Consider the following 55,147-nt stretch of genomic DNA (forward strand, 5'->3'; position numbering starts at 1 on the left):
GGGGAGATATTAAGGCCTCCCCCCATCGGGTTCAAGAGGTCACCGAGATTTCTTCCCGAAGTCCTCCCAAAACCCTAATGACACCAACGGGTTACGACTTCCAAAAATCTCGAATGCCCGTTTCGACCCAGATCCTTCTGGGGGGATTTCGCGGAAGTCCCGGTCGACCCCGGGGGGGATTCCCGGAATTCCGGCTGGACGGCTGGCAAACAGGGTGATCTGTATCCGATAAGCCAATCTGAAGAAGCCAGGGAATGGCCGCGAGACCCAGGGAGCGGGGATCGATCATGGAAGTCGGCACGGCGGTCATGCGAGGGAGGCGGGCGGATCGACGCCGGGGGATATCCGGCGGCGGGCGGAACGGGCTCAACGGGCCCGGAACAAGGGAGTGCCCCGCGATGATGACGGACGTGGACGAGGCGACCCAGCTCGACTGGGTGCAGAGCGTGCTGTTCGACCGCGGCTATCTGGCGAAGATCCGCGGCGAGGCGATCAAGGTGTACCTGGTGGTCATCGAGGCGGTCGGGGGCGAGCCCGATCGGAGCGTGACGATCAGCCTGAGCCAGCTCGTCGCCCGGACGCGGCTCTCCACCCCCACCGTCATCGACGGCCTGGCCCAGCTGGAACGGCTGGGGCTGGTCGTCTCCACCACCGGCCCTCGCGGCAAGGTGAAGACCTATTACGTCGCCGACCCCCCGCCGGCCGACGCGGGCTGAGCTGAGCTGGGCAGGCCGATCCGATCGGTCCCGGCCGACGCGCGGAGTCGCGGCCCTTCGGCCGCCGGCGGGTGGGATTTCGTCAGGGCGACCTCGAGGCAAGGTGGCATCCGGCCATGGCATCGTATTTCTTCCGGGTCGAGCACGACCTGCTCCGGTCCGAGGCCTTCCGATCGCTGGGGGGCTCGGCGATCAAGGTCTATCTGGTGATCGGCCTCTATACGGACTTCGGCACCGACTGGGGGTATCCCAGCACGCGCACGATCGCCCGCCAGGCGGGGCTGAGCCGGCAGACGGTCATCGACGCCATCGCCGAGCTGGCCGAGGCGGGGCTGCTGGTGACCAACAAGTCCAAGGGGAGGTCCACGGCGTACCGGGTCCTCCGGCAGGCCGCGCCCGAGCGCCGGCCGACGGGCGATCGGGCCAAGCCCCCCGCGGCCAAGAAGACCAAGAAGGCCGCCCCGACCGGCCGAGATCTTTTAGAGGCCTCCCGGGAAACCGGACCAGATTCTTTAGTCGACCCTTCGAAATCCGGCCTATTTTCTTTAGTCGAGCCGGTCCATAAGTTGGACCGCGCCGGCCGTGAGGATGGGCCCAAACGAGAAACAGGAACGAAAGAAGACACAGCGTCCGCCCCGATCCCGGGCACGCCCTTCCGCCTGAGCGCCGACGGGCGGCTCCTTGTTGCTGTCGATTTGCAGGGTTTGTTGACGAATCAGGGCCTGCCCGAGAACCTGGCGAACCGCCTAGTTACGCAGAAGGATCCAGAGGCGGTCGCCAAGGTGCTCCTCAACGCCTTCTATCTGCAGAGCCAAGGTAAGCTGCAGAATGGCCCCGGCTACATCCGCGCGGGGATCGAGGACGGGTACGACCTGCTCCCCCAGGTGGCGAACCGGCTGGAGAGCCGTCGCCGCGAGCTGGCGGACCGGCTCCGGCGCATCGAGCAGGAGAAGAAGAAGGAGGTCGCCGTCGACTCCCTGGCATCCCAGGAGGCGGCCGTCTCCTACGTCCTGGAGAATCTCCATCCGGATGAGCTGAAACGACTTACGGTCGTCGCCCTGAAGAGCCTGCCGGAGCCCGTGGTGCGTCGCAACCCGACCCTGTCGAACCCTTTCGTCCGGGGGAAGGTCTACGAGCTGGCGTGCGGCGAGCCAGTGGAGTAAGTCCTTTCGGCTGAACAACTTGGGCACGTTTCGACGCGGCTTCCGGCCGCGTTTCGTTTTGCGCCCGCCGCGGGCGGAAAATCGGGGTTTCGCGGGCGGGTTTCGGGCGATCCCGGGAACGCAAATGGCAGTCGGGCTGGGATGCCAGAATGACTGGTGTCAAAATCGGCAGGCATGGGTTGCGGATTCGGGATTCAGAAATTCGGAGCTAAACGGCTCTCGGGACTTAGGTTTCGGCGATCCCGCATGCGGGATTTGCGTTCGCGGGATCAATCGCCTCCCGTGCGTCGGTCGGCTTGCGGAGGATCAGGAGGTCGCGGACCTGGCCCAGCAGGCGGCCTTCCACCCGGGCCCGCCGCACCTGCTGGGGTGTGTAGTCGCCGCTCATCGGGCAGCTGATCCGGCGCTCGGGGAGGAAGCCCGCCTCGAGGCCGGCCCGGTAGCCGAGGAAGACGTGGTCGATGTAGCCGTGGCCCCGCGGCAGGTCCTTCTCGGTTTGCGTCGCCAATAAAAGCGCGAAGTGTCCGCCGGGGCGAATCGTTAAATAAGCGGATCTGGCCAGCTCGGCGAGGAACCGCGACCAGTCGTCGAGTGGGGCCGAGGCGACGCTCTCGCGGGGGTACTTGCGGGCGAGCATGGAGTGGTACGGCGGATCGCAGAAGAGGAGGTCGCAGCCGAGGGCTTCCGGCGGGAGTCCGAGGCGGACGTCGCGGGGGGCGATCTCGGGGCGGACGGGTTCGAGGTCGTAGGCGAGGCAGCGGCGCCCCATGGCGAGGGCGACGTCGAGGGTGGTGCCGCCGCCGGCCATGGGGTCGACGACGAGGTCGCCAGGCTCGGTGTAGTAGTGGAGCGCGTGGGCGACGAGCGCCGGGGGGATGGAGCCGGGGTGGGGGACGCCGAAGGCCCGGTCGTGGCGGAACGACCAGACGTCGTACGGCGTGGGCCGGAAGTCTCGGGCGAACTTGTCGCGGCGGCGGAGGTCCTTGTAGGCCGCGTGGATGGTCTTCGTCCCGGCGTCGATCTGGGCGACGCCGGCCAGGGCCCGGGGGTCCCCCTCGCCGGCGGCCTTCCAGACCGCCCGGGCCTGGCGATACAGGTCCTTGCCCCCCAGGCCGATCCGCTCGGCGACGGCCGCGTCGGTGCGCCCGACCTTCGGGGTCGGTCCGTCGGCCCCTCGCCCCGTGTCGACTCGAGCGTCGGAATTCCGACTCTCGGCGGCGGGCTCGGCATCCAGCCACGACGGATGGTCGGGGAACGGGATCGTGCGGGGGCCCCCTTCGGAAGGGAGGTGGGACTGGGCGTTCCGCAGGTTGCCGCGACTCCGCGCCTGCGCGTCGGCTCCCCAGAGGCGTTGGAGGGCGTCAGCCTCGCGCATCATCTGGCTGAACGTCTTGCGGCGCTGGCGGTTGAACTCCAGCACGGCCGCCCTGCGGGCGTCGTCCGAGTCGTACCTGCCGATCGCGCAGGGGATGCGGTCGATTCCCAGTTCGATGGCGCAGGCGAGGCGACGATGCCCCGAGACGACCTCCCAGCGGCCCCGCGCCAGGCCCGACGCGACGACCAGCGGCTCCAGGATCCCGTGCTCGCGGACGCTGCCGATCAGGTCGTCGATCTGGCCCGCCGGGTCGCCGTAGAGTTCCAGGCTGAACAGGTTCTGGTCGAGCGACCGCACGTCCAGCATCGCATGAGGGGCGGAGGGCGAGGGGGGCTCGCTCGGGATGGGGCTCGGCCTGGCGGCTCGGCGCGCGGGAGAAGCCATGGGGGACGTCCTTGTCCGTGGGGCCGTTCGGTCGGTGATCGCCGGGAATCTAGCAGAGGGGCCGGTTCCTGTCGAGCGCGAGCGGGCCGTGCCGTCATCGCCCGGGGCCGGGCGGGAGATCGAGATCCGGGGCCGCCTCCCTCCCGTCGATCTCCCGGAGGAGGCGATGGGCCCGGTGCAAGACGTCGTGGATGCGGTTGATGGACGAAGCAGCCTTGGCCCGGCGGAGCAGCCGGTCGGCCTCGCGAATCGACTTTCGGGCGGCCTGAGCGATCATGTCGAGGTCGCCTCCAACCTGCCTGGCCGCTTCGGCGTAGGCGAGCAGGTGGTCGAGGAAGGAGCATCGCTCCCAAAGCACGCCTCGGGGCCTGGCCTGGATGAAGTGGGCCAGGTGGTCGAGATCGGCGTGGTGGAGGAAGAATAACGGGACCTGCCAGTTGCCTCGAAATGCGAGATGCCGCAGCTTCTCGTTTTTTAGTTCCGCGAGCCAGGCCGCCTGCAACTCGGGCGGGACGTCGGCCGCCAGGTACTCCGCCTCGCGGCCGTCGCGGGACATGTAGAAACGCGAGCCGTCGTACTGCATGAAGAGTTCTCTGGCGTCTTCGCTATCCATGATCGAACCCTGAAAATCGGAGGCTGTAGACGATCGCCCCTCGGTTTGGGCTTTCGAGTTATCCGGTCGGGATCGGGAAGGCTTGGCTTGGAGATCGAAGATTCGTGGGCCCCGAAGCCGCATGATGGTCGCAAAAGTCTCGGAGGGCCGCAAAAGTCGGGGCGAGGCCGCTCGGCGTCTTGACCGGGACGGGCGGAATGTCTAGGGTTCAAGAGACGATCCCGTCCGTATCGAAGTTCCAACTCGGGGACGACCCTTGAACTTGGCCCTCGCACGTCGCCGAAGCCTCCGGGTCGCCTTGATGGCGATCCTAGCGGCGTTGGCGACGTCGACCGGGGCGAGGGCGTGCTCCCCGGCGAAGATGGCCGTCGGGATCTGTGCGGCCGCATGCGGCTGCTGTGAGAAGCCCGCGGCCCATGTCGAGCCGTACTCGGACCACGCGGGGGCGGTCCTCGCCCCCGGCAGGGCCCAGGCCGCCGACGCGGGGGGCTCGTGCAGCCCGAACCGCGGCTGCGCCTGCCGCGCCGACCGATCCGAGGCCCCCGAGCCCGACGGTTCGAATCGGCGAACCACGGGCCCGAAGAAGACGGACCTCAGTCGCGTCTCGACCCAGGCCGCGGCGGATCTTCAGGATCCGTCTCCCCGGCCCTCCTGCCGCCCGACCACGCCCGTGGAGAGTCCGCCGCCCAGGTCCCCGCTCTACCTGCGGCACTCCCGACTCCTGATCTAAACCGGCCCCGCATCGAGGTCGCCGGCCCTTCTGCGCCCGTCGTCCGTCCGTCCCCGAGCGAGGCTCGGGCCGACGCGTCGATGCGCGGCGAGGTCCGACCGGTCCCGATGCCGGGGGCGAGGAGGACGGTCCGCGCCGCATCGCGCGGATCGTCCTCCCCCTCCCTGCCATGCAGGGAACGGGGGCGAGCCCGTCCGCGTCGTGCGGCGGCCGCCATCCAGGGGAAGGTCATCGAGTTGGGAGAAGACTCATGGATCGTCGTGGAATGCTGGGCCTGGTCGGCGCGCTCGCGCTGGCCGTCGTGACGAGCGTCGCCGGGGCCGCCGAGGCCAAGAAGTCGGCCGACGCGAAGAAGTCGTCGTGTGCGTGCTGCCCGGAGCCTTGCTCCGACTGCGCGTGCTCCGCCGCCGCCAAGGCCGGCGCGAAGGCCGAGTGCGGCGCCTGCTGCGTCGACGGCGCCTGCTGCGCCGCGACCGCCAAGGCGGCCCCGGCGAAGGCCGCGACCTGCTGCCAGAAGGAGGCCGGGGCGAAGAAGGTCGCCGAGGTGAAGAAGGCGGCCTGCGGATGCTGCGACGGGGCCTGCCCGGCCTGCGCCTGCGACGCCGGCGGGAAGTGCGGCGACTGCTGCGCCACGGCCTCCTGCTGCGCCGCGTCCGCCAAGGCGAAGGCCTCCGAGCCGGTCAAGGCCGCCAAGACCGACGCCGACTCCTGCTGCCAGAAGGAGGCGAAGGCGAAGAAGGTCGCCGAGGTGAAGAAGGCCGCTTGCGGGTGCTGCGACGGGGCTTGCCCCGCCTGCGCCTGCGACGCCGGCGGGAAGTGCGGCGCCTGCTGCGTCGACGACGCCTGCTGCGCCGCGACCGCCAAGGCGGCCCAGGCGAAGGCTCCGGCCGTTCGCTGATCCCGGCCGGGGAGGGCCGGCCCCCGGTGGCTCGGAGGCCGGCCCCGGTCGAGACCCGAAGGTCGGACGCAAACAGGGGCGGGTCGCGCAAGCGGCCCGCCCCGTCGTCATTCTACGGCAAAATGGGGCGGTCGCGGCGGTCCGGCACCCGGATCCGACGGAATTCGAAGGGCCTCGATTTCGGCGCGAACCTCGCAAGACTCTCGATCCGCCGACGAATGCCGGCTAGACCCCGACCCATCCGAAGAGGACGACCCATGGGCCTGCTGTTCGCGATCGTGCCCGTCTTCATCGCCGTCTGCTTCCTGGCCGTCTTCGCCGTGATCGCGGTCCAGGCGGCGTCCGGGATCGCCGAGTGGTCGCGCAACAACGCCCTACCGATGCAGGAATCCCCCGCCCGAGTCCTGGCGAAGCGGACCGAGATGCGCGGGGGCGGCCATCGCCACGGCCACGGGCTCGGCCGGGTCCGCACCAACTATTACGTCGCGTTCGAACTCCGCTCGGGCGAGCGCCGGGAATTCGGCGTCGCCGGCCCGGAGTACGGCGTCCTCGTCGAGGGGGACGAGGGGACGCTCGCCCACCAGGGGACCCGCTACCACGGCTTCCGCCGCTCCGGCGCCAAGGGAGGTGGTGGGGACTTCAGGCTGCCCTGACCGGGAAGCCCCGGTCAATCCCGGACACCGGAGGGGTCGTCCTGGATGGCCGCCAGGAGAGCCCGGAACTTGGCCGGGTCCCAGGGGAGGCCGTACTCCAGGCCGACGTCCATGAGCTGCCCGTAGAAGAACGGCTGCTTGTCCCAGACGGGGCCGCGGCCGATCGCGAACAGCGCCTGCCGTTGCTCGTCCGTCAGTTGGGCCGGATCGAGGCGGCGGAAGCCCGTCCTGGGATCCTTGCCGATTCGCGACGGGTCGGGGATCACGACGCTCAGCAGCGTCTGGAACACCTCGGCCCCGGCCATCGGCTCGTGCACCTGCTCCGCGGCCCGGCAAAGCGCCGCGAGGATGGGCCCGCTCGGGGGAGGCTCGATGAGCTGAACGGCGGCGCCCGCCTGGGCCAGGGGGCCGAGCCAGTGCCAGGAGACCCCCTCCGCCACCGTCCGCTCCGGGTCCTGGATCGCCCCGAGGAGCACGTCGAGGCACTCCGCCGGGGCCGATTTCCCCAGGAGGACGGCCAGGGAGACGGCCGCGTTCGTGCGGACCGGCGACGGCCGGTCGGGCGACGTCTCGGCGACGAGGAGCGGGACGTCCGACGCGTCGCCCAGGTAGCGGTCGAGGATGCCCAGGCCGAGGATCGCGTTCGCCCGCTCGGCCCCGTCGGGACGGCTCAGGACGGCCTCCCGGACGAAGCCCGCCGAGTCCGACGCCGCTTCCGGGAACCAGGCCAGGGCCTTCACCGCCTCCATGCGGACCTTCGGGTCGTCGTCCCGGGTCAGGCGCTGAAACGCGCCCACCCGCCCCAGCACGGCTTCGTACGCGTCCCGCTTCCAGAGGTCCTGGAGTTCCGGCTCCTCGTCTTCGTCCTGGTCCGGCTCCGCCGCCCGGATTCGCGCGAGCTCTTCCGGCCCGCCGAGCCCCTCGGCCTCCACGAACGCGGCGGCGGGATCGAAGCCTAGCGGGACGTGCCATTCGGGATATCCGATCGCCAGGCCGACCAGGAGCCGGATCAGCTCCACCCTGTCCCGGGCGGAGGGGGCTTCGAGCAGCTCGAACAGGAACGGGACGGCCGGGGCGCTGGCGCGGTATCGCGATCCCTGGTGGCAGATGTTCGCGCGGAGCAGCCCGAAGGCTCGCTCGCGGGCCTGGGCGTCGTCGGACCCCAGGGCGCGGATCCAGCCCGGCACCTCGTCGGCGCGGCCGTAGGCGTGCGTGAGCCTCCCCCAGTCGATCCGATCCAATCCTTCAAGCATGGCGACGCCTCTGGGTCAGGAGTTTCGCGGCAGGAGTCCGCCCCGAGAACTGAGTCTACCGGAGCGGCGGACTCGGCGGACGAACTCGCCCGCCGCCGGGCCTCGACTCCGACGGCGGCCTCGGGATAGACTGGCGGCATGAAGTGGATCCCGGCCTGGCTCGTCCTGATCGCGGCGACGACGGGGACGCCCCTCCGGCAGTCGGAAGCGTGCGGCGACTTCGCGCGGTTGAACGTCGAGCCGCCCCGATCCGCCGGGTTGGAGGCGCCCGACGGCGGCGTGGGGGACGACGCCGACCTGGGCGTGCCGGCCGACGCGCCGGCCGTTTCGGACGAAGCCGCCGCGCCCCACTTCCTCCCCCCCTCCCCGGTCGCATCGACGCTCGCCGGCCCCGCACGTCGGTGCGACCGCGACGGGCCGCCCCCGGACCCACCCCCGCGCCGCCGGTCCCGGCTGCAAGTCTTCCTGTTCTGAGCCCGCGCCCGGACACCGCCCCTCGCGTCCCGGACACGGTTTCGCCTTCGAACGGGAGATCCTCAATGCGACTTCCCCAAGTGCCTCGGCCCCGTCGCGCGTTCACGCTGATCGAATTGCTGGTGGTGATCGCGATCATCGCCGTGCTGATCGCCCTGCTCCTGCCCGCCGTGCAGTCGGCGCGCGAGGCGGCGAGGCGGCTGCAATGCTCGAACAACCTGAAGCAGATCGGGCTGGCGATGCACGCGTATCACGCGTCGAGCGACACCTTCCCGCCCGGCTACATCACCGGCGTGCTGGGCCCGGAGCCGAACAGCCCGGAGACCGGCCCCGGCTGGGGCTGGGGGTCGATGCTCCTGAGCGACCTGGAGCAGCGGTCGCTGACGAACGCCGCCAATTTCACCCTGCCGATCGCCGCGCCGGGGTCGCGGACGGTGCGGACGGCGAGCCTCTCGGTCTTCCTCTGCCCCAGCTCCACGGGCGCGGAGGGGCCGATCCTGCTGAAGGACGCCGCGGGCGCCACGCTCGTCGCCGACCTCTCGCCGGGCCAGTACGTCGGCTCGGCGGGCCAGCTGGAGGTCGAGGAGTTCCCGGCGCACAACAACGGGATCTTCTACCGCAACAGCCGCATCGGCGTGCGCGAGATCACCGACGGGACGAGCACGACCCTGATGGCCGGCGAACGCTCGCGCAACGTGGCCGACGCGACCTGGGTCGGCGTGATCCCGTACTCCCGCGTCTGCACGAACCCGCGGTGGCCCGTCCGCGACTGCGAGACCGCCAACGTCATGATCCTCGGCCACACCGGCCCCTCGCCCGACCAGCGCTGGGTCGACGTCCCCAACTACAAGGGGGCCGGCGCCGACGACTTCTGGAGCCTGCACCCCGGGGGCTGCAACTTCCTCTTCGCCGACGGCTCCGCCCGCTTCCTGAAGGAGACCATCGACCCCCGCGTCTTCAGCTTCCTCGCCACCCGCGCCGGCGGCGAGGTCGTCTCGTCCGACCAGTTCTGAAGGGGAGGCCCGCCGGCCGGGCCGCGGGATGAGGCGTCGGTCGGGAGACGTTCAAGGCGACTCGGCCGCTCCGTCCCCGCCGCCGCCCCGTTTCCATCGCTCAGCGTTTTCCGAAGGGCCACCACCACCGCCGGCCGATCGTCCGTTCGAACGCTTCCATCGGCAGTTCGAAGGGGTCGGGGTCGACGCCGAGGGCCTGATCCGGGCGGCGGCCGAAGAACCGGCCCATCACCTCGAAGGCGAGTTCCTCCCCGTACGACGAGGCGTCGAAATCCTCGATCTCCCCTCCGATCTCCGCCCGGAAACACCGCCGGCCGTCCCGGATCACGGACCGCTCGAAGTGGGGCCGCTCCTCGGGCAGCGGGTCGCCCTCTTCCAGCATGACCCCCTCGTCGGCGCAGCCGCCGTAGGCCCGGAGCAACCTCCCCCCTCGAAGTAGGTGTAGCTCCAGAGGTTGACGACGCTGTGAAGGCCGACCCGCAGGACGGCGGCCTTCGGGAAGACTTCCAGGACCCGGGCCGTGAGCCGGTCGGCCCCGGAGTCCAGGCAAGCTTCGCCGATCCGGGGGTCGCCGAGGATCGCAGCCCCGTCGTAGGCCCCGACGACGAGCCCGGTAGGGTAGATGCCGCTGTCGAAGCGGGTCATGCCCAGGCTGCCGGGCCGTCCGAGGCCGAGGTCGGCGATCAAGCTCCGAGCCCGGACGGGGTCGTGGAGCAGCCTCGTGCCGAGGTAGCCCGGCCCACGTTCGTTGACCAGGATGCACGACGCCTTCCAGCCCATGCGGCACCGCCTCGTCTGCCTCGCCTCGGCCTCCGTCCGACCGACCCGGGCCGACACCCGCGGCCCCGCTCGGGAAGGATAGCCTGGGATCGCGAGAGATCCAAGCCCGACGCCCGCCCGCCGCGCGATGAGGGCCCCGTCCGCTGCGGCGGCCCTTCGGCGATATCCCCTCGCGGGCCCGTCCGGGGCGGGTTAGCCTGAAACGGCGAAAATCGGACTGGTATCGGAGCCGAGCGAGGAAGACGCCATGACGCCCGAGCGGGTCGAGAACCTCATCATCGGCAGCGGCGAGGCGGGGAAATACCTCGCCTGGACGCTGGGGAAGCAAGGGCGCGACGTGGTCGTCGTGGAGCGCGGGAAGGTCGGCGGGGCGTGCCCGAACGTGGCGTGCCTGCCGACCAAGAATGTGATCCACGGGGCGAAGGTCGCGGCGATGGTCCGCGAGGCGGGCCGCTTCGGCGTGCGGACCGGGCCGGTGGAGGTCGACATGGACGCCGTGAAGGCGCGCAAGCAGGACATGGTCGACGCCCTGCAGGAGATGCACCTCGATCGGTTCGCCGCCAGCGGGGCGGAGCTGGTGATGGGCGAGGGGCGGTTCGTCGGCGAGCGGACGATCCGCGTGGGCCTGAACGGCGGGGGCGGGCGCGTCTTTGAAGCGCAGCGGGTCTTCCTCGACGTGGGCAGCCGCGCGAGCCTGCCGCCGACCCCCGGCCTGGCCGAGGCCCGGCCGATGACGCACGTCGAGGCGCTCGACCTGGCGCGGCTGCCGGAGCACCTCGTCATCCTCGGCGGGGGCTACGTCGGGCTGGAGTTCGCGCAGGCGATGCGACGGTTCAGCGCGCGGGTGACGGTCCTCAACCGCTCCGGCCGGCTCCTCGAACGCGAGGACCCGGACGTCTCCGAGGCCCTCCTGCAACTGATGGACGACGAGGGGGTGGAGGTCCGCCTGCACGCCTCGGCCGTCGCCGTCGAGGGGCGTTCGGGCGAATCGGTCCGGATCACGCTCGACAACGGCCAGGTGATCGAGGCGTCCGACCTGCTCGTCGCCGCCGGCCGGACCCCGAACACCGACTCGCTCGACGCGGCGAAGGGGGGCGTCGAGCTGGACGCTCGCGGCTTCGTCCATGTGGACGACCGCCTGGCGACGACCGCCCCCGGCGTCTGGGCGATGGGCGACTGCGCGGGGAGCCCGCAGTTCACGCACGCCTCGTACGACGACTACCGCGTGGTGCTCGCCGCCGTGCTCGGCGGCTCGCGCTCGACGGCCGGCCGGCTCGTCCCCTACTGCCTGTTCACCGACCCGGAGCTGGCCCACGTCGGCCTCTCCGAGGCCGCCGCGCGGGCCGCCGGCGTCCCCTATCGGCTAGCGAAGATGCCGGCCGCCGCGGTGTTGCGCACCCGCACGCTCTCGGCCCCTCGGGGCTTCCTCAAGGCCGTCATCGCCGCCGCGCCCGACGACCGCATCCTCGGCTTCACCGCCTTCGCCGCCGAGGCCGGCGAGCTGCTCGCCGCCGTCCAGTCCGCCATGATCGCCGGCCTCCCCTACACGGCCCTCCGCGACGCCGTGTTCGCCCACCCCACCATGTCCGAGGGCCTGACCGTCCTCTTCGCGGAACCGCCGAAGGCGCCGTGAGGCCCGCTTCGCACCCCCGACGGCCGGCCGCCGTCGCGCAAGCGGCATGCCGGGGCGTTGCTTTCGAGGGCGGGGTCGACGAGACTGTCCCGCATCGGGAAAGGGCGGCGTGGGGCCTGGCGACGAACGTCGGCCTCGCCGCAAACGTGATCCGGCGGTGCGCGTCGAGGGAGATCGGCGGATGGCGGAGATCGTGGGGGAAATCCTGTACGGCTTCGCGGACTTCGTGGTCGTGCATCTGCCCTGGCTGTCGTTCGGGTTCTATCTGATGCTGCTCTTCCCCACGGTGGCTTCGCGAGCCCGCGGTTGGGCGTCCTCCCTGGAGCGATGGTGCTGGGGGCTCGGGAGGAAGCGGATGCTCGCCCGCCTGAAAGCGGCCGCCGGCCCGCACGACCCCATGGACCTGATCGACGGCGCGACCCGCTGCGAGATGGCGGGCGAATGGGCGCGGGCGGTCGTCCTGTTCCGCATGGCCGGGGACCTCCTGAAGGGGACGCCGGACGCGACCTACGTCGCGAACTGCATCCGGCGCATCGAGGAGAAGCGGGAACGGGTCCGCGGCATCTGAGCGCCGGGCCTCGGCCCGCTCCGACCGGAGGCGACGATGGAGACGGAAGTCGAATGGCGGCGGGGCCCGGGGAACGGGTACGGCTACACCTGCGGCTGCGGTCGGGCGGTCGCCGTCTCCACAGCCCTCTGCGGGTCGCCCGCCCGCTGCGAATGCGGCGCGGAGACCAGGGTCCCCAGCCTCAGCCGCCTGCGGGAACTCACCGGCCGCGACCCCTACGAGGCCGGCCTGATGGACGAGATCCGCCGCCTGATCCGCGACGGCCGCCTCCCGTCAAGCGGGGTCTGCGCCCTGTCCGGGAGGCCCACCGAGGACACGGTTTTGTTGAGCGTGCTCATCCCGAGGTTCTTCCAGGACCAGTCCCACCGGGGGATGGGGAAGGCGCTCCTGATGACCTGGCTCCTGGGCTGGCTGGGCTTCATGCTTTATCAGGTCTCCAAGAAGCCGCAGATCGAGGAGGAAGGCGCGGAGAGCCTGGAGATCCCGCTGCGGCTCGCGGCGGACCAGGCACCCCGGGCCCGGGAACTGAGCCAAAGGCGGCTGCGCAAGCTCCTCCGCACGGAGCCCCTCTACGCCCGACTGCTGCAAGAGAACCCCCACTCTCGCATCACGGTCCTGGGGTGACCTCTCCGCGCGGCCGGATCGCCCGGGTGGCGACGTACGCCGGAATCACGCGGGCGAGGGGGGAGCCGGGGTCGACGTCCTCGTAGAAGCCGGCCAGCAGGAAGCCGGCGGCGAGCTGGCCGCCGATCTGGTCGTCGAGGGTGTGGCCGAAGCAGAGCGGCTCGTCGCGGTCGGCGAACCGCCGGCGCTCCTCGTCGGTCAGGCTCGTCAGGTCGGAATACGGGATCGAATAGGCGACGCGAAGCTCGCCGCGGTCCAGGGCGGCCTCGTCGAACAGGAAGGCGACGGGGTTGGTGAAGCCGGCCAGCAGGGTGCCGCCGGGGCGGAGGACGCGGAAGGCCTCGCGCCAGACCGTGCGGACGTCGGGGGCGAACGTGTTCGAACAGGGGTGGACGATCAGGTCGAACGACCCGTCCGCGAACGCCGAGAGGTCCGCCATGTCCCCCTCGACGCATTCGATCGCCAGCCCCTCGCGGTCGGCGACCTCGCGATCGCGGGCCAGCTGCTTCGGGCTGGCGTCATACACCGTCACCCGCGCCCCGGCCGCCGACAGGATCGGCCCCTGCTGCCCTCCCCCGCTCGCCAGGCAGAGCACGTCCGTCCCCGCGAGCGGCGGGAACCAGTCGGCCGGGACGGGCTTCGTCGGCGTCAGCACGATGCTCCAGTCGCCCGTCCGAGCCCCGGCGATCGCGTCGGGATCGACGGGGACCGTCCAGCGGTTCCCGCGCTCCACCTGGCTGTCCCAGGCGCGGCGGTTGTAGCCGAAAATCGATCCGGGATCGTTCATGCGTCGATTCCACTCCCCCCGTCTTGCGGCGCGGCGGCCCTCTCGACAGGATGAAGGCCCTTCAAGGAGAACGCCATGGCCAAGCGGCCCCGGATCGAAATCACGACCGACCCCGAACGGATCGCGGAACTGCGGCGGGACCGGGCGGAACGCTCGCCCGCCGACCCGCTGGAGCGGTTCTTCCGCGAACTGCCCGACACGTATTCGCTGGGCGAGACCCAGATCGCCATGCTGAAAGCCCGGCGCGGCGAGGCCGTCCCCAGGCTCCTGGAGGTCGCCGCCCGCGCGGGGGTGAAGCAGGTCGAGGGGGCGGCGGCGATCGTGGCGCTCTGCGCCCTGGAGGAGCCCGCCGTCCTGCCGATCGCGCGCAAGATCGTCCGGTCCCGGGCGAAGAACGCCACCTGGCGGCACATGCTCTTCACCCCCGAGGCCCGCTTCCTGGGGACCGACCCGGAGATCCGCCGCACCCTCCTGGCGGACCTCGACTCCGACGACCCGAAGGTGGCGAAGCAGGCCGTGCAGGAGTGCGGCATCCTGGGCCTGCCGGGGGCGTTGGAGGAATTCTCCGAACGGCTCGGCCGCCCCGGCGCGGCCGACGCGGCGCGCATGGCCTGGTGGATCGCCCAGGGCGCGCCGACGCGCGCCAACCTGGACCGGATCGGCGCCGCCTGGCTGGACGAACCGGCGGTCGTCGGCGACGAATCGGCCGGGTTCCTCGCGGCCGTCGTCCGGCTGGGCGGGGAAGGCGGGCCCGACGTCCGGGCGGCGTCCATCGACCTGCTCCTGCGATGGTTCGCCGAGGTCCGCGACGGCGTCCGGCCGGTCGACTTCATGACCGGGTCCATGGCGATCCTGGACGCGCTCGACGCCCTCCGTCGCGCGGCGCCGGGCGACCCCCGCTGCGCGGCGATGGCCGCCGACCTGATCCGGGGCCGGCATCGCCTGGTGGAGACCTTCCTGTCCCGGGCCCTCGACGCGACCGCCGCCGACCCCCCCCTGCACCGCTCGCTCGCCCTGGGGCTGATGGAAGGCCCGGACCCCAGCGCCGCCCGCGCCGCGGCGAAGTCGCTCGGCTCCACATTCGCGGGCGCGGTCGACGATGAGATCGTCGCCGCGATCCGCGCCGCCCGGGTCCAGCACGGCGCGGCCGAGGAGTTCGACGAGGCCCTGTCGCGGATCGGCGGCGCCACGGCCTCCGCGGCGGCCGAGGCCCAACTCGACGAGCAATCCGGCCCGGCCCGCATGAAGGTCCTCTGGCGCACGCGCGGGCTGGCGGCCGAGCCGGCGCTCGCCCGGGCCGCGGCGCTCGGCGTCCTCCCCGCCGGGAGCGACCCCGCCGCGATGGCCGAGGCCGCCCGCGCGGCCCTCCTGGAAAACTGGCCCGACCGCGAGCCCGAGCCGGCCGACGTGTTCCAGCGGGCCCTGGCGCAGGCCGGCGCCCTCGTCGGCTTCGACACCGAGGCCGACGAGATCCCCCCGCCCCACGACGCGCTGATCCTGAGCCTCGCGGGAGCCACCCGCGACGCGTTCGTCGTCGAGGCCGCCCGCCAGACCTGGGACATCCCGGCCGGCGTCTCCGAGGAGGACGTGATGGATTCGGGCGACGTCGTCGACGCCTACAAGGTCGAGTTCCTCCACGACGGCCGCCTCGTCGCGTTCCGCGCCCGCTACTTCGGCGACTACTACGACGCCGAGGCCGTGGCCGACGCCCTCAACGCCGCCCTGGCGGAGTCCGCCCGCCCCGAGCGCTTCCAAGCCGTCCTCACCGACGGCCAGGACCTGGAACTCCTGCTCGCCACCCCCGACGCCGCCGAGGCCCTCCGGAACGAGTTCTTCCTCCCCGTCGTGGTCGAGCGCCCGCGCCGGCGGAAGAAGCCGAAGGGGTCGTGACCCGCGCGGGGGCTGCTCGACGGAGGCGACCCGGCACGCCCGCCCTTCGCGTGACGAGGCGGGGCCCGCGACCGACCGGGCCCGGGGCTTGAGGCCCGACGGCGAGCGCGCCCAGAATGCGGGCGACGCCGAATGGCAAGTCGCCCCCGGAGTCCCGATGTTATGAGCCGACTCGGATGGATGATCGTCGCCTGCTGGCCCCTGGCCGCGGTGGGCCAGGCGCCCGCTCCGGATACGCTGGCGGCCATCAAGGCGGAGGAAGATGCGGCGAGGCGTTCGTTCGTCGAAAGAGCGAGAGAAGTGAAGGCCGCGGAGGACGCGAGGGCCGCGGACGAGGCCTATCACGCCAAGGTGCAGAGCCTGATGGACCGGGCTTTGACCCTGGCCCGCTCGCATCCGGGAGAACCGGAAAACCTCGCCGCGCCCGCGTGGGTGGCGAGCCAGGCGGCAATTGCGAGGGGCGATGCCATCGCAAAACGCGGCGACGCGGCGTACCGCCTCCTGGCCGATGCGCCGGTGCTGGACGATACGGCCATCCTCCCGGCGATGTTCGCCGCCCCGGGCGTCGGCCCCCGCTGCCCCGAGGCCGAGCCGTTTCTCCGCTCGGTCATTTCCCGGAGTCGGAACCCGGACCTCGTCACCCTCGCTCGATTCGGCCTGGGCACCTCCCTGGCCGAGATGGCCCGGCTGCATGACAGGCTCGCCGCGCCGATCAGCGGCCCCGCGTTGGCGAAGGAACTGACCGAGGCTTCTCGGGACCGCTGCCGGGCGGTCGACGCCCCGAAGCTCCGGGGCGAGGCCGAAGCCCTGCTGGAGGAGGTCGTCCGCGAGCAGGGGGACGGGCCCAACACCCTGGGGGGTCAGGCCGCGGGAGATCTTTACCGGATTCGGCACCTCAGGATCGGCCAGCCCGCGCCGGATCTCGTCGGCGAGGACCTCGACGGGGCGCCCATCCGGCTGCGCGACTTCCGGGGCCAGGTCGTGATCCTGGCGTTCTAGTCGCTTACGGATGATCCCCACATGAGGTCGATCCGCCGGGACAAGGATCTTGCCGCGGCCCTGAAGGGGCGTCCGTTCGCGGTGGTGGGGGTCAACGGCGACGCGGAAGAGGACCGGGCCAAGGTCAAGGAGGCGGTCGCGAAGGAAGGGATCGCCTGGCGATCCTTCTGGGCGGGCGGCCCCGACGGCGAGATCCCCCGGACGTGGGGCGTCCAGAACTTGCCCACGGCCTACCTCCTCGACGCCGCCGGGATCATCGGCGACGACCAGGCCGGCGAGGACCTCACCCCCGCCGCCCTCGAACCGCTCCTCCGCGCGGCCGAGGACGCCGCCCGATGAGCCCCTCGGGGACTATTGAAGCGGAATCCCGCGATCGCTCATCGAGGGGCCGACCAACTATTCCCCATTCCGCGAACGTGAGGCATCCTCTCCTCTGGGGCGTTGCGCGCCGAGCACGCCCCCCTCTTTGGCAATCCGCCGGTCGGTGATCGCAACGCGAGGCCGTGCCCGGGCCGATGCGCGTATCGGCATGAGGTGAAGCGCGCCGAACGAACCCAAATTCAGAGCCGGTCGCTCGGGGGGAAATCCCTTGCGGCGTCGAGACTTGGGTCCGATGGGTTCGTTTTCAGGCCGGCGCGGACGAAGCCAATTTCGCGGGACTGCGGTCAGGTTCGACGCAAGGTCGTCGGTCGATGTGGACGAACCCTGGGGACTTCCGAATGAGGAGATGGGCCGGATGAGGATTCGAGATCGGGCGAAGATTTCGGCGCGTCGTCTCGGGCGTTCCTCCGCGCGCGAGGGCGACGGCGTGCCCGCCCGATTCTCCGGGCGGCCTCCGTGTTCATCTCCCCCCCATCCGGCCCTGCGGGCCACCTTCCCCCACCGGGGGGGAAGGGAAGACGAGCGAGGACGTCCGAACCCGGGCCGAGGCCGCCGGGGGCTGGGGTCGGCGGCCGGGGCGCGTTAGAGTCGCGGCTTGAGGCGGCCGACGGCCGGGGCCCCGCATGGGAAGGGGCGCGGGGCCGGGAAGGGCCGAGACCCGAAGGAGTCCTCTCCGATGTTCATGCGACGATCCGTCCTGCCGGCCCTGATTTGCAGCCTGCTCGCGACGCCCGCCGGGGCTCAGCCGGGGGTCGTGGTGTCCGTGACGCCCGACGGGCCGGTCGCCTCGCTCCAGGCGGCGCGCGACCGGGTGCGGGAGCTTCGCAAGGAGGCCGGGGGCCGGCGCGAGCCGGTCGTGGTCCGGTTCGCGGCGGGGACGTATCGGCTGACGGAGCCCGTCGCGTTCGGGCCCGAGGACGGGGGCGTCGCCTATGAGGCCGAGCCGGGCGCGGAGGTCGTGATCGACGGCGGTCGGGAGGTCGGCGGGTTCCAGGCGACGGGCGACGGCCTGTGGGTCGCGAAGGTTCACGCCGCCGCCGGCGAGCGGCCCTTCGAACAGCTCTACGTCAACGGCCGACGCGCCGTGCGGGCGCGGACGCCGGACGAGGGCTACCACTACATGAGGAAGGCCGGGACGCCCGACCCGGGCCGCTCGTTCGTGGGGCGTCGCGAGGACCTGACGCTGGCGGGGCTGGAAGGGCTCTCGCCCGAAGAACTCCGCGAGGTCAACGTCGTCGCCTACCACTCGTGGGAGGTCTCGCGGCACCGGATCGCGTCGTTCGACGCCGCCTCCGGCAAGGTCGACCTGACCGGCCCGGCGCCCTGGGAGTTCCTCAAGTGGGGACCCAACCAGCGCTACCATTTGGAGAACCTCCGCGAGGCTCTCGACCAGCCCGGCGAGTGGTTCCTGGACCGCGACGGCACGCTGGCCTACAAGCCGCTCCCCGGTGAAGAGATCGGCAAGTCCCGAATCGTCGCCCCCGTCGCCGGGTCGTTCCTGACGATCCAGGGCGATCCCGACAAGGGGGCGTTCGTCGAGGACCTGGCGTTCCGGGGCCTGACCTTCCGCCACGCCGCGTACAACCTCCCGGCCGAGGGGCACGCCGACCCGCAGGCGGCGGCGAGCGTCCCGGCCGTGGTGCAGGTCGACGGGGCCCGTCGGGTGGCGCTGGAGGGATGCCGGATCGAACATGTCGGCGTCTACGGCGTCTGGTTCCGTCGCGGCTGCACCGACTGCAAGGTCGAGCGCTGCGCCCTGGTCGACTTGGGCGCGGGGGGCGTGCGGATCGGCGAGGCGGGGAGGCCGGCGAGGCCCGAGCACGCGACGGGGAAGGTCGCCGTGCACGACACCATCATCCGGGGCTTCGGCCGCTGGTTCCCGGGGGCGATCGGCGTCTGGATCGGCCAGTCCAGCGACAATGCGGTGACGCACAACGACATCGCCGACGGCTTCTACACGGCCGTCTCCGTGGGCTGGTCGTGGGGCTACGCCCCGACCGACTGCAAGCGGAACGCGATCGACGACAACCGCCTGCACCATATCGGCCGCAACGTCCTCAGCGACATGGGGGGCGTCTACACCCTGGGGCTCTCGGAGGGGACGAGCGTCAGCCGCAACGTGATCCACGACGTCGACTCGTACAACAAGTCGGGCGCCGGCGGCTGGGGCCTGTACAACGACGAGGGCTCCACCGGGATCGTCCTGGAGGACAACCTCGTCTGGAACACGACCACCGGCAGCTACCACCAGCACTACGGCCGCGAGAACGTCGTCCGCAACAACATCCTGGCGTTCAGCAAGTACGGCCAGGTCATGCGGAGCCGGGCCGAGGACCACCTCTCGTTCACCTTCGAGCGCAACGTCGTCTACTGGGAAGGGGGCCCGCTCCTGACCGGCGTCTGGACGGACAAGAACTTCCGGCTGGATTCGAACCTGTACTTCGAGGCCTCGGGCTCGCCGGTGACGTTCGCGGGGAAGTCGCTGGAGGAGTGGCGGAAGGCCACCGGGCAGGATGCGCATTCCAAGATCGCCGACCCCTTGTTCGTGGATGCGGAGGGATATGACTTCCGACTCAAGCCCGGGAGCCCCGCCGTCGCGATGGGGTTCAAGCCGTTCGACTTCTCGAAGGCCGGCGTGCGTGACGCGGCCTTGCGGGCCGAGGCCGACGCCCCCCTGCCCGCCTCGACGCCCGCCCCCGAGCCGCCGCCGCTCTCGGTGTCGGAGGACTTCGAAGCGGTCGCCCCGAGCGCGACGGGCTATTCGCCCGAGTCCGCGGCGCTCTCGCACGGCGGCCGTCCCGAGCTGGTGGCGGTCACCGAGGAGGCGGCCGCGAACGGGCGGCGGAGCCTGAAGGTCGCCGACGCGGCGGGGCTGAAGAACGGGTTCGACCCGCACTTCTACTATCAGCCGCATTACGAGAAAGGGCTGGCGACCTGCTCGTTCGCCGTCCGGGCCGAGCCGGGGGCGACCTTCTACCACGAGTGGCGCGACGGCGCGAGCCCGTACCGGACGGGGCCGAGCCTCTGGATCGCCGACGGCAAGCTGAAGGTCCGGGGCCGCGCCGTGATGGACGCCCCCGCCGGCGAATGGCTGCGGGTGGAGGTTCGGGCCCGGCTCGGCGACGGCGCGGCGGGGGCCGAGCCGACCTGGAGCCTGGCCGTCTCCCGCCCCGGCGCCGACCCCCTGAAGCTGGACGGGCTGGCCGTCGATCCGGGCTGGAAGTCGGTCGACTGGGTCGGCTTCGTCAGCCCGGCGGAGCACCCCACGGCCGTCTTCCTGGACGACCTGGAGCTGAACGTCCGGCCCTGAATGCGGGCCTCGCGGGTGGATTCGAAGAAAATGGCGAGATTGTCCGATCATCGACTTGCGATGCGCGAATCGGATCGGTATATTGCCCTGCGAGCCACGCCTTCTCCGTTCGGAAGCGGCCGTTCTCGGCCTTCGTGCAATTCGGACCCGCGGCGGAATCCGCCGCCCGGCAGCGAGTCAAGATCGGGGCTGTTCGTCATGAAGCCGCCCTCCATCCAGCCTGGGAACCGTCCGGGAGCGGGGATCCTCCTCGCCTTCCTGTGCGGGCTCCTGCTCGCGCCGAGGGCCGTCGAGGCCGGGTGCGGGGCGGCGATGGGGCTGGCCTCGCGATCGGCGTCGCTCGCGCGGCTGGAGATCCTCGGCCACGACGCCCACGGCCCGATGGCGACGCCCGAGGAGGGCGCGCCCGCGCCCGTCCCGGACGGCGTCCCCCGATGCTCGGGGCCTTCCTGCTCGAACGACGTCCCCTCCCCGCCCCCCTCGGGCGGACTCCAGCCCGCGCCCGGGCGCGGCGAGGCCCTCTCCGCGACGCAGCTCGTCGCGGCCGACCCGCCCGGCCCCCTCGCCTTCCCCGTCTCGGACGAGCGTCTCGACCCTTCGGCCGAAGCCTCGCGCGTGTTCCACCCCCCTCGACGTCCTTCCTGATCGAGCCTTCGCGCTCACCGTCCCATCCCGATTCCGATTCGTGCCGATTCGCACAAGAATCCCGGACGCATGGAGACCGATCATGAAGAACGTGATGAAGCTGGGTTCGTTCGACGCCGCCCTGATCCTCCCCGACGACGCCGTGACCCGCCTCGGCACCCTGGGCGTCGTGGCCGGCGGCCTGCTGGCGCTGGTTGTGTTGATGTTCTGAGGGGGCGTCGACGTCTTCCCTCCCCCCCGGCGGGGGAAGGTGGCCCGAAGGGCCGGATGAGGGGGAGGACGAGCACGGAATCCCGCCGGAGAAACCGGCGGGTCGGCCGTCGCGAATCGTCCTTCTCACCTCGTGGGAGAAGGTGAAAGGCCGGACGAGGGGGGCGTTTCGGAACGCCGTCGCTCACTCGTCTCGCCCGCCTGCATGGTCCCCCTCATCGACCGCTTCGCGGGCCTTCCCCCACCAGGGGGGAAGGGAAGACGAGCGAGGCACCGGCTGAACAGCAGCCGGGCGTGGACGCCGTCGCGTCCTCGCGCCGTCCGGCTTGATGGTCCCCCTCATCCGGCCTTGACGTCTCCTCTTCACCCACCGGGGGGAATGGGAGATATGGGGAATCCGATTCTTTCCTCTTCAGCCGAGGGGTGGCGGCGGCATGGCCTGGATTCGGACGATCAAGCCGGACGAGGCGGACGACGAGCTGAGGGCGGCGATGGCCGCGCAACACGCGCTTTATCCGGCGGAATATGACGGCCCGATCCCGGGGATCGACGCCGAGATGCCGGGGATCGTGGCGGCGCACACGCTGATCCCGCAGGCGCTGCACCACGCCTTCGCGACGTTCGGCTCGCTCATGGCCCCCGACCTGCCGCTCCGGCGTCGCGACCACGAGATGATCGCCCTGATGGTCTCGCTGACGAACCGCTGCCGGTACTGCTCGGCCTCGCACCGGGAGTTCCTCAACCGCGTCGAGCTGGACGAATCCCTGGCGCGGGCGCTCGCGGAAGACTACGCGAACGCCCCGCTCTCCGAGGCCGAGCGCGCCATGCTCGACTACGCGGTCCAGATCACCCGGGACGCGACGCGGCTCTCCCCCGCCTGGCACGACCGGCTCCGAGCCGTCGGGTTCGACGACCGGGGGATCCTCCAGATCACCCTGATCGCGTCGTGGTTCAACGCGATCAACCGCACGGCCGATGCGCTGGGGGTCGGCCGGGACTGAGGCCGATCAGGCCGATCGGGGTTGGAAGCGGAAGGCCGGATGGGGACAATGGCGGCCTCTCCCCGCGCTCAGGTCCCATCCCGTCCACCCGCCCCCGCTTGGAGCCCGATTGATGTCCGACGCCGCGAATCGCCCCCATGTCCGCACCCAGGCCGTCTGGGCGGGCGAAGGGGGCGTCTTCATGGGACGCGCCACGCAGGTCCCGGTCGTCCACAGCGTCTCGTTCGGCTACGACGACCTGGACGAGTGGAAGGCGGCGTCGCTGGGGGAGGTCCCGGGGCACATCTACGGCCGGAACACCAACCCGACGGTCGCCGTGTTCGAGGAGAAGGTCCGGGTGCTGGAGGGGGCCGAGGCCGCCACCAGCTTCTCCACCGGCATGGCCGCGATCAGCGACACCCTGTTCACCCTGCTGGAGCCGGGCCAGAGGGTCGTCTCGGTGGTCGACACCTACGGCGGCACCAACCGGATGTTCAGCGAGTTCCTCCCCCGCGTCGGCGTGGAGGCGACGCTTTGCCCGACCGCCGATCACGACGCCATCGAGGCGGCGATCGACGAGGCCCCGCGCGTGCTCTACCTGGAGAGCCCCACCAACCCGACGTGCAAGGTGCTGGACCTCGCCCGGCTGGCCGCCCGCGCCCGGTCGAAGGGGGCGATCGTGGTGGTCGACAACACGTTCGCCACGCCCATCAACCAGCACCCGCTGGAGCTGGGCGCCCATCTGGTCCTCCACAGCGCGACCAAGTTCCTGGGGGGCCACGCCGACGCCCTGGGGGGTGTGGTCGCCGGCGACAAGGACCTGGTCGAGTCGATCTTCCGCCGCCGCGAGATCACCGGCGCGACCCTCCACCCGGAAGCCGCCTACCTCCTGCTGCGCGGGATGAAGACCCTGGCCCTGCGCGTGGAGCGGCAGAACGCCAACGCGATGACCGTCGCCCGCTGGCTCGCGGCCCGTCCCGAGGTCGCCGACGTCTTCTACCCCGGCCTGGAAAGCCACCCCGGCCACGACGTGGCGAAGCGGCAGATGCCGGGGGGCTTCGGCGGCGTCTTGAGCTTCCAGCTCCACGGCGATTTCGACGTGGTGAAGCGGTTCCTGCCGCGCCTGCGGTGGGCGCATCGGGCGGCCAACCTGGGGGCCGTCGAGACCGTCGTCGCGCCGCCGGCCACCGGCTCGCACGTCGAGCTGACCGCCGCCGAACGCGCCGCGCTGGGCATCCCCGAGACCCTCGTCCGCTACTCCTGCGGCATCGAGGACGTGAACGACCTGATCGCCGACCTGGCGCAGGCGCTGGAAGCCTCGCGGCGCGGGGCCTGATGGGGAGTCAGGCGACCGGCGAGGCGTCGGTCGCCGTCCTCGGGACTTCGGCCATGGCCGACGCCCCGAAGACGGCGACGATCCCCGAGGCCGCCAGGGCGGCGATCATGGGGACGCTCGGGTAGTGGTAGCGGTCGCCCCCCACGGTCGCCATGTGGACGGCCGCGAAGTAGGCCCAGAAGACGATCGGCGGCAGCCCGATCCAGCGGCGGAAGCCTAGCCGGCGGAGGGCGTGCACCGCCCCGACGACCGCCGCCAGCATGGCCGCGCCGAAGTAGAGGGCGCTGGCCAGCTTCATAGGCCCCAGGACGCCGCGGCCGAAGACGCGGGTCAGCCCCGCCTGGTTCCAGACGACCCCGATGCTCTCCCGGGAGTGGGTCATGATGAACTTCTTGACGAGGCCGACGGCGAACCGCTCCGGGTGCTCCAGGACGTACTGCCGGCCCTCGCGTTTCAGGAGCGCGTCGCGCTCGACTTCGTTCAGCTTCTCGACCCGGGGCGGCAGCGGCATGTAGCCGCCATTGGAGTCTGGGTTGTTGCCCATCCAGAAGTTGGCCCCGCCGTTGGCCGAGATCAGGACGGGGCTGCCGAAGATCCGGGCGTTGCGGGCCGCCCAGGGGGCGATCAGGATCGCGACGACGAGCACGACGCCCGCCGCCTCGGCCGTGTTCGCGACCAGGCCGCCCCGGCGCATGTCGGGGTCGACGACGCGCCGCCACCAGAGCAGCGCGGGCATGGCGAGGGCGAGCGGCCGGACGTAGCTGGCCCCGGCCGTCAGCGCGCCCACGGCGGCGATCCGCAAGGCCGTCGGCCAGCGGTCGCGGCCCTCGGCGTAGAGCGCGCACAGGATCAGGAAGTTGAAAGGCAGCTCGCTGGCGAGGATCGTCGTGAATTGAATTTGGCCCGGCCAGGCCGCCAGGATCAGGCCCGTGATCACGCCGGCCCGCGGCCCGAACCACCCGTGGGCGAGCGTCATCGCGAGCCAGACCGTCCCGACGCCGAGCGCCACGTTCAGGGCCACGATCGGCCCGTAGCCCACCCCGAAGGCCTTGTAGAGCGTCGCGTAGATCGCGGACGTCCCCACCGGCCAGTAGACCGAGGGCACGCCAGGCTTGAACCCGTAGCCGTCCCCCGCAGCGATGTTTCGCGCGAGGATGTCGTAGGCGGCGCTGTCCGACTCGGGGACGACCGGCACGACGACGCCCCAGGCGACCCGGAGGGCCAGGGCCAGGGCCAGCACGGCGAGGGGGGCCCAGCCTGTCGTTGAGGTCGCGCCGTCCGGGGCTCGGGGGGGAGGTCTGAGTGGTGGGACGCCATGAGGGTTCGCCGTCTCCTGCGGTGCGGGGCGTGGCGGTCCGACCCGATGAAGAGGACCCCACGGGGGGGCGCCGGATGCCGGGCGCGAAAAAGAGCCTCGCTGGGGAGGCCAGCGGATCGAGGATACTATAAACTAAGCATTCTGGGCAATCATCCACCCGATGGCGGCGCGAACGCCCCCTCGGCCGGGCGAAGTCGCCTGCGAGCAGCCTTTTTCAGCCTTCACGTGACGCTTGTTTGAGGTGATGGGACCTATGGAGACGATCGCCGCCGAGCGAGACCGCCCCCTCTGCGTGGATCTCGACGGGACCTTGATCGCGACCGACCTCCTCTGGGAATCGTACTTCGCCCTGGCCCGCAGCCGCCCGACGGCCCTGCTCCTCTCCCCCGCCTGGTTGCTCAAGGGGCGGTCGCGGCTGAAGAGCGAGATCGCCGATCGGGTCGTCCTGGACATCGGCACGCTCCCCTATCGTGAGGCCGTGGTGGACTTCCTGAAGGCCGAGAAGGCCCGGGGGCGGCGAATCGTGCTGGCGACCGCCTCCGACCGCCGGTTCGCCCAGGCGGTCGCGGACCACCTCGGCCTCTTCGACGAGGTGATCGCCTCCGACGCCGGGGAGAACCTCAAGGGCCTCACCAAGCTGGCCGCGCTGGAGGCCCGGTTCGGCCGCGGCGGCTTCGCCTACCTCGGCGACTCGACGGCTGACCTGCCGATCTGGGAGGGCGCCGGCGAGACGCTCCTGGTCGACTCCCAACCCGGCGTGGTCCGGCGCGCCTCGGCCTTCCGCGAGCCGTCGAGGGTCTTCGAGGGGACGCGCGTGGGGCCCCGGGCGCTGATCAAGGCCCTGCGTCCCCATCAGTGGGCGAAGAACATCCTGTTGTTCGTTGCCCTGATGGCCTCGCACCGGTTCTTCGACCTCGCCTCCTGGCTGAGCTGCCTGACGGCGTTCGCGGCCTTCTCGGCCGCCGCGTCGGCCGTCTACATCCTGAACGACCTGCTCGACCTGGAGTCGGACCGCAAGCATTCGCGCAAGCGGAGGCGGCCGTTCGCCAGCGGGGCCGCGCCGATCCCCATCGGCGTGGTCATGATCGGCGCCTTGCTGGCGGCCTCGGCCGTGGCGGCCGCGTTCCTCCCCGCGCGGTTCGGGGCGCTTCTGGTGCTCTACCTGGTCCTGACCACGCTGTATTCCGTGTATCTGAAGCGGAGGCTGATGGTCGACGTGATCTGTCTGGCGGGGCTGTACACGCTCCGGATCCTGGCCGGCGGCGAGGCGGCCTCGGTGATCATCTCGCCCTGGCTGATGGCCTTCTCGATGTTCCTCTTCTTGAGCCTGGCGTTCGCCAAGCGATACGCCGAGCTGACCGGCGCGAGCGAGTCCGGCGGGAAGATCGCCGGGCGGGGGTACTGGCCGTCGGACGTCGACCTGATCCGCTCGTTCGGGCCGATCAGCGGCTACCTCTGCGTGCTCGTCTTCTGCCTCTATCTCAACAGCCCGGACGTCCGCTTGTACTATCGCCGACCGGACCTCCTCTGGTTGATGTGCCCGATCCTCCTCTACTGGATCTCGCGGGTCTGGTTCCTGGCCTGCCGGGAGCAACTCGCCGACGACCCCGTCGTCTTCGCGCTCCGGGATCGGAACAGCCATGCCTGCGGCCTCCTGTTCGCCGCCATCTGAAGGCGAAGCGACGGGCCAGGAAGCCGGCGAGATCCGCCCCTCGCGCGAGCCGGGGCGGCCCCGCCGTCGCGGGCGAGCGTCGACATCCCTCCTCGGAGAGGCCCGGAACGACGGGGTCCATAGGACTCGAGTTCATTCGAGGCCCCGGCGCCCGGTCCCGTCCGACGAATCCTCGCCGAGATCCCCGACCGGTCCGCAGGTTCCGGGACTCGACTCAGACGAACCGCCTGAGGGGGGACTGCAGGAGAGCCCAGACGGCGGCGAAGGAGAGGAAAATCACCACGACCGCGTGGGCGGAGGGGGTCAGGTCGGGGGTGGGGAGGCGGTTGGAGACGGCGTAGACCATCCGGTGGACGGACATGTGGACGAGGTAGACCCCCATCGCCATGCCGACCGCCGCGGCGACCCAGCGGGGGGGCTCGAACCGCCAGGTCGAGGCGAGGGCGACCAGCAGCATCGCCAGGCCGTAGCGGACGGCCAGCTCGTCGTCCAGGCCGGCCGCGATCAGGGCGTAGGCCGCGCTGTTGTGCAGGACGACGGCGATCACGCCCGAGCGTCGGAGTTCGGCGTGCCGGGTCGCGGTGCCGACCGCCAGGCCGAGGAAGACCGCCGGCAGGCAGCGGAGCCACTGCGGGGCTGGCGTCCCCTCGTCGCCGAAGTAGGGCTTGTCGATCGCCAGGACCGCCAGCGAGAGCACCGCCAAAAGCGCCGCGAGCAGGCAGGAATAGCTCGGCCGGACGCCGGCCGTCAGCCGCCGGGCGACGTTGACGAAGAGGACCATCGCGAAGGCGAAGGGCAAGTACCAGAGGTGCACCGAGGTCCCCGTGAGGAACATCCGGCCCCCCAGCTCGTCGACGATCGAGGTGCCGTGCCGCAGGTAGGTGGCCACCTCGACGACGCCGTAGACCCCGCACCAGAAGAGCCAGGGGAGCAGGAGCCGCGAGCCCGACTTGCGGACCTGCTGCGCCAGCGGCCGGGGCTCGCCGCGGCCGGCGGCCAGGGTGGCCGAGATGATCGCCAGGGTCGGCAGCCGCCAGGCCATGTACTCCGCGCCCGGCGCGCCGGTGTGGAACCAGACGATCGCCACCAGCGCGGCCAGGCGGAGGACGTCGAAGCCCGCCACCCGGTCGCGGCCCGTCGCCGCCGCCCCGTCGCGCGAGGCCGCGCGGCCGGCGGCCTCGCGAGCCGGTCGGTCTTGCCTCCCCCCCAGCGCGACGGGGGGCCTGAGCACGAACTCGTCGGGGCTCGTCATGAGCGGCGTCCCTCTGATGAAGATCCGTCTGTCAGGGGAGTCTGGGAGCCTCGCAAGGCCGCCCCGGGAGGGGGCCGTTCTCGCGGGCGAGGCTCCGCGTCGGTCGGCGTGTCGCCGGTTGCGTGCGGATTCCGAATGGAACGATGAACTGAGAAACTCTTAATTCCCCGCCGATCCATTCCGGCGCGAGTCTAGGCGCGCCCGGAGCGGGCGTCAATCCGGTATCGACCCCGGTCGAGAGCCCTCGCGCCCGGCGTTCGCGGGCCTCGCCGCACCGGGGAGTCGGCGTCGCCGCGGGTCGTCCCCGGCCGGTCGTTCTCGATATTCTCCGCGCCTCGTCCCATGGGTCCGAGGGGGGATCCACCCACGATCCCGGAGCTTCAGCCGTCGCGATCGACGCCCTTTCCGCCCGGAACGGTCTGGAACCTGGCGGGCGGTTGGGATCTAATTCAAGGTCCGCGGCGGCCGGCGCGCGGCCGTGCCGCGGCGCGTCGGTCGAATCCCGATCCAGGCCCCGCGTCCGGGCCTCGCGGCCTTGCCGCGAGCCGTCCGACGCCATCCCCGCAGCGGTCGATTTCATGAAACTCGAGACGATTTGCCTCCACGGCGGCGCCGAACCCGACCCGACCACGCTCTCGCGGGGGGTGCCGATCTACCGCACCAGCTCGTTCGTCTTCAAGAGCGCCGAGCACGCCCAGAACCTGTTCGCGCTGAAGGAGCTGGGCAACATCTACACCCGGCTGATGAACCCGACGACCGACGTGCTGGAGAAGCGCGTGGCGATGCTCGAGGGGGGGGCGGCCGCGTTGGCGGTGGCCTCGGGGACGTCGGGGATCTTCTACTCGATCATCAACCTGGCCCAGGCCGGCGACAACATCGTCTCGGCCCGGAACCTCTACGGCGGCACGTACACCCAGTTCCACGACATCCTGCCGACCCTGGGCATCCAGGTGAAGTTCGTGGACTCCAACGACCCGGACGCCTACGCCGCCGCCATCGACGGCAACACCCGCGCCCTGTTCTGCGAGAGCGTGTCGAACCCGGCGCTGGAGGTCACCGACATCGAGGCGGTCGCCAAGATCGCCCACGCCCACGGGCTCCCCCTGATCGTGGACTCCACGTTCTCCACCCCCTACCTGACCCGGCCGATCGAGCACGGGGCGGACGTGGTGGTGCACTCGCTGACCAAGTGGTTCGGCGGCCACGGCACGGGCATCGGCGGCGTGGTGGTCGACGCCGGCAAGTTCAACTGGGCCGCGGGCAAGCACCCGCTGTTCACGATCCCCGACACCAGCTACCACGGCCTGCGCTGGGGGATGGACCTGCCCGAGCCGCTGGCCCCGCTGGCCTACATCCTGCGGATGCGGACCGTCCCGCTGCGGAACCTGGGCGCGTGCATCGCGCCGGACAACTCCTGGATGTTCCTCCAGGGGATCGAGACGCTGGCCCTGCGGATGGAGCGGCACTGCGAGAACTCGCTGGCCGTCGCCCGGCACCTGGCCGCCCACCCGAAGGCCACCTGGGTCCGCTTCCCCGGCCTGGAGAGCGACCCGATGTACGACCTGAACAAGAAGTACCTCCAGGGCAAGGGGGGCTCGATGGTCGTCTTCGGCATCCGCGGCGGGGCCGAGGCGGGCCGGAAGTTCATCGAGTCGCTCCGGCTGTTCTCCCACCTGGCGAACGTCGGCGACGCCAAGAGCCTGGCCATCCACCCGGCCTCCACCACCCACTCGCAGCTCGACGAGGGCCAGCAGCGCGAAGGTGGCATCGGCCCCGACCTCGTCCGCCTGTCCATCGGCCTGGAACACATCGACGACATCCTCGCCGACGTCGACCAGGCGCTGGACGTGGCCTGCCCCTGACGGGGCGAGCCGGACGCCGGATGGGATGGATGGACGCGATGAGGGCCGGAGGGCCTTGAAGGCCGGCCCTCCCCCCTTCTCCCCTTGAGGGAGAAGGTGCCCCGCAGGGGCGGATGAGGGGTGGACGCAGCCGAGGCCCGTGGGTCTCGGCCGCGGCATCCTGCAGGCTCTCGGCCGGTCGACCCCTCATCCGGCCGTCCCGGCCACCTTCTCCCTCAAGTGGAGAAGGGAGGACGCGCACGCCGACGCTTCTTCGCGCCATACCCCTGGATGATCCCCCTCATCCGGCCCTTCGGGCTACCTTCCCCCGCCAGGGGGGAAGGGAAGAGACCGTCCCCTTCAGCCGACCGCATCTTGATATGAGCCAAGCCCTCAACGAAACCCGGACGCAGTTCTTCGAGTTCGACGACCCGGCGGATCCGCTCCGCCTGTGCGTGGGCGACCCCCTGCCCCGGTTCACGCTGGCGTACGAGACGTACGGGCGGATGAACGCAGACCGGTCGAACGTGATCCTGCTCTACCACGCCATGACCGGCTGCCAGCACGCCGCCGGCTGGAATCCCGACGTCCCCGGCCTCGACGGCCGCTGGACCGAGGAGATGCACGAGGGCTGGTGGGACCCCTTCATCGGCCCCGGCAAGGCCCTCGACACCGACAAGTTCTGCGTCGTCTGCTCCAACTACCTGGGGGGCTGCTACGGCTCCACCGGCCCGGCCTCCATCGACCCGGCCACCGGCCTGCCCTGGGGCTCGACGTTCCCCGTGCTGCGGATGCGCGACATCGTCGAGTCGCAGATGAAGCTGCTGGACCACCTGGGCGTGAGCAAGCTCCACGCCGTCGTCGGGCCCTCGCTCGGCGGCTTCCTCGCGCTCCTGACGGCGGCGATCCACCCCGAGCGGGTCCACTACGTCGTCCCGATCAGCACCGGCGTCGAGACCACGATCGACCAGCGGTTGCTGAACTTCGAGCAGGTCACCGCCATCGAGGCCGACCCCTACTTCCGCGGCGGCGACTACTACGCCGGCGCCCGGCCGGACGTCGGCCTGGCCCTGGCGCGGCGGATCGCCCACAAGGCGTTCATCTCGCCCGACGCCCTGCGCAAGCGGGCCCGCAGCGAGGTCGTCAGCCAGAAGCCCCCCCACGGCTGGTACGAGATGAACCACCCGGTCGAGTCCTACATGCTCCACCAGGGTCAGAAGTTCGTGAAGCGGTTCGACGCCAACACCTACCTGCGCATCCTCGACGCCTGGCAGTGGTTCAACCTCGTCAACGAGACCGGCGTCAAGGACCTGCGCGACGTCTTCGCGCGCTGCCGCGACCAGGAGTTCCTGGTCTTCAGCATCGACAACGACCACACGTTCGAGCGCAAGCACCAGGATAAGCTCGTCCGCCTGCTCAAGCAGGCCGAGGTCCCCGTCATCTGGATCACCGTCCACTCCGACAAGGGCCACGACGCCTTCCTGCTGGAACCCCGGCTGTTCGCCCCGCACATCCAGGAGGTGCTCAACCACCGCGACGAGGGGTGACCGCGACGGCCGCCCGGCGAGCCGACCGATACCCGCCGTCCCGACGCTTCGCGTACGATGAAGGCTGAGTTCGGGGAGGCGTGAGAAATGAGCCCCGGTGAGAAGATCGTCGACGTCTCCGTGACCGAGGACGAGTTGAGGGTCGAACTGCTCGACGGCCGCACGCTGACCGTCCCCCTGGCCTGGTATCCTCGCCTCCTGCACGCGAGGCCGGAGCAGCGGGCGAACTGGCGGATTGCCGGTGGGGGCTATGGCATCCATTGGCCCGACGTGGACGAGGATCTGAGTTCGGAGGGGCTCCTCCGGGGGGCGCCCGCCCCGAGACAGCCCGCCGGGACCTGAACTCGCGTTGCGGACCCACCCGACGAGGGGATCCGATCGACCCTGGAGGACGCCGTCATGACGCCGCCTGAGAGGGCCCCTGCCGACGCGGCCCAACCTCCCGAAGTCGAACAAGAGGCGCCGGCGTCTCGGCCGTCGGCCGAATCGGAGGACGAGGACGACTTCGATCGCGCCATCGCCGGGTCCTCTCATCGGCTCGTCGGTCTGGCGGCCAGGCCCTCGCCGAGCATCGGGCCGGGGCGACCCGGACGCTCGACCCCGATCGGATAGGAATCTGTTGAAACCGGCCTGACCTCGCTGCGTCTTCCGGGCCGTCGGCGATCGTCCGGGCGGGTTGTCCTGGAGGCGATGCCGATGAGCCGCTATCTCCACATCGGCGGCGTGGTCGCCGTCGGCTTCGACGCCGGCGGGGCCTACCTGCTGGTCATCTCCCATTCGGGCCGCGGCGTGTTCTCCACGGCCGATTGGCGGCGCGTGGCCCGGGACGTCGAGCTGGCGTACCCCGTCGGCGGGGTCGGCATCGGCATCGGCCCGATCGCGGGCCAGCCCGTCGCCGTCACCGAGATGGATTACGAGACCGGCGCGATGCGCGTGCTCGGCCCCGGCGGCCGGTTCGTGCTCGAATGCGAGAGCAGCGGCATCGCCGTCGTCGAACCGGACGCCTGATCGATCGGCGAAGCCGACCCCGGTCGTCGCCGGAAGAGGCTTGCCGAGACGGTGCGGGTCGACGATCCTCGAATGTCGGTCGCGATCGGCGTCGCCAGGATCGCGACCTGCGCCTGAGTCGAAGACGAGCCCCCGGACGTCCAATCCGGGGGCCCAACCGCCCGGAGCCCTCCCCGCCATGACGACCCGCCGCATCCTCTCCGCCCTCGCCGTCTCGCTCGTCGCGGGGGCCTCGGCCCTCGGATACTACGCCGTCGAGGAAGGGCACAAGCCCGGCTACAAGGACACGCCCCACCTGCCCGGCGGCAAGTGGCGGGTCCACGACGCCGAACGGCCCCACCCGCCCGTCGTCACGCCGGGCGCGAAGGTCGGCGACGCCCCGTCCGACGCCGTCGTCCTGTTCGACGGCAAGGACCTCTCGAAGTGGCGCGGCGACCACGGCGACCCGACCTGGGAGGTCGTCGACGGCGCGATCGTCGCCAAGGCGGGCTCGGGGTCGCTGATCTCCCGCGAGGAGTTCGGCGACGCCCAGATCCACGTCGAATGGTCCGCCCCCGACCCGCCGAAGGGGAACGACCAGGGCCGCGGCAACAGCGGGATCCTGATCTTCGGCCGGTATGAGATCCAGGTCCTCGACAACTACAAGAACCCCACCTACGCCGACGGCCACGCCGGCGCGGTCTACGGCCAGCACCCGCCGCTCGCCAACGCCCTGCGGCCCCCGGGCGAGTGGCAGTGCTACGACATCCTGTTCACGGCCCCGAAGTTCAAGGAGGACGGCTCGGTCGAGACGCCGGCCTACGTCACCGTCCTGGTCAACGGCGTGGTCGTCCAGAACCACGCCGAGATCTACGGCGCCATGGCCTTCCGCGAACTCGGCCGCTACAGCCCGCACGGGCCCAAGGGCCCCCTGGCCTTCCAGGACCACGGCGACCCGGTCCGCTTCCGCAACATCTGGGTCCGCCCCATCCCGGCCCAGGACCAGGGCTGACGCCGGCCCGCCCCGCCCGCCGCTCGGCGGCGGGCGGGGCGGCTACTTGCGGGCGAAGAACAGCCAGTCGACGCATTCCTCATCGGCGTGGCGGTTCCAGTAGGCGACGCGCTCCACCCGGACCTCGCGGAACGTGGCGCGCAGGGCGTCGGCGAAGGGGGAGCTTTCCGCGTAGGACCAGACCGCCAGGACGCCGCCGGGGGCCAGGTGCTCGCGGGCCGACTCCAGGCCCGGGAGGTCGTAGAACGAGGCGTTGGGGCCGGCCAGGGTGTCGTCTGGGGAATGGTCCACGTCGATCAGGATCAGGTCGTAAAGTCGCGTCGGCGCGGACTGGATCCGGGCGTAGACGTCCCCCGGCCCCACGACCAGCCTCGGGTCGGCGGTTAGTTCCCCGGAGAGCGGGAACCAGCCCCGGCGGAGCCAGTCGACGACCTGGGGCAGGTACTCGACCACCTCGACCCGCGCGACCCGCGACGACCCCAGGGCGGCGTGGGCCGTGTACCCCAGCCCGAGCCCGCCGACCAGCACGTCGAGGGCCTCCCCGTCGTGCATCTCCAGGGCGACGGTCGCCAGGGCCCGCTCCGACGCGGTGTGGAGGCTGCTCATCAGGAACTGATGGTCGAGCGTCACCTCGGTGACGATCACGACCGGCTCCGAAAGGGTCGCGCGGCGCCTCAGGCAGAGGACGCCGAGGTCGGTGGGCTCGTAGGCGAGGACCTCGAAGCCGGTCGGGTTCATGAGCGGCGACGTCCCGGGTCGTCAGTCGGGGAGGAAGGTCAGCTCGACCATGGAGAGGTCGTCGGCGAAGTCGTCCCGGCCCATGAGGGCGCGGGCGTGGGCGACGAGGTCGTCCATCTTGGGGGCGGCGGGGTCGTCGAAGGGGCCTCGGCCCATGTACTCGATGAACTCGCCGAACGGCCAGAGGGTGCCGTCGGCCCGCTCGATCTCGTAGGCGCCGTCGCTGAAGAGGTAGACCTTGGCGAACGGCCCGAGGATCGCGTCGGCCGACGCGTACTCCATGTCGGTGATCGCGCCGATCATCGGGCCCCGGGACTCCAGCATCTGGAGCTTCACATCGTCGCGCGAGGGGCCGTCGATGAGGACGGCGGGCGGGTGGCCGCCGCCGGAGTAGTGCACCCGGCGCGTCCCCTTGTGGAAGACGCCGTACCAGATGGTGAAGTACAGGCCGTTCTGCTGGTCCATCTGGAAGGCGTTGTTGAGCGCGTAGAGGACCTGGCTGGGGTCGCGGAAGTCGGTGTTGGGCAGGGCCTGCGACCGCAGCGCGTTCATGGCCGAGACCGAGAGCAAGGCCGCGCCGACGCCGTGGCCGCTGACGTCCAGCAGATAGAAGGCGAAGTGGTCGTCGTCCAGCCAGTGGTAGCCGAACGAGTCCCCCCCCAGCTCGGCCGAGGGGACGAACCGCCAGTCGGTGAGGATCTTCCCCTTCGTCAGCTTCTCGGGCAGGAGCGACTCGACGTAGCGCTCGGCCTGGCGGACCTCGTCGGCCAGCCGCTTCTGGCTCTCCTGCAGGGCCGAATACGCCTCGTTCCGCTGCAAAAGCGCGATGTAGCCCCGGGAGTGGTAGCGGATCCGGGCGATCAGCTCCAGGCGGTCGGGGAGCTTGACGACGTAGTCGTTGGCGCCCTTGGCGAAGGCCTCGGCCTTGACGGCGGGCTCCTCCTTGGTCGACAGGACGATCATCGGCACGTCGCGGGTCTCGTCCTGGGCGCGGAAGTTCTGGACGAGGGTCAGGCCGTCGATGTCGGGCATGACCAGGTCCTGGAGGATCACCGTCGGCTTGATCCGCAGGGCCTCGTCGAGCGCCTTGGTGGCGTCGCGGCAGGAGTGGAACTCGATGTCGGCCTCGCCGGCGAGCATCCGCCGCACGGCCTCGCCGATCATCGCCTGGTCGTCGATCAGGAGGACGGTGATCTTGTGCTCGGAGAAGCGGGCGTCGGTGCTCATGGGCTCATCCCGGGCTCAGGTCGTCGGCGACCTGGCGGGTCGCGTGGGTGGAGGTACCGGGCCCTATTGTTTCATCGCCGGGGGGCCTGCGCCTGCGCCCCGGTGCGGCCGGCCGCGGCGAGCCCGCGGACGATCGACTCGGCGACGCGGCCGAGCGGCGCGACGACCTCGGCGGCGCCCCGCTCGACGGCCGCGCGGGGCATCCCCCAGACGACCGAGGTGGCCTCGTCCTGGGCGATCGTGCACCACCCCCGGCGGCGGAGCGCCAGCAGCCCCTCCGCGCCGTCGCGGCCCATCCCGGTGAGCAGCGCCGCCGCGCCGGCGCCGGGCCAGTTGCGGGCGACGCTCTGGAAGAAGACGTCCACCGAGGGCCGGTAGCAGGCCGCGCGGGGCTCGGGCGTGTAGCCCAGCCGGCCGTCCTCCCCCAGGATCAGGTGGTCGCCGGTGGCCGCCAGCAGGAACTTGCCGGGCGAGGGGCGGTCCCCCTCGCGGATCAGCTCCACGCGGCGGCCGGAGTGCTCGCTCAGCCAGCCGGCCAGGCCGCTCACGAAGAACGAGTCCACGTGCTGGACGATCACCGTGGCGACGTCCCAGCCCCGGGGGAGGTCCTTGAGCACCTCGGCCACCGCGAACGGCCCGCCGGTCGACGCCCCCACCGCCAGCAGGGGCTCGCCCCGGGCCGCCGCCGGCGTCTCGGGCGGGGGCGTCCAGGGCGTCCGGCACGGCTGATACTTGCCGATCAGCTTGCCCACGGTCTCGATCTTCCGGAGCAGGTCGGCCCCGCCCGAGCACGCCCCGCAGGCCGCCAGCACCGGCGTGTCCACCGCGTCGAGCGCGCCGAAGCCCATCGCCTGGTACACCTTGTCGATCTGGCCGCTGACCGTGGCCGTGACCACCAGGATCGCGCAGGGGCTCTCCTTCATGATCCGACGGGTGGACTCCACCCCGTCCATCACCGGCATGAAGAGGTCCATCAGGACCAGGTCGGGCGGGTCGGCGCGCACCCGCTCCACCCCCTCCGCGCCGTCGCGCGCCGTCCAGGCCACTTCCAGCCCGGACGCCGACGCCACGACGCGCCGGAGCGCCTCGCGGGCCATCACCGAATCGTTGACGATCCCGACCCGCATGGAGGAACACCCCGGAAGACGTGCGTCTCGACTTCGAAGACGCTGTATTCTAGGCCGTCGGCCCGTCGGCTGATACAGGGAAATCGGGGGGCCGGCGTCCGGCCCCCCCGCCCCGGCTCAGACCTGGGCCGTGCCGCCGTCCACGAACAGCTCGCTGCCGTTGACGAAGCTGGAGTCGCCCGACGCCAGGAAGAGCGCGGCGGTGGCGATCTCCTCGGGCCGGCCCATCGTCCCCCGGGGGATCAGCTTCACGAACTCGTCGAGCATCTCCTTCGGCACCCCCTCCAGGATGGGCGTGTCGATCGTCCCCGGGCTGAGGACGTTCACCCGGATCCCCCGATCCTTCAGGTCCAGCAGCCATGACCGCACGAACGCCCGGAGGGCCGCCTTGCTCGCGCTGTAGACGCCGAAGGCCGGCAGGCCCATCGACCCGGCGATGGAGCCGTTCAGGATGATCGACCCGCCGTCGTTGAACAGCGGCAGGGCCTTCTGCACCGTGAACAGCGTCCCCCGCACGTTCAGGTTGAAGGTGCGGTCGAACTGCTCCTCCGTCACCGCGCCGATCGGCGCGAACTCGCCGGTCCCCGCGCTGGCGAACAGGACGTCGATCTTCCCCTTCTCCTTCGCCACCGTCTCATAAAGCCGGTCGAGGTCGGCGAGGCTCGACGCATCGCCCGCCACCCCGATGACGTTGCGGCCGATGGCCTTCACGGCCTCATCCACCTTCTCCTTGCGGCGGCCGGTGATGAAGACGTACGCCCCCTCCTCCACGAACAGCTTCGCCGTCGCCAGGGCCATACCCGACGTCGCCCCCGTGATCACCGCCACCTTGCCTTCGAGCTTCGGCATCGTCCCGCCCTCCCCTTCGCGATTTCGACCGATCCCTCAGGAAACCCCCGACGATCCTCTCGCGAGAATGCCGGCCCGAGCCCTTCAAACGACGCCGGTCAGCGAGCCCCGCCGGAGACGCGGAGCGTCTCGCCGGTGACCCAGGCCGAGTCGTCGGACGCAAGGAACACGACCACCTTGGCGATGTCGTCCGGCCGGCCGGCCCGGCCGAGCGGCGTCTGCGCCACGAAGCCCTGCACCGTCCCCTCGTCCAGCGAGGTCATCGCTTTCGTCCCCTCGGTCGCCGTGTAGCCGGGGCTCACGCCGTTCACCCGGACCTTCCGCGAGGCCAGCTCCACCGCCAGGCCGCGGGTGATGGTGTCCAACGCCCCCTTGGTCGACGAGTAGATCACGCCCCCCGCGGGCGGGCTCGTGGCGGCCACGGAGCTGACGTTGACGACGCTCCCCCCCTCGGGGCCGAAGTGCTTGAGGGCCTCGCCGACCACCAGGAGCGGCCCCAGGACGTTCAGGTCGTAATGGCGGCGATAGCTCTCCTCGGTCCCCTGCTCGAACGGGCCGAAGCTGAACACCCCGGCGTTGTTCACCACCACGGACGGGGCCCCGAGGGCCTCGCGCGTCGCCTCGAACATCCGCGCCACGTCGGCCGCCTTCGACGCGTCGCCCCGGATCGCGAAGGCCCGGCCGCCGTCGGCCTCGATCTCCCCGACGACCCGCCTCGCGCCCGCCTCGTCGGACGCGTAGTTCACCGCGACCGCCGCCCCCTCGGCCGCCAGTGCCTTCGCGATCCCCGCGCCGATCCCCTTCGACGCCCCCGTCACCACCGCCACCTTGCCCGTCAGCTTGCCCATGAGACCCCCCGTTCCCTGCGGACCGAACCGAACTTCGTTCGACGCTTGGATGATTATCGAATTGAAGTCCGGGGAGTCAAGCGGGGGCGGCGTCGGAGGGGCTCAGATTTCGGCGAGCCGGTCGAGGTAGGCGCGGAGGACGTCGCGGCGGAGGGAGAGGTGGGCGCATTTCCCCTCGCGGGCGATCTCGATGAGCCCGGCCGTCTCCAGCTCCTTCAGGTGGTGCGAGATCGTGGCGGCGCTGACCTTGTGCGCCTCGCTCATCACCGCGCAGGGGGTGGGCTCCGGGGAGGTCCCCAGCTGCTTGAGGATCTGATACCGCCGCGGCTCCGCCAGCGCGCGGGCGATCCGGTTGAATTGCTTGTCGGTCAAACGAGGATCTCCGAGGACGGTTCGATTATTATCGAAATGACCGCCGGTCGTGTCAACCGGCCACGGCGTCCGGCATGTCGCGATCCGAACCATCACGGCTCCCCAGGCCGCGCCTCCCCGCGAGACGCCCGCCACGGCCTGGCGGGGATCGGCGATGGCGTTCGTCCACGGTTCACCTCCCCGATCGATTTTCGTTGCGAGGGCGAGGCCGAGGCCGGATCATGAATGGACCGGCCATGCTCCGGGGCGCGACGACCGCGTGCTAGCCCGGCTCGAAGATCGGCGCGGCTTCTCGGCGGTCCCTTGCAGGCCGAGCGGCGCCCGGGAGGATGACGGATTCGGGGTCTCCGTTCTCGACGTCGCCAGGGATCGGCGGAAAGAGCACCTCCATCGGATCTCAAGCCCGCGGAACTCGGGCGATCCTGCTGATGCGGGAAGGGCGACTCGGATGGGCCCGCCTCCTCGGGCGGAGCGGCGCGAGGCACCGGTCTCCGAGAGGAGGGCCGCATTCAGGTCGCGATCCGCCGACCTTCCCCGGCCGCGGCCCCTGCATGATGGCTGGACTCCGCGGGTGAGAGCAGAGCCGTCACGCGGTCGAGCGTGAGAAGTCCAGCCAGAGGGGGTAGGCGGAGCAAGTCGCCGCGCTCCGCGCCCGGGTTGTTTCCCGTCCGGTCACCTTTCCCAGGGGAGAAGCCGATGCCCATCTACATGAAGATCGAAGGCGTGAAGGGATCCGCGGTCGGGAAGTACAAGGACTGGATCGAGCTGAGTTCGGCCCAGCTCAGTTCCGGCAGGTCCGTCAACTCGGCGGCCGGCCGGGGCGTGAACCGGGAGGCCAGCGCGCCCTCGCTCTCCGAGATCGTCGTGACCAAGTCCAACGACATCGCCAGTACGCAACTGTTCCAGCTGAGCTTGAGGGGGGAAGGCAAGAAGGTCGTCATCCATTTCGTCGGGAAGGACAGCAAGGGCGAGGTCCCCTACATGGCGCTGGAGCTGGAAAACGCGCTGATCTCCAGCTACAGCGTCTCGGGCCATGGCGGCACCGCGGGAGATCGGCCGATGGAGTCGCTATCCCTGAATTTCACGAAGATCACTTACTCGACGACGCCGGTGGCCGCGTCGGCGGACGCGAAGGTCGTCAAGGATCGGGCGATGTGGAACCTCGCGATCGGGGCCGGTTCGTGACCGTGACTCGCGCGACGTCGCGTCACCTCGCCCGGAGCACTCGGGCGGTCGACGCACGGCCACGAGGAGGATCCCCGTCCGGTCCCATCTTCGCCCCTATCCTTATCCTCGCGCCTCGCCGATCAGGTCGACGACGGTGGAGAGGAAGGTCTGGTCGTGGAAGCTGCTCTTGGTGAGGTAGAAGTTGGCGCCGGCGTCGAGGCCGCGGATGCGGTCTTCCTCGCGGTCCTTGTACGAGACGACGACGACGGGGATGGTCCGCAGGCGGACGTCCTTCTTGATGAGCGAGACCAGCTCGATGCCGTCCATCCGGGGCATGTCGACGTCGCTGACGACCAGGTCGTAGCGGCCGGTGCGGACGGAGTTCCAGCCGTCGACGCCGTCGACCGCCACGTCGACCTGGTAGCCCTGGTTCTCCAATAGCTGGCGCTCCAACTCGCGGACGGTGATCGAGTCGTCGACCACCAGCACCCGCTTGACCCGGCGCTCGACGCCGGCCGCGGCGGCGGCGAAGGCCTCGGAGGCCAGCCGGCCGATCCGACGGCCGCTCAGAAGGTTGTCGATCGAGCGGATCAGGTCCTCGACGTCGATGATCAAGACGGGCCAGCCGTCTTCCAGGACCGACGAGCTGTTGAGGTTCGGCACCCGGCCGAGGCGCGCGTCGAGCGGGGCGACGCGGAGGTCGCGCTCGCCCAGGAATTTATCGACGACCACGCCGAAGCGGTGGCTGCGGTCGCTGGCGACGACCACCGGCATCCGGCCGCCGGCCCGCGCCGCGCCCTCCAGTTCGAAGATCCGCGAGGCCTCCACCAGCCCCACCGGCTGGTCGTCGATCCGCATGTGGGGCTTGCCTTCCAGCTCCAGGATCTCGTCGTCGGCGACGGTCGTGATGCGGTCGATTCGGTTCAGCGGGAAGGCGAAGGGCTCGCCGGCGATCTCCACCAGGAGCGCCCGGATGATCGACATGGTGAGCGGGAGCTGGAGCGTGAACCGCGTCCCCCGGCCGAGCTTGCTGGAGACCCGGAACGTCCCGCGCACCGCCTGCACCATCGTCTGGACGACGTCCAGGCCGACGCCCCGGCCGGAGATCTCGGTGACGTGGTCCTTGGTGGAGAAGCCGGGGAGGAACAGGAAGTCGAGCAGCTCGGGCTCCGACATCCTCGCGGCCATCGCCGCCGTGGTCAGGTTCTTCTCCACCACCTTGGACCTCAGCCGCTCCACGTCGATGCCCCGGCCGTCGTCCTCCAAGACGATCTGGAGCATGCCGGCCATGTGTCGGGCTTCGAGCCGGATGGTGCCGGAAGGGTCCTTGCCGGCGGCGACGCGCTCCTCGGGGGTCTCGATGCCGTGGTCGAGCGCATTGCGGATCAGGTGGTTGAGCGGGGCGTCGAGGCCGTCGAGGATGTCGCGGTCGACCCCCGTGGTCTCGCCGACGACCTCGAACCGGGCCTGCTTGTTCATCTGCCGGGAGACGTCGCGGACCAGCCGGGGGAAGCCCCGGACGCCGTCGGCCAGGGGCCGCATGCGGCTGGCGAGGACCTCGTGGTGCAGCCGTCCCGAGATGTCCTCGCCGCTGCGGGCGAATTCCTCGATGGCGTCCAGCGACGTCGTCAGCCCTTCCTGGCAGCGCGCCGCCTGGTCGCGCGCCTGGGTCAGCATGGCCAGCTCGACGGCGCGGTCGCCGTCGGAACCGGCCCCGGCCGCGATCCGGCCTTCGAGGTTCTGGAGCATGTCCAGCAGGCTCGTCTGGCGGCGCTTGAGCGCCAGCAGGTCGTCCAGGAACGGCCGGAACCGCCGCGTCTGCACCAGGGATTCGCCCGCCAGCCCCATCAGCCGCGACAAGCTCTCGGCCGTCACCCGCACGACCCGATCCGCCGCCTCGCCCGAAGGGGACGACGCGGGCGGGGCCTTCGGCGGCTCCGTCGCCGGCGCGGCCTTCTTCTCCTCGGCCTTGACCTGAGGGGCCTCCGCCGGCGCGGCCGCGGCCGCCGGGGGCGGAGCGGGCGGCGACGGTGCGGCGTCCGGCGTCCGGCCGGCCTCGATCCCGGTCAGGGCCTCGGCGATCGCCTCCACCTCGGCCGCCTTCTCGGCCTGCCAGGCCTCCAGGTCGGGCTCCTTGACGTCGGCGACGGCGGTGAGGAAGTCGACGCCGCGCAGGAGGGCGTCGATCGAGCCGGGGGCGAGGGCGATCTTCCCCTTCTGGGCGGCGACGAGCACGTCCTCCATGGCGTGCGCGACGCGGACGGCGGCGTCGAGGCCGACGACCCGCGCGGCGCCCTTGATGGAGTGGGCGGCGCGCATCAGGGGCTCGATCGCGGCGCTGGAGGCGTCGGACTCCAGGCCGACGAGGCCCTGGGAGAGGACGGCGAGGCGTTCCTCCGCCTCCATGCGGAACAGGTCCATGAGCGAGAAGCCGCTCAGGTCGGCCTCGGGCTTCGACGGCAAGGGGGCGGGCGGCGGCGGCGCGGCGGGCTCCGACGGTGGGACGGCGGCGGCCGGGACCTGGCCGGACTCCACCTCGGCGAGCGTCGCGGCCAGGTCGTCGACCTCGGCCGCCTTCTCGGCCTGCCAGGCCTCGAGGTCGGCCTCCTTGACGTCGGCGACGGCGGTGAGGAAGTCGACGCCGCGCAGGAGGGCGTCGATCGAGCCGGGGGCGAGGGCGATCTTCCCCTTCTGGGCGGCGACGAGGACGTCCTCCATGGCGTGGGCGACGCGGACGGCCGCGTCGAGGCCGACGACCCGCGCGGCGCCCTTGATCGAGTGGGCGGCGCGCATCAGGGGCTCGATCGCGGCGCTGGAGGCGTCGGACTCCAGGCCGACGAGCCCTTGCGAGAGGACGGCCAGGCGTTCCTCGGCCTCCATGCGGAACAGGTCCATGAGCGAGAAGCCGCTGAGGTCGTCGCTCATTGGCCGATGCTCCGCAGGGCGGCGAACACGCGGTGCTCGTCCAGGAATCCGACGCTGCGGCCTTCCCACGGGATGACCGCCTGGCTGAAGCTGACGGCCGTGTTGGCGAGCGTGGAGGGGACCCCTTGCAGGGCGCTGCGGGCGAAGTGCTCGACGCCGTGGACCTCGTCGGCGGCGAACGCCCAGACCTCGGAGCGGTCGCGGTCGCGGAGGACGATGAGCCGCTCGCGCGAGGCGGAGGCGGCCTCGCCGTCGCCCGTCGGGGACGACCTCGGGTCGGCCGCGCCGAGCAGGCCGTACATCGAGAAGCAGAGCTGGAGCTGGCCCCGGAGGTTGACCAGGCCCCTCAGGACGGCGTTGGTGCGGTGGGGGACCCGGTGCACGGGCCGGGTCAGGGCCGCCTCGACGACGGCCTGGGTGCGGAAGGCCAGCCACTCCTGCCCCAGCCGGAAGATCAGGACGCCGACGTCGTTGCGCCGGCCCTCGGCGTCGCGGCCGACGAGCGCCGCGTCGGCCTGCTCCTCGGCGCAGTGGCCCTCGTCGCTGAGCCACCGGGTCCATTCGTCGAGGTAGCCGGGGGGGGCGGGACGGTCGAAGAAGACGCGCGCGGCCCTGGCGAAGACGGGGCAGTTCCGGCAGTGGACGTGCGTCTTCAGCTCCGGGCAGCTCCGGTCGCCGGCGATCCCGATCCGGTTCCAGCAGTCGTCGAGCCGGGCCGCGGGGGCGACTTGGGGCGTCCCCGCGCCGACGTCGAGGGTGCGGGGCTCATTCATGCGCCGGGCCTCCCGTCTTGGTGTTGATATCGGCGGCGACGCGGCCGCTCTTCAGGGCGCGATCGGCGCGGCGGCGGAAGCCGGCCGCCGCCGCGAGGTCGCCGCGACGCTCGGCGATCAGGGCCAGGGCCAGCAGCGCCCCGTCGTGCGCGGGGTCGAGATAGATGGCCTTGTTGTAGCAGCCCTCCGCCTCCGACCGCCGGCCGGCCGCCTGGTGGATGCCCGCCATCAGGACGAAGGCGGCCGCCGAGGGCCCCTCGCGGCGGACGGCCTCCTCGCAGCAGGCCAGCGCCTGGCCGTGGCGGCCCTGGTTGGCGTGCTCCATCGCCCGTTCGAGCCACGGCCGCGCGTCGTCGGCCGGCGGGCTCGGCGCGGGCGGGGGCGCCGGCGGGGCCGCGATCGCGGGCCGAGGCGGCGTCGGCGGCGGGGGGGCCAGGCGGGGGCGGTCGGCGAGTTTCGGCGGCGAGGGGAGGGCGGCCTCGGGGCGTCTCGGGGCCTCGTCGGGCTTGCGGCGGCGGAGGGCGAAGGTCCCGAGGCCGGCGGCCGCGACGAACGCGCGGCCGGCGGGCGAGGCCCCCAGGGTGTCGGCGTGGCCGAGCACGAGGAGGCCGTCGGCGGCCAGGAGCCGGTCCAGGGTGGCCTCAGCCAGCGCCCGCGAGGGCCGCGCCAGGTAGATCAGCAGGTTGCGGCAGAAGACCGCGTCGTAGGGGGGCTCTCCGGCCAGGAGCGCGGGGTCGAGGATGTTCCCCAGGCGGAAGCGGACGCGGCCCCGGATCGCCTCGGCGACCTCGAATCCGCCCGGCCGCTCGCGGAACCACCGCGCCAGCCGTTCCGGCCCCAGCCCTCGGAGCGAGTTTTGCGAGTAGACCCCGGCGCGGGCCGTCTCCAGCCGCCGCTCGCTGACGTCGACGGCGTCGATGACGAAGCGGCCCGGCGGCAGCCCGGCCTCCTCCAGCGTCACGGCGATCGAGTACGGCTCCTCGCCCCCCGCGCAGGGGAGGCTCAGCACCCGCAAGGGGCCTCGCGAGGGCCGGGCCGTCCAGCCGTCGCGCGCGAAGGTCCGGAGGAGGTCGAACGGCAGGGCGTCGCGGAAGAACCAGCTCTCGGGGACGACCACCTCGTCGATCAGGGCCTGCAGCTCGGCCTCCGACCGCGCCACCAGCTCGGCGTAATCCTGCTCCTGCACCAGCCCCGTCGCCCGCATCCGCTCCCGGGCCGCGCGGGGGATCAGCCCGGGGCCGATCGACGCCCGATCCAGCCCCAGCCGCTCGTTCAAGATCGCGTCGATGGCGCGGAGACCGTCGGACATGGAGTCGGCCCTAAGAGTGACCCGGCCGCGGGATCGCGGCTCCGCCATTGTACCCCGAGGCGGGCGGACCGTCTCGCCCGTGCGGGCGGGCGGCCCGCTAGCCCGCCGCCGCGGGGGCCAGGATCTTCTCGACGAGGATGAGCTGGGCCATGCCGGCGTCGGTCTCGGCCAAGCCGCCGAGGTAGGGGGCGTCCGGCAGCACGAACGGGCTGGCGGTCAGGCCGTCAGGGTCGACGGGGGCGAGGTCGTCGACGTTCTCGGCGATCAGGCCCAGCAGGGCGCGGGGCGCGGGCCCTTGCGGACCGGGGGCCTCGCGACGCCGCGGGGGGGCGCGGTCGACCAGGATGATGCGGGTGCTGAGCCGTTCGGGCGCCGGCCCCGCCCCCAGGAGGGTCCCCAGGTCGACGACCGAGACGACCTCGCCCCGGAACTCCAGCACGCCCGCCAGGTGCGCCGGCGCGTGAGGGAGGGGGCGGAGGCGCACCCGGGGGACGACCTCGACCACCCGCGACGCGTCGACCGCGTAGCGCTGACCGGCGGCCTGGAACGTCAGCAGGAGCATGGCGGGCCTCGGGTCGGCTGGGTCAGGACGGGCGTGGGGCGGGGAGCTCGCAGACGTCGACGTTGCCGACGGTGAACCGGGAGACCTCCTCCTTCAGGCCGCCGACCGCCTCGCGGAGGTGGTCGGTGGCGCTGTTGAACTCGCGGAGCGAGGAGGTGGTCTGGCCGGCGACCTCGCTGAGGCGGAGCATGGCCTCGCGGATCTGGTCGGCGCCCTGGGACTGCACCCGCATCCCCTCGGTCACCTGTTCGAACCGCTCGTCCAGGCCCTGGACGCCGGCGATGATCGAGCCCAGCTGGCCGCCGATCTGCTGGACCTCGGCGACCACGGCGCGGACCTGCTCGCTGAACTTGTCCATCTCCATCACGCCGGCCGAGACGCTGTACTGCATCTCCTTGACCATGCGCTCGATGTCGAGCGTGGCGACGGCGGTCTGGTCGGCCAGGCGGCGGATCTCGCGGGCGACGACGAGGAAGCCCAGGCCGTACTCGCCGGCCTTCTCGGCCTCGATGGCCGCGTTGATCGACAGCAGGTTGGTCTGGTCGGCCACCTTGGTGATCGTGGTGACGACCATGTTGATGTTGGCGGCGCGCTCGCTGATGACCGAGAGCTTCGAGCCGATCGAGCCGGTGGACTCGGCGAGCTGCCGCATGGTGCGGTCCATGCCGGTGAGGCCGTCGCGGCCGGTCGCCGCCTGCTGGGCCGCGTCGCGGACCACGGCGTTGACCTCGGTCATGGTCTTGAGCAGCTCCTGGCTCGTGGCCGAGATCTCGTTGACGGCGGCGGCGGCCTCGTTGGTGGACGCGCCGTACTCGTACACCGCCTGCTCCTGCTGCCGCGAGGTGGCGGCGATCTCGGTGGCGGTGGACAGCAGCGAGATGCTCGACTTCTGGATCCGGCCGATCAGCGAGCGGAGGTCGTGGTTCATCTTGCGGATCGCGGTCAGCAGCAGCCCGATCTCGCCCGGGGCCCGCTCCTGGCAGGTCGCGGTCAGGTCGCCGGCGGCCACCCGGTCGGCCAGCAGGGCGGCCTGGCGGATCGGCCGGGTGATCGTCCGGGCCATGCCCCAGGCCGCCAGCACGACCAGGGCCGTCGTCGCCGCCAGCAGGCTCCCGACCGCCCAGCGCTGCTGATCGATCATCGCGAACGCCTCGGCCCGGTCCTGCTTGACGTTGAGCCCCCAGCGGAACGCCGGGATGTACGACCAGGCGGCCACCGCCTGCTCGCCCCGGTAGTCGTTCACGGGGCCGTAGCCGTGGACCCCCCGGACGGCCAGCTGCACGGCCTGCGACAGGTCGCTCCCCATCGGGATCCGGCGTTTGAAGGCGGCGTCGGGGTCGTGGCGGAGCGGGGCGACGAACATGATCTCGTCCCCCTTGAGCATCCCCACGAGCGCCTCGCCGGTCTCGCCCAGGCCGCTGTAGTCCTGGAAGCTCCGGTAGATCTCCTTGTTGCCGACCTGCAGCGCCACCAGGCCGATCAGCACGCCGTCCTTGAGCACCGGCTGGGCCATGAACAGGGCCGGGTTCGGCAGGCCGGGGTAGGACTGGAAGTCCGAAACCTCCCCTTGCAGGAGCGTCCGGGCGCGGCGGAAGACCTCGGCCAGCTCGCTGTCTTTCAGCGGGCCCGAGAGGAGCCCAGGGCCCACGTCAAGGCCCCCCTCCAGGCCGTGCAGCAGCCGGCCGCCGACGTCGAACAGGAGGACGTTTTCGTAGCCGTAGGTCTCGCAGAACAACCGCATCGCCGGCCGCACGCGGGCCCCGACGGCGGCGGCGGCCGGGGCGTCGCCCGCGTCGAGGGCCCGCGTCAGGTCGATCACGGCGGCCTGGGTGGTGGAAATCTGCCCCAGGACCGCGAGGTTCCCCTGCCGCTCGCGGATGAAGCTGTTCAGCTCCAGCGCCTTCGAAGCCGAGATCGCCTGGAGCCGGTCGCGCAGGCCCGCCTCCAGCGACCGCGTCGCCAGCCGGTTGGTGATGGCCGTCAGCACGATGCAGGGGATCAGCGAGATCCCCAGGAACCCCACCATCAGCCGGGTCGTGATGCCGAGCCCCGAGAGCATGGACCGGATCTTGTTCATGAGCGGCGTTCCAGCGTCGAGATCGAGCCGTGGTTTCGTGGGATCGCTTCCGGTCCGGTCCGGTTCGGCCGCGGGGCGCTCATCGCACCGGCGCGCGGGGGGTCGCGGCGGCCCGCGTCGAGGGGGCGGGGCCGGGCGTCTCCCGGCGGACGGCGCCCCGAGGGCCCCAGACCACGGGCCGCCCGGCGGGCTCGGCCGAAGAAGCGGGCGCGGCGGGCGCCGGCTCGTCGAGGCCGGGCTTGCCGGTGGTCGTCCACCGCAGGAGGGCGTCCCGCCAGGCCTCCCGGCTCCGGAAGACCGGATACGAGATCGGCCGGATCGGCCGGGACAGCTTCCAGACGACGTCGAACCGGCCGTCGCGGCGGATCCGCCCCATCTGGAAGGGCCGCCAGGCGTGGAGCATGTCGTGGTCGATCGAGACGACCCCCTGGGGAGTTTCCAGGCTCTGCCGCGAGAGGCACCCCCGGACGTCCTCCGTGCTGAGCGACTCCGCCTCCTCCACCGCCTGGGACCACAGCTTCACCGCGTAGTACGCCGAGGCCGCCGGGTCGCTCGCCGTCCGGTCGCCGCCGTACCTCGCCCGGAGCCGTTCCGCCAGCCCGTCCTTGACCCCGGCCTCGGACGCCTGGAAGTAGCCCTGGCCCGCGTAGTGGCCGACCGTCTCGTCGGCGGGGATCTGGCGGAGGTCGGCCTCGGAGACCCGCAGGCTGACGATCGGCAGCTCGTCGGCCGTCAGCCCGGCCGCCGCCATCTGCTTGAAAAACGCCAAATTGGCATCGCCCACCACCGAGCTGATCACCACGTCCGCCCCGGAGGCTTTCGCCGCCGCGACCAGCTCCTCCATGCCCCCGCCGTCGATCCCCGCGAAAGCCTCGCCCGCGACCGAGCCGCCGATCGCCTTGAGCTGGTCGCCGACGACTGCGTGGATCGCGTACGAGGAGACGTCGGCCATCCCGGCCAGGAAGAACTTCCTCGCCTTGAGCGTCTCGAAGCACCACGAGACCGCCGGCACCGCCTGCTGGTTCGGCAGCGGGCCGGTGCCGATCATGTCGACCGAGACTTCCATCCCCTCGTACACGCCCGGGAAGAAATAGAGCCGCTTGCCGGCCGTCGCCGCGGCCTCCATCGGCCTGCGGCACGCCGAGGTCAGGCCGCCGAACAGGACGCTCGCCTTCTCGGACTCGACCAGTCGGCGCGCCTCCTGGCCGAAGACCGAGGAGTCCGACCGGCCGTCGGCGATCACCCAGGTCAGCTGCCGGCCGAGCAGGCCGCCGGCCTCGTTGATCTCCTCGAGCGCCAGGACCTCGGCGTCGAGCATCTGCTGCTCGACCCCCGCGAGCGGGCCCGTCTTCGAATGCACGAGCCCGACGACGATCGGCGCCTCGACCCGCCGGATCAGCCCGGGGCCCCAGTAGACGGCCCCCGCCGCAAGCAGACCCGCGGCCAGCAACCCGAGCCACCAACGCCCCATCGGCTTGACCCCCGCACCCGGCCGCGATCGCGCACGAATCCTGACCGACAGGCCCGCGTCAACTGCGTCAACTGCGATTATAGACCATTGGCGACCTCCCGGCCCGCGGGTACCCCTTAATCTCGACCCGTTTTCGCGGTGCGACGCATCTGCCCGGAACCCCCCAGGGGGCCAGGTCGGTCCACGAACCTCTTCCGCTCGATCCGATCTGACTTAGTGGTGTCGTATCCTGACGTCGTGGGTGAAGGGCGGGAATTGCGGAGAGATGGGGAGAAGCGTGATGATCCGGACGTTGCAGGCGATCGGTGCGGAGTGCGGCGTGATCCTGGACGAGGCCCTCCTGAGGCTCCTCGGGTTGGAGGTCGGCTCCCGCGTCGAGGTCGGCCTCGCGCCCGGCGGGAAGGGGTTGCTCCTGATCCCCTTGGAGGCCGGCGAAGCGGGGGCCGAGCATCGCGCCCGGGTCCGCGAGGCGTCCCGGCGAGCCATCGAACGGCACGCGTCGGCCTTCCGGAGGCTGGCGGAATAAGCCCGATCTTCCTCGATCGGACGGACCTGATCGCGCTGCACGCCGATCAGGTCGACGAATTCGGCGGGTGGGGCGTCCGCGACGAGGGCCTCTTGGATTCGGGCGGCGTGCAGCCGTTCGCGACGTTCCCGGAGCGCCTCGGGCGGCGTGTGAAGGCCCGGCGGATCCGCGTCAGCCCGCCCAGCTCGCGGGGATGATCTCGTCGCGGGTCTGGAGGTGGACGGTCAGGTCGTGGGCCTGGAGGTCGTCGCGGAGGGCGAGGAAGCCGGCCTGGGCCGCGACGACGTCGGGGAAGCTGGCCCAGCCGACGAACCGGCCGTCCTCGATGCGCGAGCGGGTCGCCTGGGCCTCGCTCCGCGGCAGCTTCTCGAACGCCTCGATGACGTGCCGCAGGGTGTCGCCCAGGTGGGCGTACTCGGCGCTCCGGGAGACCAGCGAGCGCAGCGGCCACGAGACGACCATGCAGACGCTGAGCGTCGGCCCCTCGGCGGAGGCGGCGTCCGACGTCGTGGCCGAGGCGTCGCGGCCGGGGTCCTCGGCCATGTCGAAGCGGATCCAGATCAGCTCGACCTCGACCATCTGGAAGACGCCCGGCGGCTCGGCCCGGGGCTCCGACGGCGGCTCCGGCTCCCATGCGGCGGACGCCCCGGGTGCCTCCTCCTCCTCCGTCTCCGTCGCGGTGCCGGCCGCCGACCCGCTCCCGAACGGGAACCGGCCCTGCGAGAAGAAGCCCGACATGGGCGAGGGCCGCGACCAGGGCGGGGGCGTCGCCGAGGCCGCCGCCGCGTCGAAGCCGCCGAACCCGGCCCCGGCCGGCTGCTCCAGGCCCTCGGCCGTGGACTTGAGCACCTCGTAGGCGCGCACGACCATGCGGAACGCCCACTCGTCGCCGCCGAGGTCGGGGTGGTGCTTCTTGGACTTCTCGCGGAAGGCCTCGCGGACCTCGTCCGGCGTCGCCTCGGCGGGCACGCCCAAAATCGCGCGAGGATCGAACGGGAAATGGTGGATCATGGGACCCTTCATCACGGACCAGGAGAGCCGACGCCGGCCCGATTCCTTTCATCCGTTCATCCTGCAATCCCCACGCCGATCCTTCGCCGGCGCACTCCGAATCTTCACGGGGAGGATGGGCCGCACCCATGATCGGCGCGGGCCGGCGCGCTATCCTCCAAGGTGGCGCCGTCGCTCGGCGGCGTCGCATCGGGTTACCAGTGGAGGTGTTCCGCCATGGGGAGCGATCGGGAGATGCGGCGCGGTTGGTCGGGTTCGGGGAACGTCGCGTTCGGGGTCGGGATCATCGCCTGGGCCCTGGGGGGGCCGGGGAGGGCCGAGGCGGGCGTGAAGGCGGCCGACGTCGCCTCGTGGCCGATCGTCGTCGCGGCCGACGCCGCGCCCGCGGAGCGGCGCGCGGCCGAGGAGCTGCGCGACGCCTTCGCCGAGGCGGCCGGCGCGCGTCCCGAGATCGCGGCCGAGGCACCGGCCGGCAAGCCGGCGGTGATCGTCGGCGGCGCGGCGGGCCTGGAGACGGCCGGGCTCGGCGACGAGGGGTTCGTCATCCGGGTCGGCGCCGACCGCGTCGCGATCGCCGGCGGTTCCCCGCGCGGGACGCTCTACGGCGTCTACTCGTTCCTGGAGGACGAGTTCGGCGTCCGCTACCTGACCGCCGACTGCACGAGCATCCCCCGGGTCGATCCCGGCAAGCTGCTAGCGGACGGCGAGCGGACGTTCCGGCCCCGGTTCGCCTGGCGGTACTCGTACTACAAGGCCAACCAGGATCATCCCGAACTGGCCGCCCGGCTGCGCAACAACGCCGTCGTCGGCGCGCCCGAGCTGGGGGGGCGGTCGGCCTGGTCGCTCATCTCGCACTCGGTTCACAACTGGATCCCGGTGGCGAAGCTGGGCGCGTCGAACCCCGAGTTCTTCAGTTTGGTCGACGGCAAGCGCCGGGCGTTCATGAAGGACGACCAGTTCGAACAGGGCGGGACGCAGCCCTGCTTCACCAACCCGGAGGTCCGCCGGCGGATCATCGAGGGCGTGCTGGCCGAGGCCGAGCGCCGCAACCTGAGCGACGGCGTGGTCTCGATCAGCCAGAACGACAACGAGCAGTACTGCCGTTGCCCCGACTGCGCGGCGATCGACGACCGTGAAGGCTCGCATATGGGCTCGCTTCTGACCCTGCTGAACGAGGCGGGCGACGCCCTGGCGAGGGTCCGCCCGGGGGTCTGCGTGGGGACGCTCGCATATCAATACTCGCGCAAGCCGCCGAAGACGCTCAAGCCCCGGCCGAACGTCGCGATCCAGCTTTGCAGCATCGAGGCCTGCCAGGTCCACCCGCTGAACGACCCCTCCTGCGAGCGGAACCGGGCGTTCTGCTCCGACCTGGACGGCTGGTGCGCGATCAGCGATCGGGTCTACGTCTGGAATTACAACGTGGACTTCACCAGCTACAACCTCCCCTGCCCCAATATCGAGATCATCGGCGCGAACGTCCGCTACCTGGCGGCCAACGGCGTCCGGGGCGTGTTCATGCAGGCCGCGGGCGACGCCCGAAACACCGAGCTGGCCGACCTGCGCAACCATCTCATCTCGCGGTTGCTCTGGGACCCGACCCTCGACGACCGCCGCGTGATCGACGAGTTCGCCGATCGCTACTACGGCGCGGCGGCCGACGACGTGAAGGCGTACATCCGGCTGATCTCGGAGACCCCTCGGAAGAAGGGCGTGCATCGCCATTGCTTCGGCGTCGTCGCCGATTACGGCTACGACGAGTCGCTCGGCCGCGAGGCCCTGGCGATCCTGGAGCGCGGGATGGCCCGCGCCGAGAACCCGGCGGTCCGCGACCGCGTCGAGAAGCTGACGATCGGCCCGCGCACGATCCTGCTGGCGCCGTTCGTGGCCTGGGTCCGCGGCCATCAGAGGGAGATCGCCGCCGGCCGACTCAAGGAGGCCCCGCCCGAGGCGTACCGGGGCATGGAGGCCGACCTCCGCGAGCTGTTCCGGCTCTACGAACGCCACGGCGTCGATCGCTATTCCGAGAACCTCGCCGCAGCGCCGCTGAAGGCGGTGCTGCCCGCCTCGCTGTTCGCGTCGGCCGACGGGGCGGAGTGAGTCGGGACGCGGACGGTACGGGGGTTGCAACCCTGGTCAGGACGTGAGCCGGCGGCGCGAGTCGCCTCGCCGGCGTTCCTCACCACCCAAGCCCGAGGAGCCCAGGCATGCCGGACGATGTTTATCGCGAGCACAAGCTGTCCGACGCCGTCCCCCGGCCGGAGGACGACGAAGCCGATCCCGCCGGAGGCCCCCCCGAGGCCACCCACGCGACCGAGGCCGAGCAACAGCGCGCGGCCGAGGCGAGCCAGCAGGCTCAGAACGCGCAAGGCGACCTCAAGGATCGCCTGGTGGACATCGGCAAGTCCCAGCACATGGGCGGCCGCGCCCGGGGCCGCGTCAGCGACCGCGGATGAGACCCGCCGCCGTCAAGATCCAGGCCGGGGCGCGCCATCGGCGCGCCCCGGCCTCGTTTCGAACGCGCGCCCCGTCTCAGCCGATCTGATCCGACGAGTAGATGGCGGCGTGGCGGCCGTAGATGTCGGCGTCGGAGAAGTAGTGGCCGGAGGACTTGCGGATGGCGGCCTCGCCGTTGAAGACCTTGGAGCTCAGGTAGCTGATCGCCGTCGAACGGATGTCCGAGTACAGCTGGCGCGACTCCGCGGGCGAGTAGAACTGCAACGAGCCGTTGACGTAGTCGATCAGGCCGTCCTGGCGGGCGTACGGCAGTCGGCCGAGCTGCGCGCCCAGCTGCCGGCCGAGGTTGTCGTAATTCCGCTGGACCCCCTGGGTGCGGCCGAACTGCTGCGTGGCCCGGTGGATGTTCACCAGGACGTCATGGTACGTCCGCGTGGTCAGGATCGCCGACTTGGGGACGAACCTCTGCTCGCCGCCGGGGAGGTTGACGACGATGCCGGCCGCGGCGCGCGAGCCGTTCAGGACGATGCGGTCTTCCAGGCGGCCGTCGAGGGAAGGGACGAAACCGTGCTTCTTCGTCTTCATTTCGCGTGTCTCCCGATGTCGAACAAGGTTAAAGCGGAGGGGGGCGGCGAACCTTCGGGCCAGGCGGTGTTCAGGCCGATTCCGCGTTTTTGAAGGCGAAACGCAGCCCTCTGCCGTCGGCATCGCTTCGCAGGCCCTCCCAGTGTGAACAGGCTGCACTCGGTCAGGATAACGCGGTTGGGACGATAAAATTACAAAGAATTCCGAAAGCACGGACGTTTTAAGTCGAATTGTTTCGTTTTCAGTGTGGCGAGAGAGGCCGAAATCGTACGCGAGTGGCGGGATGTACGGCCTCGCCCGCGCGGGTCGGCGAGATCGGTCGGCGCGCGGAACGAGACCGGGGGTCAGCCCGGTCTCGTCGCGTTCGGCCGGCGTGGGCGGGGAGGTCAGATGGGCTGCATGTCCGTGAAGATGGCGGCGTTGCGGCCGTAGATGTCCGCGTCGGAGAAGTAGTGGCCGGGGGACTTGCGGATGGCGGCCTCGCCGTTGAGCACCTTGAAGCTCAGGTAGCTGATCGTCGTCGAACGGATGTCCGAGTAGAGCTGCTGGTTCTCGTTCGGGGCGTAGAACTGCAGCGAGCCGTTGACGTAGTCGATCAGGCCGTCCTGGCGGGCGTACGGCAGGCGGCCGAGCTGCGCGCCGAGCTGGCGGCCGAGGTTGTCGAAGTCCTGCTGGACGCCCTGGGTGCGGCCGAACTGTTGGGTGGCCCGGTGGATGTTCACCAGGATGTTGTTATACGTCCGGGTGGTGAGGATCCCGGACCTCGGGACGAACGTCTGCTCGCCGCCGGGGAGGTTGACGACGATGCCGGCCGCGGCGCGCGAGCCGTTCAGGACGATGCGGTCTTCCAGGCGGCCGTCCAGCGACGGGACAAACGAGTTCTTCTTCATCGGATGCGGCTCCTAGGCTGTCGGGGAAGATCAGGGGTGATGGGCGTCCGGTCGTCACGCGACCGGCTTGGTCCCGATACGGGACGACATCCTCAAGCTTCACGCCCGCCTATTCGCTAGCTTCGTGCCAAAACCTTGCAAACCCACGAGAGTCCCTATTGTGAACCCCGCGGATCCTGACAGGATACCAGGACGCAAGCCGGGCGATAGGTGCCGCCGGGAAATGTCGCGTAAACGTCCTGGGTGTCTCAGATGGCGTGATCCTTGCGTCCCGAACGGGCGGGGAGGCGTCGTGCGCAGGGGTGGGAAGCGGGCGGAACATCGGCCCGACGCCGGCGTGAGAGTTGCGGCGTCGCGTCCGTGTCGGCGCGTCCTTTATACTGGGGGAGCCTTCAGGGGCTTCGGGGCGGATCGAGTCGAGAGGCCGCGGAACGCGGGGGAGCTGTCGTCCTTTGTTGGAATATTCCACCTGGTCGCGCCGGGTCGTCGACCTGGCCGGGGCGCTCTCGCGGCTGGAGGCCGAGGCCGAGGCCGCGGGGATCGCGCCGCAGGTCACGGCCGCCTGGCACGCGAACCTGCATCAGAAGCTCGTGCCCCAGGCGGTCGACGCCCCCTACCTGATCGTCGCCGTGGCCGGCGGGGCGAACATGGGCAAGAGCACGATGTTCAACCACCTGGTGGGCTTCCCCGCCAGCCGGGTCCACCACAACGCGGCCGAGACCAAGCACCCGGTCTGCATGCTGCCTCGGGGCTTCACCGACCGTCACGACCTGGCCAAGGTCTTCCCCGGCTTCACGCTCCAGCCCTGGAAGTCCGAGGACGACGCCGTCGCCGAGGGCCATCCCGACGGCCTGGTCTACCGCGAAGACCCCACCGGCTCGCAGCCCGAGAACCTCGTGTTGCTGGACACGCCCGACGTCGACGCGGCGCTTCCCAACAACTGGAAGCTCGCCGAGGCGATCACCCACGCGGCCGACGTCCTGATCGCGCTGTTGACCCAGCAGAAGTACAACGACGAGAAGATCCGCCGCTTCTTCCGGATCGCCGCCGAGGCCGACAAGGCGGTCCTCGCCGTCGTCAACCTGATCGACTGGCCCGACGACCGCGACCATTGCCGAGGGTGGCTGGACACCTTCCGCAAGGGGACCGGGGCCGAGCCCCTGCACGCCTACGCCGTCCCCCGCGACCGCGC

52 protein-coding genes (1 of these 52 cut by a window edge) are annotated in these 55,147 nt (G+C 71.3%); 29 read left to right on the top strand and 23 right to left on the bottom strand.

The window, feature by feature from the left end; translation table 11 throughout:
• Positions 1–398 precede the first annotated feature (398 nt).
• Both G6O68_RS27935 and G6O68_RS27940 read left to right on the top strand, forming a co-directional pair.
• On the top strand, positions 399–716 hold the full coding sequence (locus tag G6O68_RS27935) for a hypothetical protein (protein WP_240911536.1): 318 nt from the start codon (positions 399–401) through the stop codon (positions 714–716).
• 116 nt (positions 717–832) lie between these two features.
• Positions 833–1,879, top strand: a complete 1,047-nt coding sequence (locus G6O68_RS27940) for a helix-turn-helix domain-containing protein (RefSeq protein ID WP_165252372.1) — start codon at positions 833–835, stop codon at positions 1,877–1,879.
• A 226-nt stretch (positions 1,880–2,105) separates the two neighbouring features.
• Here G6O68_RS27940 and G6O68_RS27945 read toward each other — a convergent pair whose 3' ends face one another.
• Both G6O68_RS27945 and G6O68_RS27950 read right to left on the bottom strand, forming a co-directional pair.
• Entirely contained in the window at positions 2,106–3,638 is a 1,533-nt protein-coding gene (locus G6O68_RS27945; protein WP_240911537.1) for a DNA methyltransferase, read from the bottom strand.
• A gap of 94 nt (positions 3,639–3,732) precedes the next feature.
• Positions 3,733–4,251, bottom strand: a complete 519-nt coding sequence (locus tag G6O68_RS27950) for a hypothetical protein (RefSeq protein WP_165252374.1) — start codon at positions 4,249–4,251, stop codon at positions 3,733–3,735.
• A 301-nt stretch (positions 4,252–4,552) separates the two neighbouring features.
• Between G6O68_RS27950 and G6O68_RS27955 the strand changes: the two genes are divergently transcribed.
• From G6O68_RS27955 to G6O68_RS27965, 3 genes are all read left to right on the top strand, one after another.
• A complete protein-coding gene (locus G6O68_RS27955; RefSeq protein ID WP_165252376.1) occupies positions 4,553–4,981 on the top strand; it encodes a hypothetical protein in 429 nt (142 codons plus the stop codon).
• A 250-nt stretch (positions 4,982–5,231) separates the two neighbouring features.
• Positions 5,232–5,879 (top strand): hypothetical protein, encoded by a 648-nt coding sequence (locus G6O68_RS27960; protein WP_165252377.1) that lies wholly within the window; start codon positions 5,232–5,234, stop codon positions 5,877–5,879.
• 257 nt (positions 5,880–6,136) lie between these two features.
• Positions 6,137–6,532, top strand: a complete 396-nt coding sequence (locus G6O68_RS27965) for a DUF2500 domain-containing protein (RefSeq protein WP_165252378.1) — start codon at positions 6,137–6,139, stop codon at positions 6,530–6,532.
• A gap of 14 nt (positions 6,533–6,546) precedes the next feature.
• Here the strand turns inward: G6O68_RS27965 and G6O68_RS27970 are convergent, their stop codons facing one another.
• The gene (locus G6O68_RS27970) at positions 6,547–7,785 is read right to left on the bottom strand and encodes a HEAT repeat domain-containing protein (RefSeq protein WP_165252379.1); all 1,239 of its coding nucleotides are present in this window, start codon (positions 7,783–7,785) and stop codon (positions 6,547–6,549) included.
• A 138-nt stretch (positions 7,786–7,923) separates the two neighbouring features.
• On the opposite strand from G6O68_RS27970, the gene G6O68_RS27975 reads away from it, so the two are divergent.
• Both G6O68_RS27975 and G6O68_RS27980 read left to right on the top strand, forming a co-directional pair.
• A complete protein-coding gene (locus tag G6O68_RS27975) occupies positions 7,924–8,259 on the top strand; it encodes a hypothetical protein (protein WP_165252380.1) in 336 nt (111 codons plus the stop codon).
• Between the two features lie 65 nt (positions 8,260–8,324).
• Positions 8,325–9,272 (top strand): DUF1559 domain-containing protein, encoded by a 948-nt coding sequence (locus G6O68_RS27980; protein WP_165252381.1) that lies wholly within the window; start codon positions 8,325–8,327, stop codon positions 9,270–9,272.
• Between the two features lie 100 nt (positions 9,273–9,372).
• On the opposite strand, the gene G6O68_RS27985 is transcribed toward G6O68_RS27980, so the two are convergent.
• Positions 9,373–9,654 carry a hypothetical protein gene (locus tag G6O68_RS27985; RefSeq protein WP_165252382.1) on the bottom strand — a complete coding sequence of 94 codons (282 nt, stop codon included), beginning with the start codon at positions 9,652–9,654 and terminating at the stop codon, positions 9,373–9,375.
• On the bottom strand, positions 9,597–10,052 hold the full coding sequence (locus G6O68_RS27990; RefSeq protein ID WP_165252383.1) for a DUF6928 family protein: 456 nt from the start codon (positions 10,050–10,052) through the stop codon (positions 9,597–9,599). Before G6O68_RS27990 ends, G6O68_RS27985 begins: the two co-directional genes overlap by 58 nt.
• Positions 10,053–10,299: 247 nt before the next feature.
• Between G6O68_RS27990 and G6O68_RS27995 the strand changes: the two genes are divergently transcribed.
• The 3 genes from G6O68_RS27995 to G6O68_RS28005 all read left to right on the top strand — a co-directional run bounded on the left by G6O68_RS27995 (position 10,300) and on the right by G6O68_RS28005 (position 12,877).
• Positions 10,300–11,685, top strand: coding sequence for a dihydrolipoyl dehydrogenase family protein (locus G6O68_RS27995; protein WP_165252385.1), 1,386 nt, complete (start codon positions 10,300–10,302; stop codon positions 11,683–11,685).
• A 181-nt stretch (positions 11,686–11,866) separates the two neighbouring features.
• A complete protein-coding gene (locus G6O68_RS28000) occupies positions 11,867–12,253 on the top strand; it encodes a hypothetical protein (protein ID WP_165252386.1) in 387 nt (128 codons plus the stop codon).
• Positions 12,254–12,289: 36 nt separating this feature from the next.
• Positions 12,290–12,877, top strand: coding sequence for a hypothetical protein (locus G6O68_RS28005; RefSeq protein WP_165252387.1), 588 nt, complete (start codon positions 12,290–12,292; stop codon positions 12,875–12,877).
• Here the strand turns inward: G6O68_RS28005 and G6O68_RS28010 are convergent.
• A complete protein-coding gene (locus G6O68_RS28010; RefSeq protein ID WP_165252388.1) occupies positions 12,861–13,664 on the bottom strand; it encodes a class I SAM-dependent methyltransferase in 804 nt (267 codons plus the stop codon). The genes G6O68_RS28005 and G6O68_RS28010 overlap by 17 nt on opposite strands.
• 75 nt (positions 13,665–13,739) lie before the next feature.
• Here G6O68_RS28010 and G6O68_RS28015 point away from each other — a divergent pair, with 75 nt between their 5' ends.
• The 8 genes from G6O68_RS28015 to G6O68_RS28045 all read left to right on the top strand — a co-directional run bounded on the left by G6O68_RS28015 (position 13,740) and on the right by G6O68_RS28045 (position 23,415).
• On the top strand, positions 13,740–15,554 hold the full coding sequence (locus G6O68_RS28015) for a hypothetical protein (protein WP_165252389.1): 1,815 nt from the start codon (positions 13,740–13,742) through the stop codon (positions 15,552–15,554).
• A gap of 162 nt (positions 15,555–15,716) precedes the next feature.
• Positions 15,717–16,553: a hypothetical protein gene (locus G6O68_RS28020; protein ID WP_165252390.1), complete on the top strand. Its 837-nt coding sequence runs from the start codon at positions 15,717–15,719 to the stop codon at positions 16,551–16,553.
• Between the two features lie 21 nt (positions 16,554–16,574).
• Positions 16,575–16,892, top strand: a complete 318-nt coding sequence (locus G6O68_RS28025) for a TlpA disulfide reductase family protein (RefSeq protein ID WP_165252391.1) — start codon at positions 16,575–16,577, stop codon at positions 16,890–16,892.
• 718 nt (positions 16,893–17,610) lie between these two features.
• Positions 17,611–20,244 carry a right-handed parallel beta-helix repeat-containing protein gene (locus G6O68_RS28030; protein WP_165252392.1) on the top strand — a complete coding sequence of 878 codons (2,634 nt, stop codon included), beginning with the start codon at positions 17,611–17,613 and terminating at the stop codon, positions 20,242–20,244.
• A gap of 198 nt (positions 20,245–20,442) precedes the next feature.
• A complete protein-coding gene (locus G6O68_RS28035; protein ID WP_165252393.1) occupies positions 20,443–20,889 on the top strand; it encodes a hypothetical protein in 447 nt (148 codons plus the stop codon).
• Between the two features lie 82 nt (positions 20,890–20,971).
• Positions 20,972–21,100: a hypothetical protein gene (locus G6O68_RS33385; protein WP_261345615.1), complete on the top strand. Its 129-nt coding sequence runs from the start codon at positions 20,972–20,974 to the stop codon at positions 21,098–21,100.
• 433 nt (positions 21,101–21,533) lie between these two features.
• Complete coding sequence (locus G6O68_RS28040) at positions 21,534–22,100, top strand: carboxymuconolactone decarboxylase family protein (protein WP_165252394.1); 567 nt, start codon at positions 21,534–21,536, stop codon at positions 22,098–22,100.
• Positions 22,101–22,212: 112 nt separating this feature from the next.
• Positions 22,213–23,415, top strand: a complete 1,203-nt coding sequence (locus G6O68_RS28045; RefSeq protein ID WP_165252395.1) for a cystathionine gamma-synthase family protein — start codon at positions 22,213–22,215, stop codon at positions 23,413–23,415.
• Between the two features lie 7 nt (positions 23,416–23,422).
• Here the strand turns inward: G6O68_RS28045 and G6O68_RS28050 are convergent, their stop codons facing one another.
• The gene (locus tag G6O68_RS28050) at positions 23,423–24,655 is read right to left on the bottom strand and encodes a glycosyl transferase family 39 (RefSeq protein ID WP_165252397.1); all 1,233 of its coding nucleotides are present in this window, start codon (positions 24,653–24,655) and stop codon (positions 23,423–23,425) included.
• 331 nt (positions 24,656–24,986) lie between these two features.
• Between G6O68_RS28050 and G6O68_RS28055 the strand changes: the two genes are divergently transcribed.
• The gene (locus G6O68_RS28055; RefSeq protein ID WP_165252399.1) at positions 24,987–26,405 is read left to right on the top strand and encodes a UbiA family prenyltransferase; all 1,419 of its coding nucleotides are present in this window, start codon (positions 24,987–24,989) and stop codon (positions 26,403–26,405) included.
• Positions 26,406–26,619: 214 nt separating this feature from the next.
• Here the strand turns inward: G6O68_RS28055 and G6O68_RS28060 are convergent, their stop codons facing one another.
• Positions 26,620–27,657: an acyltransferase family protein gene (locus G6O68_RS28060; RefSeq protein WP_165252401.1), complete on the bottom strand. Its 1,038-nt coding sequence runs from the start codon at positions 27,655–27,657 to the stop codon at positions 26,620–26,622.
• Between the two features lie 578 nt (positions 27,658–28,235).
• Here G6O68_RS28060 and G6O68_RS28065 point away from each other — a divergent pair.
• From G6O68_RS28065 to G6O68_RS28085, 5 genes are all read left to right on the top strand, one after another.
• Entirely contained in the window at positions 28,236–29,519 is a 1,284-nt protein-coding gene (locus G6O68_RS28065) for an O-acetylhomoserine aminocarboxypropyltransferase/cysteine synthase family protein (RefSeq protein ID WP_165252403.1), read from the top strand.
• A 359-nt stretch (positions 29,520–29,878) separates the two neighbouring features.
• On the top strand, positions 29,879–31,045 hold the full coding sequence (gene metX / locus G6O68_RS28070) for a homoserine O-acetyltransferase MetX (RefSeq protein WP_165252405.1): 1,167 nt from the start codon (positions 29,879–29,881) through the stop codon (positions 31,043–31,045).
• Positions 31,046–31,132: 87 nt separating this feature from the next.
• Entirely contained in the window at positions 31,133–31,387 is a 255-nt protein-coding gene (locus G6O68_RS28075; RefSeq protein ID WP_165252407.1) for a DUF2442 domain-containing protein, read from the top strand.
• A gap of 354 nt (positions 31,388–31,741) precedes the next feature.
• Positions 31,742–32,053, top strand: coding sequence for a hypothetical protein (locus tag G6O68_RS28080; RefSeq protein WP_165252409.1), 312 nt, complete (start codon positions 31,742–31,744; stop codon positions 32,051–32,053).
• 178 nt (positions 32,054–32,231) lie between these two features.
• Positions 32,232–33,044: a 3-keto-disaccharide hydrolase gene (locus tag G6O68_RS28085; RefSeq protein WP_165252411.1), complete on the top strand. Its 813-nt coding sequence runs from the start codon at positions 32,232–32,234 to the stop codon at positions 33,042–33,044.
• A gap of 42 nt (positions 33,045–33,086) precedes the next feature.
• On the opposite strand, the gene G6O68_RS28090 is transcribed toward G6O68_RS28085, so the two are convergent.
• From G6O68_RS28090 to G6O68_RS28115, 6 genes are all read right to left on the bottom strand, one after another.
• The gene (locus G6O68_RS28090) at positions 33,087–33,782 is read right to left on the bottom strand and encodes a spermidine synthase (protein WP_165252413.1); all 696 of its coding nucleotides are present in this window, start codon (positions 33,780–33,782) and stop codon (positions 33,087–33,089) included.
• 21 nt (positions 33,783–33,803) lie between these two features.
• Positions 33,804–35,009, bottom strand: coding sequence for a SpoIIE family protein phosphatase (locus G6O68_RS33460; RefSeq protein ID WP_165252415.1), 1,206 nt, complete (start codon positions 35,007–35,009; stop codon positions 33,804–33,806).
• Between the two features lie 71 nt (positions 35,010–35,080).
• Positions 35,081–36,136 (bottom strand): chemotaxis-specific protein-glutamate methyltransferase CheB, encoded by a 1,056-nt coding sequence (gene cheB, locus G6O68_RS28100; protein ID WP_165252417.1) that lies wholly within the window; start codon positions 36,134–36,136, stop codon positions 35,081–35,083.
• A gap of 117 nt (positions 36,137–36,253) precedes the next feature.
• Positions 36,254–36,985, bottom strand: a complete 732-nt coding sequence (locus G6O68_RS28105) for an SDR family NAD(P)-dependent oxidoreductase (RefSeq protein ID WP_165252419.1) — start codon at positions 36,983–36,985, stop codon at positions 36,254–36,256.
• Positions 36,986–37,083: 98 nt separating this feature from the next.
• The gene (locus G6O68_RS28110; protein ID WP_165252421.1) at positions 37,084–37,833 is read right to left on the bottom strand and encodes an SDR family NAD(P)-dependent oxidoreductase; all 750 of its coding nucleotides are present in this window, start codon (positions 37,831–37,833) and stop codon (positions 37,084–37,086) included.
• A 102-nt stretch (positions 37,834–37,935) separates the two neighbouring features.
• Positions 37,936–38,205 (bottom strand): ArsR/SmtB family transcription factor, encoded by a 270-nt coding sequence (locus G6O68_RS28115; RefSeq protein WP_206108232.1) that lies wholly within the window; start codon positions 38,203–38,205, stop codon positions 37,936–37,938.
• A gap of 696 nt (positions 38,206–38,901) precedes the next feature.
• Between G6O68_RS28115 and G6O68_RS28120 the strand changes: the two genes are divergently transcribed.
• Positions 38,902–39,390 carry an Hcp family type VI secretion system effector gene (locus G6O68_RS28120; protein WP_165252425.1) on the top strand — a complete coding sequence of 163 codons (489 nt, stop codon included), beginning with the start codon at positions 38,902–38,904 and terminating at the stop codon, positions 39,388–39,390.
• A 102-nt stretch (positions 39,391–39,492) separates the two neighbouring features.
• Here the strand turns inward: G6O68_RS28120 and G6O68_RS33390 are convergent, their stop codons facing one another.
• The 6 genes from G6O68_RS33390 to G6O68_RS28155 all read right to left on the bottom strand — a co-directional run bounded on the left by G6O68_RS33390 (position 39,493) and on the right by G6O68_RS28155 (position 48,489).
• A complete protein-coding gene (locus G6O68_RS33390; protein WP_261345616.1) occupies positions 39,493–42,297 on the bottom strand; it encodes a hybrid sensor histidine kinase/response regulator in 2,805 nt (934 codons plus the stop codon).
• Positions 42,294–43,070 carry a chemotaxis protein CheW gene (locus G6O68_RS28135; RefSeq protein ID WP_165252427.1) on the bottom strand — a complete coding sequence of 259 codons (777 nt, stop codon included), beginning with the start codon at positions 43,068–43,070 and terminating at the stop codon, positions 42,294–42,296. The genes G6O68_RS33390 and G6O68_RS28135 overlap by 4 nt, the downstream gene beginning before the upstream one ends.
• A complete protein-coding gene (locus G6O68_RS28140; RefSeq protein ID WP_165252429.1) occupies positions 43,063–44,379 on the bottom strand; it encodes a CheR family methyltransferase in 1,317 nt (438 codons plus the stop codon). Before G6O68_RS28140 ends, G6O68_RS28135 begins: the two co-directional genes overlap by 8 nt.
• Before the next feature lie 97 nt (positions 44,380–44,476).
• Positions 44,477–44,941 (bottom strand): chemotaxis protein CheW, encoded by a 465-nt coding sequence (locus tag G6O68_RS28145; protein ID WP_165252431.1) that lies wholly within the window; start codon positions 44,939–44,941, stop codon positions 44,477–44,479.
• Between the two features lie 22 nt (positions 44,942–44,963).
• A complete protein-coding gene (locus tag G6O68_RS28150; protein ID WP_165252433.1) occupies positions 44,964–47,018 on the bottom strand; it encodes a methyl-accepting chemotaxis protein in 2,055 nt (684 codons plus the stop codon).
• 79 nt (positions 47,019–47,097) lie between these two features.
• Entirely contained in the window at positions 47,098–48,489 is a 1,392-nt protein-coding gene (locus tag G6O68_RS28155; RefSeq protein ID WP_165252435.1) for a transporter substrate-binding protein, read from the bottom strand.
• A gap of 280 nt (positions 48,490–48,769) precedes the next feature.
• Between G6O68_RS28155 and G6O68_RS28160 the strand changes: the two genes are divergently transcribed.
• Complete coding sequence (locus tag G6O68_RS28160) at positions 48,770–49,015, top strand: hypothetical protein (protein ID WP_165252437.1); 246 nt, start codon at positions 48,770–48,772, stop codon at positions 49,013–49,015.
• A 171-nt stretch (positions 49,016–49,186) separates the two neighbouring features.
• Here the strand turns inward: G6O68_RS28160 and G6O68_RS28165 are convergent, their stop codons facing one another.
• The gene (locus G6O68_RS28165) at positions 49,187–50,026 is read right to left on the bottom strand and encodes a J domain-containing protein (protein WP_165252439.1); all 840 of its coding nucleotides are present in this window, start codon (positions 50,024–50,026) and stop codon (positions 49,187–49,189) included.
• A 216-nt stretch (positions 50,027–50,242) separates the two neighbouring features.
• Here G6O68_RS28165 and G6O68_RS28170 point away from each other — a divergent pair, with 216 nt between their 5' ends.
• A complete protein-coding gene (locus G6O68_RS28170; protein WP_165252440.1) occupies positions 50,243–52,123 on the top strand; it encodes a DUF4838 domain-containing protein in 1,881 nt (626 codons plus the stop codon).
• Between the two features lie 107 nt (positions 52,124–52,230).
• Positions 52,231–52,479 carry a hypothetical protein gene (locus tag G6O68_RS28175; protein ID WP_165252441.1) on the top strand — a complete coding sequence of 83 codons (249 nt, stop codon included), beginning with the start codon at positions 52,231–52,233 and terminating at the stop codon, positions 52,477–52,479.
• A 76-nt stretch (positions 52,480–52,555) separates the two neighbouring features.
• Here the strand turns inward: G6O68_RS28175 and G6O68_RS28180 are convergent, their stop codons facing one another.
• A complete protein-coding gene (locus G6O68_RS28180) occupies positions 52,556–53,065 on the bottom strand; it encodes a hypothetical protein (protein WP_165252442.1) in 510 nt (169 codons plus the stop codon).
• A 386-nt stretch (positions 53,066–53,451) separates the two neighbouring features.
• Positions 53,452–53,955, bottom strand: a complete 504-nt coding sequence (locus G6O68_RS28185; protein ID WP_165252443.1) for a hypothetical protein — start codon at positions 53,953–53,955, stop codon at positions 53,452–53,454.
• Between the two features lie 452 nt (positions 53,956–54,407).
• On the opposite strand from G6O68_RS28185, the gene G6O68_RS28190 reads away from it, so the two are divergent.
• A protein-coding gene (locus tag G6O68_RS28190) for a GTPase (protein WP_165252444.1) crosses the window boundary here: on the top strand, positions 54,408–55,147 show its start. 1,093 nt of this gene lie beyond the right edge of the window; 740 of the gene's 1,833 nt are visible here — the first part of the coding sequence; it begins with the start codon at positions 54,408–54,410; its stop codon lies off the right edge, out of view.

Origin of the sequence: Paludisphaera soli (assembly GCF_011064595.1) — a bacterium.
GTDB lineage: Bacteria > Planctomycetota > Planctomycetia > Isosphaerales > Isosphaeraceae > Paludisphaera > Paludisphaera soli.

Coding starts and splice junctions, on each gene's coding strand:
- G6O68_RS27935 (WP_240911536.1), top strand. CDS start 399: ATGATGACGGACGTGGACGAGGCGACCCAGCTCGACTGGGTGCAGAGC.
- G6O68_RS27940 (WP_165252372.1), top strand. CDS start 833: ATGGCATCGTATTTCTTCCGGGTCGAGCACGACCTGCTCCGGTCCGAG.
- G6O68_RS27945 (WP_240911537.1), bottom strand. CDS start 3,638: ATGGCTTCTCCCGCGCGCCGAGCCGCCAGGCCGAGCCCCATCCCGAGC.
- G6O68_RS27950 (WP_165252374.1), bottom strand. CDS start 4,251: ATGGATAGCGAAGACGCCAGAGAACTCTTCATGCAGTACGACGGCTCG.
- G6O68_RS27955 (WP_165252376.1), top strand. CDS start 4,553: ATGGCGATCCTAGCGGCGTTGGCGACGTCGACCGGGGCGAGGGCGTGC.
- G6O68_RS27960 (WP_165252377.1), top strand. CDS start 5,232: ATGGATCGTCGTGGAATGCTGGGCCTGGTCGGCGCGCTCGCGCTGGCC.
- G6O68_RS27965 (WP_165252378.1), top strand. CDS start 6,137: ATGGGCCTGCTGTTCGCGATCGTGCCCGTCTTCATCGCCGTCTGCTTC.
- G6O68_RS27970 (WP_165252379.1), bottom strand. CDS start 7,785: ATGCTTGAAGGATTGGATCGGATCGACTGGGGGAGGCTCACGCACGCC.
- G6O68_RS27975 (WP_165252380.1), top strand. CDS start 7,924: ATGAAGTGGATCCCGGCCTGGCTCGTCCTGATCGCGGCGACGACGGGG.
- G6O68_RS27980 (WP_165252381.1), top strand. CDS start 8,325: ATGCGACTTCCCCAAGTGCCTCGGCCCCGTCGCGCGTTCACGCTGATC.
- G6O68_RS27985 (WP_165252382.1), bottom strand. CDS start 9,654: ATGCTGGAAGAGGGCGACCCGCTGCCCGAGGAGCGGCCCCACTTCGAG.
- G6O68_RS27990 (WP_165252383.1), bottom strand. CDS start 10,052: ATGGGCTGGAAGGCGTCGTGCATCCTGGTCAACGAACGTGGGCCGGGC.
- G6O68_RS27995 (WP_165252385.1), top strand. CDS start 10,300: ATGACGCCCGAGCGGGTCGAGAACCTCATCATCGGCAGCGGCGAGGCG.
- G6O68_RS28000 (WP_165252386.1), top strand. CDS start 11,867: ATGGCGGAGATCGTGGGGGAAATCCTGTACGGCTTCGCGGACTTCGTG.
- G6O68_RS28005 (WP_165252387.1), top strand. CDS start 12,290: ATGGAGACGGAAGTCGAATGGCGGCGGGGCCCGGGGAACGGGTACGGC.
- G6O68_RS28010 (WP_165252388.1), bottom strand. CDS start 13,664: ATGAACGATCCCGGATCGATTTTCGGCTACAACCGCCGCGCCTGGGAC.
- G6O68_RS28015 (WP_165252389.1), top strand. CDS start 13,740: ATGGCCAAGCGGCCCCGGATCGAAATCACGACCGACCCCGAACGGATC.
- G6O68_RS28020 (WP_165252390.1), top strand. CDS start 15,717: ATGAGCCGACTCGGATGGATGATCGTCGCCTGCTGGCCCCTGGCCGCG.
- G6O68_RS28025 (WP_165252391.1), top strand. CDS start 16,575: ATGAGGTCGATCCGCCGGGACAAGGATCTTGCCGCGGCCCTGAAGGGG.
- G6O68_RS28030 (WP_165252392.1), top strand. CDS start 17,611: ATGTTCATGCGACGATCCGTCCTGCCGGCCCTGATTTGCAGCCTGCTC.
- G6O68_RS28035 (WP_165252393.1), top strand. CDS start 20,443: ATGAAGCCGCCCTCCATCCAGCCTGGGAACCGTCCGGGAGCGGGGATC.
- G6O68_RS33385 (WP_261345615.1), top strand. CDS start 20,972: ATGAAGAACGTGATGAAGCTGGGTTCGTTCGACGCCGCCCTGATCCTC.
- G6O68_RS28040 (WP_165252394.1), top strand. CDS start 21,534: ATGGCCTGGATTCGGACGATCAAGCCGGACGAGGCGGACGACGAGCTG.
- G6O68_RS28045 (WP_165252395.1), top strand. CDS start 22,213: ATGTCCGACGCCGCGAATCGCCCCCATGTCCGCACCCAGGCCGTCTGG.
- G6O68_RS28055 (WP_165252399.1), top strand. CDS start 24,987: ATGGAGACGATCGCCGCCGAGCGAGACCGCCCCCTCTGCGTGGATCTC.
- G6O68_RS28060 (WP_165252401.1), bottom strand. CDS start 27,657: ATGACGAGCCCCGACGAGTTCGTGCTCAGGCCCCCCGTCGCGCTGGGG.
- G6O68_RS28065 (WP_165252403.1), top strand. CDS start 28,236: ATGAAACTCGAGACGATTTGCCTCCACGGCGGCGCCGAACCCGACCCG.
- metX (WP_165252405.1), top strand. CDS start 29,879: ATGAGCCAAGCCCTCAACGAAACCCGGACGCAGTTCTTCGAGTTCGAC.
- G6O68_RS28075 (WP_165252407.1), top strand. CDS start 31,133: ATGAGCCCCGGTGAGAAGATCGTCGACGTCTCCGTGACCGAGGACGAG.
- G6O68_RS28080 (WP_165252409.1), top strand. CDS start 31,742: ATGAGCCGCTATCTCCACATCGGCGGCGTGGTCGCCGTCGGCTTCGAC.
- G6O68_RS28085 (WP_165252411.1), top strand. CDS start 32,232: ATGACGACCCGCCGCATCCTCTCCGCCCTCGCCGTCTCGCTCGTCGCG.
- G6O68_RS28090 (WP_165252413.1), bottom strand. CDS start 33,782: ATGAACCCGACCGGCTTCGAGGTCCTCGCCTACGAGCCCACCGACCTC.
- G6O68_RS33460 (WP_165252415.1), bottom strand. CDS start 35,009: ATGAGCACCGACGCCCGCTTCTCCGAGCACAAGATCACCGTCCTCCTG.
- cheB (WP_165252417.1), bottom strand. CDS start 36,136: ATGCGGGTCGGGATCGTCAACGATTCGGTGATGGCCCGCGAGGCGCTC.
- G6O68_RS28105 (WP_165252419.1), bottom strand. CDS start 36,985: ATGCCGAAGCTCGAAGGCAAGGTGGCGGTGATCACGGGGGCGACGTCG.
- G6O68_RS28110 (WP_165252421.1), bottom strand. CDS start 37,833: ATGGGCAAGCTGACGGGCAAGGTGGCGGTGGTGACGGGGGCGTCGAAG.
- G6O68_RS28120 (WP_165252425.1), top strand. CDS start 38,902: ATGCCCATCTACATGAAGATCGAAGGCGTGAAGGGATCCGCGGTCGGG.
- G6O68_RS33390 (WP_261345616.1), bottom strand. CDS start 42,297: ATGAGCGACGACCTCAGCGGCTTCTCGCTCATGGACCTGTTCCGCATG.
- G6O68_RS28135 (WP_165252427.1), bottom strand. CDS start 43,070: ATGAATGAGCCCCGCACCCTCGACGTCGGCGCGGGGACGCCCCAAGTC.
- G6O68_RS28140 (WP_165252429.1), bottom strand. CDS start 44,379: ATGTCCGACGGTCTCCGCGCCATCGACGCGATCTTGAACGAGCGGCTG.
- G6O68_RS28145 (WP_165252431.1), bottom strand. CDS start 44,941: ATGCTCCTGCTGACGTTCCAGGCCGCCGGTCAGCGCTACGCGGTCGAC.
- G6O68_RS28150 (WP_165252433.1), bottom strand. CDS start 47,018: ATGAACAAGATCCGGTCCATGCTCTCGGGGCTCGGCATCACGACCCGG.
- G6O68_RS28155 (WP_165252435.1), bottom strand. CDS start 48,489: ATGGGGCGTTGGTGGCTCGGGTTGCTGGCCGCGGGTCTGCTTGCGGCG.
- G6O68_RS28160 (WP_165252437.1), top strand. CDS start 48,770: ATGATCCGGACGTTGCAGGCGATCGGTGCGGAGTGCGGCGTGATCCTG.
- G6O68_RS28165 (WP_165252439.1), bottom strand. CDS start 50,026: ATGATCCACCATTTCCCGTTCGATCCTCGCGCGATTTTGGGCGTGCCC.
- G6O68_RS28170 (WP_165252440.1), top strand. CDS start 50,243: ATGGGGAGCGATCGGGAGATGCGGCGCGGTTGGTCGGGTTCGGGGAAC.
- G6O68_RS28175 (WP_165252441.1), top strand. CDS start 52,231: ATGCCGGACGATGTTTATCGCGAGCACAAGCTGTCCGACGCCGTCCCC.
- G6O68_RS28180 (WP_165252442.1), bottom strand. CDS start 53,065: ATGAAGACGAAGAAGCACGGTTTCGTCCCTTCCCTCGACGGCCGCCTG.
- G6O68_RS28185 (WP_165252443.1), bottom strand. CDS start 53,955: ATGAAGAAGAACTCGTTTGTCCCGTCGCTGGACGGCCGCCTGGAAGAC.